Source organism: Asanoa ishikariensis (assembly GCF_900107455.1).
In the GTDB taxonomy this organism is placed as follows: Bacteria; Actinomycetota; Actinomycetes; order Mycobacteriales; family Micromonosporaceae; genus Asanoa; species Asanoa ishikariensis.
The window spans coordinates 737,930-794,857 of the sequence record NZ_FNQB01000001.1; the positions used below are offsets into that span (position 1 = coordinate 737,930).

The 56,928-nt window shown below is 71.1% G+C and carries 52 protein-coding genes, 1 tRNA gene and 1 pseudogene (1 of these 54 running past the window's edge); 38 read left to right on the forward strand and 16 right to left on the reverse strand.

Annotated features, from left to right (window positions below; translation table 11 throughout):
* Positions 1 to 270 precede the first annotated feature (270 nt).
* Positions 271 to 1,077 (reverse strand): HAD family hydrolase, encoded by an 807-nt coding sequence (locus tag BLV39_RS03440; RefSeq protein ID WP_090787046.1) that lies wholly within the window; start codon positions 1,075 to 1,077, stop codon positions 271 to 273.
* Positions 1,078 to 1,623: 546 nt separating this feature from the next.
* On the opposite strand from BLV39_RS03440, the gene ssd reads away from it, so the two are divergent.
* The 7 genes from ssd to BLV39_RS03475 all read left to right on the forward strand — a co-directional run bounded on the left by ssd (position 1,624) and on the right by BLV39_RS03475 (position 6,492).
* Entirely contained in the window at positions 1,624 to 2,658 is a 1,035-nt protein-coding gene (gene ssd, locus BLV39_RS03445; RefSeq protein WP_176984893.1) for a septum site-determining protein Ssd, read from the forward strand.
* Entirely contained in the window at positions 2,655 to 3,875 is a 1,221-nt protein-coding gene (locus BLV39_RS03450) for a TadA family conjugal transfer-associated ATPase (RefSeq protein WP_090787053.1), read from the forward strand. Before ssd ends, BLV39_RS03450 begins: the two co-directional genes overlap by 4 nt.
* A gap of 119 nt (positions 3,876 to 3,994) precedes the next feature.
* On the forward strand, positions 3,995 to 4,600 hold the full coding sequence (locus BLV39_RS03455; protein ID WP_239083689.1) for a hypothetical protein: 606 nt from the start codon (positions 3,995 to 3,997) through the stop codon (positions 4,598 to 4,600).
* On the forward strand, positions 4,597 to 5,268 hold the full coding sequence (locus BLV39_RS03460) for a type II secretion system F family protein (protein WP_090787055.1): 672 nt from the start codon (positions 4,597 to 4,599) through the stop codon (positions 5,266 to 5,268). Before BLV39_RS03455 ends, BLV39_RS03460 begins: the two co-directional genes overlap by 4 nt.
* A 23-nt stretch (positions 5,269 to 5,291) precedes the next feature.
* Positions 5,292 to 5,459, forward strand: a complete 168-nt coding sequence (locus tag BLV39_RS03465; RefSeq protein ID WP_090787058.1) for a DUF4244 domain-containing protein — start codon at positions 5,292 to 5,294, stop codon at positions 5,457 to 5,459.
* A 98-nt stretch (positions 5,460 to 5,557) separates the two neighbouring features.
* Positions 5,558 to 5,929, forward strand: coding sequence for a TadE family type IV pilus minor pilin (locus BLV39_RS03470; protein WP_090787061.1), 372 nt, complete (start codon positions 5,558 to 5,560; stop codon positions 5,927 to 5,929).
* Positions 5,930 to 6,117: 188 nt separating this feature from the next.
* Positions 6,118 to 6,492, forward strand: coding sequence for an Rv3654c family TadE-like protein (locus tag BLV39_RS03475; protein WP_239083690.1), 375 nt, complete (start codon positions 6,118 to 6,120; stop codon positions 6,490 to 6,492).
* A gap of 86 nt (positions 6,493 to 6,578) precedes the next feature.
* On the opposite strand, the gene BLV39_RS03480 is transcribed toward BLV39_RS03475, so the two are convergent.
* Together BLV39_RS03480 and BLV39_RS03485 are read right to left on the reverse strand one after the other, a co-directional pair.
* Positions 6,579 to 7,700 carry an aromatic ring-hydroxylating oxygenase subunit alpha gene (locus BLV39_RS03480; protein ID WP_090787066.1) on the reverse strand — a complete coding sequence of 374 codons (1,122 nt, stop codon included), beginning with the start codon at positions 7,698 to 7,700 and terminating at the stop codon, positions 6,579 to 6,581.
* Positions 7,701 to 8,467: 767 nt separating this feature from the next.
* Positions 8,468 to 10,744 (reverse strand): annotated as a pseudogene (locus BLV39_RS03485) (DEAD/DEAH box helicase); the annotation flags it as partial.
* Between the two features lie 136 nt (positions 10,745 to 10,880).
* Here BLV39_RS03485 and BLV39_RS03490 point away from each other — a divergent pair.
* The 8 genes from BLV39_RS03490 to BLV39_RS03525 all read left to right on the forward strand — a co-directional run bounded on the left by BLV39_RS03490 (position 10,881) and on the right by BLV39_RS03525 (position 19,638).
* Positions 10,881 to 11,228, forward strand: a complete 348-nt coding sequence (locus BLV39_RS03490) for an STAS domain-containing protein (RefSeq protein WP_090787072.1) — start codon at positions 10,881 to 10,883, stop codon at positions 11,226 to 11,228.
* Entirely contained in the window at positions 11,225 to 11,662 is a 438-nt protein-coding gene (locus BLV39_RS03495; RefSeq protein ID WP_090787075.1) for an ATP-binding protein, read from the forward strand. The genes BLV39_RS03490 and BLV39_RS03495 overlap by 4 nt, the downstream gene beginning before the upstream one ends.
* A gap of 200 nt (positions 11,663 to 11,862) precedes the next feature.
* Complete coding sequence (locus BLV39_RS03500; protein WP_090787078.1) at positions 11,863 to 14,235, forward strand: sodium-translocating pyrophosphatase; 2,373 nt, start codon at positions 11,863 to 11,865, stop codon at positions 14,233 to 14,235.
* Between the two features lie 77 nt (positions 14,236 to 14,312).
* The gene (locus tag BLV39_RS03505) at positions 14,313 to 14,834 is read left to right on the forward strand and encodes a hypothetical protein (RefSeq protein WP_090791089.1); all 522 of its coding nucleotides are present in this window, start codon (positions 14,313 to 14,315) and stop codon (positions 14,832 to 14,834) included.
* Entirely contained in the window at positions 14,825 to 15,412 is a 588-nt protein-coding gene (locus tag BLV39_RS03510; RefSeq protein ID WP_090787081.1) for a hypothetical protein, read from the forward strand. The genes BLV39_RS03505 and BLV39_RS03510 overlap by 10 nt, the downstream gene beginning before the upstream one ends.
* A gap of 186 nt (positions 15,413 to 15,598) precedes the next feature.
* A complete protein-coding gene (gene topA, locus BLV39_RS03515) occupies positions 15,599 to 18,445 on the forward strand; it encodes a type I DNA topoisomerase (protein WP_090787083.1) in 2,847 nt (948 codons plus the stop codon).
* A 10-nt stretch (positions 18,446 to 18,455) separates the two neighbouring features.
* On the forward strand, positions 18,456 to 19,256 hold the full coding sequence (locus tag BLV39_RS03520; protein WP_090787086.1) for a GNAT family N-acetyltransferase: 801 nt from the start codon (positions 18,456 to 18,458) through the stop codon (positions 19,254 to 19,256).
* Positions 19,257 to 19,284: 28 nt separating this feature from the next.
* Complete coding sequence (locus tag BLV39_RS03525) at positions 19,285 to 19,638, forward strand: iron chaperone (protein ID WP_090787089.1); 354 nt, start codon at positions 19,285 to 19,287, stop codon at positions 19,636 to 19,638.
* 40 nt (positions 19,639 to 19,678) lie between these two features.
* On the opposite strand, the gene BLV39_RS03530 is transcribed toward BLV39_RS03525, so the two are convergent.
* The 3 genes from BLV39_RS03530 to BLV39_RS03535 form a co-directional block, all read right to left on the reverse strand.
* Entirely contained in the window at positions 19,679 to 22,792 is a 3,114-nt protein-coding gene (locus BLV39_RS03530; RefSeq protein WP_090787092.1) for a M14 family metallopeptidase, read from the reverse strand.
* A 115-nt stretch (positions 22,793 to 22,907) separates the two neighbouring features.
* Complete coding sequence (locus BLV39_RS43955) at positions 22,908 to 23,231, reverse strand: response regulator transcription factor (RefSeq protein WP_239083691.1); 324 nt, start codon at positions 23,229 to 23,231, stop codon at positions 22,908 to 22,910.
* A complete protein-coding gene (locus tag BLV39_RS03535; protein ID WP_239083706.1) occupies positions 23,195 to 23,890 on the reverse strand; it encodes an ATP-binding protein in 696 nt (231 codons plus the stop codon). Before BLV39_RS03535 ends, BLV39_RS43955 begins: the two co-directional genes overlap by 37 nt.
* Before the next feature lie 89 nt (positions 23,891 to 23,979).
* Here BLV39_RS03535 and BLV39_RS03540 point away from each other — a divergent pair, with 89 nt between their 5' ends.
* Entirely contained in the window at positions 23,980 to 24,663 is a 684-nt protein-coding gene (locus BLV39_RS03540; protein ID WP_308442691.1) for a PP2C family protein-serine/threonine phosphatase, read from the forward strand.
* On the opposite strand, the gene BLV39_RS03545 is transcribed toward BLV39_RS03540, so the two are convergent.
* Complete coding sequence (locus tag BLV39_RS03545) at positions 24,660 to 25,982, reverse strand: D-arabinono-1,4-lactone oxidase (protein ID WP_239083692.1); 1,323 nt, start codon at positions 25,980 to 25,982, stop codon at positions 24,660 to 24,662. The genes BLV39_RS03540 and BLV39_RS03545 overlap by 4 nt on opposite strands.
* Before the next feature lie 181 nt (positions 25,983 to 26,163).
* Between BLV39_RS03545 and BLV39_RS03550 the strand changes: the two genes are divergently transcribed.
* On the forward strand, positions 26,164 to 26,793 hold the full coding sequence (locus BLV39_RS03550; RefSeq protein ID WP_090787098.1) for a TetR/AcrR family transcriptional regulator: 630 nt from the start codon (positions 26,164 to 26,166) through the stop codon (positions 26,791 to 26,793).
* A gap of 5 nt (positions 26,794 to 26,798) precedes the next feature.
* Here the strand turns inward: BLV39_RS03550 and BLV39_RS03555 are convergent, their stop codons facing one another.
* Positions 26,799 to 28,004, reverse strand: coding sequence for an amino acid deaminase/aldolase (locus BLV39_RS03555; protein WP_090787101.1), 1,206 nt, complete (start codon positions 28,002 to 28,004; stop codon positions 26,799 to 26,801).
* Between the two features lie 286 nt (positions 28,005 to 28,290).
* On the opposite strand from BLV39_RS03555, the gene tmk reads away from it, so the two are divergent.
* The 5 genes from tmk to BLV39_RS03580 all read left to right on the forward strand — a co-directional run bounded on the left by tmk (position 28,291) and on the right by BLV39_RS03580 (position 33,077).
* On the forward strand, positions 28,291 to 30,504 hold the full coding sequence (tmk, locus tag BLV39_RS03560; protein WP_373315332.1) for a dTMP kinase: 2,214 nt from the start codon (positions 28,291 to 28,293) through the stop codon (positions 30,502 to 30,504).
* Positions 30,497 to 31,681, forward strand: a complete 1,185-nt coding sequence (locus BLV39_RS03565; protein ID WP_090787104.1) for a DNA polymerase III subunit delta' — start codon at positions 30,497 to 30,499, stop codon at positions 31,679 to 31,681. The genes tmk and BLV39_RS03565 overlap by 8 nt, the downstream gene beginning before the upstream one ends.
* 113 nt (positions 31,682 to 31,794) lie before the next feature.
* A complete protein-coding gene (locus tag BLV39_RS03570) occupies positions 31,795 to 32,121 on the forward strand; it encodes a YbaB/EbfC family nucleoid-associated protein (RefSeq protein WP_090787107.1) in 327 nt (108 codons plus the stop codon).
* Entirely contained in the window at positions 32,121 to 32,420 is a 300-nt protein-coding gene (locus BLV39_RS03575; RefSeq protein WP_090787110.1) for a hypothetical protein, read from the forward strand. The genes BLV39_RS03570 and BLV39_RS03575 overlap by 1 nt, the downstream gene beginning before the upstream one ends.
* A gap of 24 nt (positions 32,421 to 32,444) precedes the next feature.
* Positions 32,445 to 33,077, forward strand: a complete 633-nt coding sequence (locus BLV39_RS03580) for a hypothetical protein (protein WP_143049628.1) — start codon at positions 32,445 to 32,447, stop codon at positions 33,075 to 33,077.
* Here BLV39_RS03580 and BLV39_RS03585 read toward each other — a convergent pair.
* The gene (locus tag BLV39_RS03585) at positions 33,058 to 34,284 is read right to left on the reverse strand and encodes an NAD(P)/FAD-dependent oxidoreductase (RefSeq protein WP_090787116.1); all 1,227 of its coding nucleotides are present in this window, start codon (positions 34,282 to 34,284) and stop codon (positions 33,058 to 33,060) included. The two genes, BLV39_RS03580 and BLV39_RS03585, sit on opposite strands and share 20 nt — an antisense overlap.
* Before the next feature lie 37 nt (positions 34,285 to 34,321).
* The gene (gene folE / locus BLV39_RS03590) at positions 34,322 to 34,948 is read right to left on the reverse strand and encodes a GTP cyclohydrolase I FolE (RefSeq protein WP_425304677.1); all 627 of its coding nucleotides are present in this window, start codon (positions 34,946 to 34,948) and stop codon (positions 34,322 to 34,324) included.
* Between the two features lie 101 nt (positions 34,949 to 35,049).
* On the opposite strand from folE, the gene BLV39_RS03595 reads away from it, so the two are divergent.
* Positions 35,050 to 35,835, forward strand: coding sequence for a helix-turn-helix transcriptional regulator (locus BLV39_RS03595; protein WP_204082781.1), 786 nt, complete (start codon positions 35,050 to 35,052; stop codon positions 35,833 to 35,835).
* Here the strand turns inward: BLV39_RS03595 and BLV39_RS03600 are convergent.
* A complete protein-coding gene (locus BLV39_RS03600) occupies positions 35,746 to 36,033 on the reverse strand; it encodes an SCO4225 family membrane protein (protein ID WP_090787119.1) in 288 nt (95 codons plus the stop codon). The two genes, BLV39_RS03595 and BLV39_RS03600, sit on opposite strands and share 90 nt — an antisense overlap.
* A 376-nt stretch (positions 36,034 to 36,409) precedes the next feature.
* Between BLV39_RS03600 and BLV39_RS03605 the strand changes: the two genes are divergently transcribed.
* On the forward strand, positions 36,410 to 37,249 hold the full coding sequence (locus BLV39_RS03605) for a PSP1 domain-containing protein (RefSeq protein WP_090787122.1): 840 nt from the start codon (positions 36,410 to 36,412) through the stop codon (positions 37,247 to 37,249).
* A gap of 226 nt (positions 37,250 to 37,475) precedes the next feature.
* Here BLV39_RS03605 and BLV39_RS03615 read toward each other — a convergent pair whose 3' ends face one another.
* Positions 37,476 to 39,173: a metallophosphoesterase family protein gene (locus BLV39_RS03615; RefSeq protein ID WP_239083709.1), complete on the reverse strand. Its 1,698-nt coding sequence runs from the start codon at positions 39,171 to 39,173 to the stop codon at positions 37,476 to 37,478.
* Positions 39,174 to 39,343: 170 nt separating this feature from the next.
* Here BLV39_RS03615 and BLV39_RS03620 point away from each other — a divergent pair.
* From BLV39_RS03620 to BLV39_RS03645, 6 genes are all read left to right on the forward strand, one after another.
* Positions 39,344 to 39,420: transfer RNA gene (locus BLV39_RS03620), tRNA-Thr, on the forward strand.
* A gap of 40 nt (positions 39,421 to 39,460) precedes the next feature.
* A complete protein-coding gene (locus tag BLV39_RS03625; RefSeq protein WP_090787128.1) occupies positions 39,461 to 39,925 on the forward strand; it encodes an Hsp20/alpha crystallin family protein in 465 nt (154 codons plus the stop codon).
* A gap of 109 nt (positions 39,926 to 40,034) precedes the next feature.
* Entirely contained in the window at positions 40,035 to 41,642 is a 1,608-nt protein-coding gene (locus BLV39_RS03630) for an MDR family MFS transporter (RefSeq protein WP_090787131.1), read from the forward strand.
* A gap of 40 nt (positions 41,643 to 41,682) precedes the next feature.
* Positions 41,683 to 43,302: a fatty acid--CoA ligase gene (locus BLV39_RS03635; RefSeq protein ID WP_090787133.1), complete on the forward strand. Its 1,620-nt coding sequence runs from the start codon at positions 41,683 to 41,685 to the stop codon at positions 43,300 to 43,302.
* Positions 43,303 to 43,343: 41 nt separating this feature from the next.
* Complete coding sequence (locus BLV39_RS03640) at positions 43,344 to 43,634, forward strand: type II toxin-antitoxin system TacA family antitoxin (protein ID WP_090787136.1); 291 nt, start codon at positions 43,344 to 43,346, stop codon at positions 43,632 to 43,634.
* Positions 43,631 to 44,212: an N-acetyltransferase gene (locus BLV39_RS03645; RefSeq protein ID WP_204082782.1), complete on the forward strand. Its 582-nt coding sequence runs from the start codon at positions 43,631 to 43,633 to the stop codon at positions 44,210 to 44,212. The genes BLV39_RS03640 and BLV39_RS03645 overlap by 4 nt, the downstream gene beginning before the upstream one ends.
* On the opposite strand, the gene ku is transcribed toward BLV39_RS03645, so the two are convergent.
* A complete protein-coding gene (gene ku, locus BLV39_RS03650; protein WP_090787139.1) occupies positions 44,209 to 45,177 on the reverse strand; it encodes a non-homologous end joining protein Ku in 969 nt (322 codons plus the stop codon). The genes BLV39_RS03645 and ku overlap by 4 nt on opposite strands.
* A 117-nt stretch (positions 45,178 to 45,294) precedes the next feature.
* On the opposite strand from ku, the gene ligD (BLV39_RS03655) reads away from it, so the two are divergent.
* Positions 45,295 to 46,239, forward strand: a complete 945-nt coding sequence (ligD, locus tag BLV39_RS03655) for a non-homologous end-joining DNA ligase (protein ID WP_090787142.1) — start codon at positions 45,295 to 45,297, stop codon at positions 46,237 to 46,239.
* The gene (ligD, locus tag BLV39_RS03660) at positions 46,232 to 47,176 is read left to right on the forward strand and encodes a non-homologous end-joining DNA ligase (protein ID WP_090787145.1); all 945 of its coding nucleotides are present in this window, start codon (positions 46,232 to 46,234) and stop codon (positions 47,174 to 47,176) included. Before ligD (BLV39_RS03655) ends, ligD (BLV39_RS03660) begins: the two co-directional genes overlap by 8 nt.
* On the opposite strand, the gene BLV39_RS03665 is transcribed toward ligD (BLV39_RS03660), so the two are convergent.
* Positions 47,166 to 48,812, reverse strand: coding sequence for a DNA repair helicase XPB (locus BLV39_RS03665; RefSeq protein ID WP_090787148.1), 1,647 nt, complete (start codon positions 48,810 to 48,812; stop codon positions 47,166 to 47,168). The two genes, ligD (BLV39_RS03660) and BLV39_RS03665, sit on opposite strands and share 11 nt — an antisense overlap.
* 154 nt (positions 48,813 to 48,966) lie before the next feature.
* Here BLV39_RS03665 and BLV39_RS03670 point away from each other — a divergent pair, with 154 nt between their 5' ends.
* From BLV39_RS03670 to BLV39_RS03685, 4 genes are all read left to right on the forward strand, one after another.
* Positions 48,967 to 49,785 (forward strand): L,D-transpeptidase family protein, encoded by an 819-nt coding sequence (locus tag BLV39_RS03670; RefSeq protein ID WP_308442693.1) that lies wholly within the window; start codon positions 48,967 to 48,969, stop codon positions 49,783 to 49,785.
* A gap of 33 nt (positions 49,786 to 49,818) precedes the next feature.
* Complete coding sequence (locus BLV39_RS03675) at positions 49,819 to 50,040, forward strand: hypothetical protein (RefSeq protein WP_090787153.1); 222 nt, start codon at positions 49,819 to 49,821, stop codon at positions 50,038 to 50,040.
* Between the two features lie 70 nt (positions 50,041 to 50,110).
* Entirely contained in the window at positions 50,111 to 50,881 is a 771-nt protein-coding gene (locus BLV39_RS03680; protein ID WP_090787157.1) for an ABC transporter ATP-binding protein, read from the forward strand.
* Positions 50,882 to 50,884: 3 nt separating this feature from the next.
* Entirely contained in the window at positions 50,885 to 52,774 is a 1,890-nt protein-coding gene (locus tag BLV39_RS03685; protein ID WP_090787160.1) for an FtsX-like permease family protein, read from the forward strand.
* Here the strand turns inward: BLV39_RS03685 and BLV39_RS03690 are convergent, their stop codons facing one another.
* Complete coding sequence (locus BLV39_RS03690; protein ID WP_090787162.1) at positions 52,775 to 55,189, reverse strand: helicase-associated domain-containing protein; 2,415 nt, start codon at positions 55,187 to 55,189, stop codon at positions 52,775 to 52,777.
* A gap of 77 nt (positions 55,190 to 55,266) precedes the next feature.
* Here BLV39_RS03690 and BLV39_RS03695 point away from each other — a divergent pair, with 77 nt between their 5' ends.
* Together BLV39_RS03695 and BLV39_RS03700 are read left to right on the forward strand one after the other, a co-directional pair.
* Complete coding sequence (locus BLV39_RS03695; protein ID WP_090791096.1) at positions 55,267 to 55,884, forward strand: HAD family hydrolase; 618 nt, start codon at positions 55,267 to 55,269, stop codon at positions 55,882 to 55,884.
* Positions 55,885 to 55,921: 37 nt separating this feature from the next.
* A complete protein-coding gene (locus BLV39_RS03700) occupies positions 55,922 to 56,308 on the forward strand; it encodes a cold-shock protein (protein ID WP_090787164.1) in 387 nt (128 codons plus the stop codon).
* Here the strand turns inward: BLV39_RS03700 and BLV39_RS03705 are convergent.
* Positions 56,269 to 56,928 carry the 3' portion of a 1,4-dihydroxy-6-naphtoate synthase gene (locus BLV39_RS03705; RefSeq protein ID WP_090787166.1) on the reverse strand. It continues 174 nt past the right edge of the window, so the window shows 660 of its 834 coding nt (coding positions 175-834); its start codon lies beyond the right edge, outside the window; it ends in the stop codon at positions 56,269 to 56,271. The genes BLV39_RS03700 and BLV39_RS03705 overlap by 40 nt on opposite strands.

The following is a 56,928-nucleotide window of genomic DNA, read 5'->3' on the forward strand; positions in this document are numbered from 1 at the left end:
CGGCCGGGTTACCAAGCGTGCACCTTTAGTCGTCGTCGGCGGTCGCTTGCCGCGATCCGCCGGGACGTGCCTGCCGCGGCTGGTCGCGCGTGGGTGCCCGGTGGCCGTGCACGGAGCCCTTCGTGAGTTGGGGTCCGCATCCCCTTTTCTACGCCGATGCCCGCTTGATCGGAACCCTTTGACCGGTGCTTTGACCTGGACGTGTCGCGGGTTGCCGCGGGTTGGTTACGCGGTGCTGGCCCGCGCGGTGGTGGCCTGCGCGGTGGTGGCTTATGCGGTGCTGGGTGCGGTGCGGGTGCGGCGGTGGCGGCCGTACCAGGCGATGCCTATCGCGACACCGACTCCGACGCCGATCGCGGCGGCGGCGACTGGGACGGCCGGGCGCTCGCGCAGCCGGCGGCCGATCGGGATGGGGTGCCGGAACTCGAGCACGGGCCAGTTGTTCTCGGCGGCCAGGCGGCGCAGCGCGCGGGGCGGGTTGACGGCGCTCGGGTGGCCGACGCATTCGAGCAGCGGGATGTCAGAGGTCGAGTCGGAGTAGGCGTAGCAGTCGGCCAGGTCGTAGCCGCGCTCCTTGGCCAGCGCGGTGACCGCGTCGACCTTGGCGGTGCCGGCGGCGTAGAACTCGACCTGGCCGTTGTAGCGACCGTCGGTGACGCCCATCCGGGTCGCGATCACGTCGGTGATGCCGAGCAGGGCGCCGATCGGCTTGACGATCTCCTCGCCGGAGGCGGAGACCAGCACCACGTCGCGGCCGGCCGCCTGGTGCTCGTCGATCAGGGCCGCGGCCTCGGCGTAGATGTATGGGTTGATCAGCTCGTGCAGGGTCTCGGTGACGATCTGACCGACCTGGTCGACCGGCCAGCCCTTGCAGAGGGTAGCCAGGTAGTCACGAATCCGCGCCATCGACTGGTCGTCGGTGCCACCGAGACGGAACATCAGTTGCGCGTACGCCGACTTCACGACGTCACGGCGCGTGATGAGGCCGTCACGGTAGAACGGCCGACCAAAGGCCAAGGCACTCGACTTGGCGATGACGGTCTTGTCCAGATCGAAAAACGCGGCGCTCCGACCCACGATCGAAAGTCTAATGTGCGGCGCGAAACGTGCTGCCCCTACCGGGGTACGACATGTACCGCATAGCCTGGTACAACTTGGTACCGCCCCCAGGACGCGGCGACGGATGTCACGGATCTCCATCGGCGTGTCGTGCGAGTTGGGGCAAACGCCACTCGACGCGCACCGCGCATATCAGGCATGCTAGTTGAGACACGATTTCCAGTCGTGTTTCCGACCCTCGGCGGTTGCACCCCCCGTAACCGCTGAGTGGGTTCGGCTCGACCCCCCCGGAGCCGAACCTCAGGCGACCCCCGTCTCCCCCCGACGGGGGTCGTCGTTTTTCGTCCGTCCTCTGTGTCCCGCACGTCCCCACACGTACCCCCGCGTAGCAGATCGCGGTTCTCCGTGGCGGGTTGTCCACAGGTTCTGGGTTATCCACAGCGGTTGGCATTGGCCTGGATTGGCCACGTCACCGCATCAGAAGGTGGGCGGGTCCTTTCCCGCTCCCACCTTTGTTGGAGGCCCCCGATGCCTGCCCGACCTGGTTTCCGGCTGCCACTGGTCGTGACGGCCGATGCTGATCTGCTCGACGACCTGTTGCGGATCGCGGCCGCCGCCGGCACCGAGGTCGACGTCGCTCCCGACCCGGCCGCGGCCCGGCCGCGCTGGTCCCGGACGCCGCTCGTGCTGGTCGGCGCCGACCAGGCCGAGGCCTGCCTGCGGGCGCGGCTGCCGCGCCGCCAAGGGCTGGTGCTGGTCGGTTCCGAGCCGGCTTGGGATCTCGCCGAGCCACTCGGCGCGGAATACGTGCTGCGGTTGCCAGAAGCCGAGGAGTGGCTGTTGCGCCGGCTCGGCGGGCTTTTCGCGGAAGGCGCCGGCCGGGTCGTCGCTGTGGTCGGTGGGCGTGGCGGGGCCGGGGCGAGTGTGCTGGCCGGGGCGTTGGCGGTGGTCGCGGCGCGGGACGGCCGTCGCACGCTGCTGGTCGACGCGGACCCGCTCGGCGGCGGTCTCGACCTGATCCTCGGCTGGGAGGGTCTCGAGGGGTTGCGCTGGCCCGGCCTGGCCGGCACCGACGGCCAACTTGATCCGCTGGCGTTGGTCCGGTCGTTGCCGCAACGCGGTGACCTGGTGATCGTCTCCTTCGATCGGGGCGAGCCGCTGCCACTGCCCGCCCCCGCGATGACCGCGGTGCTCGACGCCGGCCGCCGCGCGCGCGACGTGGTGGTGGTCGACCTGCCCCGCCGGCTCGACGACGCCGCGGTCGCCGCGTTGCAGGGCGCCGACCACACGTTGCTCGTCGTGCCGGCCGAGCTCCGGGCGACGGCCGCGGCCACCCAGGTCGCCAAGACGGCCGCGCTGCACTGCTCGTCGGTGTCGGTGGTGGTTCGCGGCCCGGCGCCGGGCAACCTGTCGGCCCCCGAGGTGGCCCGGTCGGTGGGCTTCCCGCTGACCGGTTTGTTGCTCCCGCCCGAGCCGGGATTGGCCCGGGGCCTCGAGCACGGCGAAGCGCCGGGGACCGGCAGTCGCGGCCCGCTCGTGGACCTGTGCCGCGTGGTTCTCGCCGACCTCCTTGGCGCGGCTACGGAGGCGGCGGCATGACCGCGACGTTGCCGGCCAACCCGCCGCCGTTCGGTCGGCCCTCCGCCGGCGATCTGGCCGGGCGGGTGCGCAGACGGTTCGCCGCGAGTCGCGACGAGGTCAGCCCGGCCGCGGTCGTCGCGGCGGTGCGGGACACCGGCGGCCCGGTGCTCGGCGACCGCGACGTGTTGCGGCTGGCCGCCCGGGTGCATGACGAGCTGGTCGGTGCGGGGCCGCTGGGTCCGTTGCTGGCTGACCCGTCGGTCACCGACGTGCTGGTCAATGCCACCGAGGTGTGGGCCGACCGGGGCGACGGCCTGCACCGCGAGCGGGTCGTCCTTTCCTCGGCCGAGTGGGTCCGCCGCTTGGCGCAACGGCTCGTCGCCGCGGCCGGCCGGCGGCTCGACGACGGGTCGCCCTACGCCGACGCGATCCTGCCCGACGGCACCCGGTTGCACGCCGTGCTCCCACCGGTGGCCACGGGCGGCCCCTACCTGTCGCTGCGCACCTTCCGGCGTCGGCCCTACCGGCTGGCCGACCTGGTGGCCCGCGACACCGTGCCGGCGCCGGTCGCCGACCTGCTGGCCGCGATCGTGGCGGCCCGGCTGGCGTACCTGGTGATCGGCGGCGCCGGCTCCGGCAAGACCACGCTGCTCAACACGCTGATCGAGCTCGTGCCCCGCGACGAGCGGATCGTGCTGGTCGAAGACGCGGCCGAGCTGCGCCCGGCCCATCCGCACGTGGTCGGGCTGCAATGCAAGGTGTCCAACGTGGAGGGTGCGGGCCAGGTCGAGATGACCGACCTGGTCCGGCAGGCGCTGCGGATGCGACCGGATCGCCTGGTGGTCGGCGAATGCCGGGGTGCCGAGATCGTCGACCTGTTGCGGGCGCTCAACACCGGGCACGAGGGTGGCGCGGGCACGTTGCACGCCAACGCGATCTCCGACGTGCCGGCTCGGTTGGAGGCGCTCGGTCTGCTGGGCGGGCTGCCCAGGGTGGCGTTGCACGCGCAGGCTGCGGCGGCCTTGCAGGTGGTGCTCCAGATGCGGCGGGCCGCCTCGGGCCGGGTCCTGGAGACGGTCGGGCTGGTCGCGACCGAGGGTCCGGACCGGTTCGTGACGGTGCGGCCGGCCTGGGTGCGTTCGACCGGCGTCGGCGTCGCGGCGGGCGAGTTGGGGTCGTTGCTGGCCGCGCGCGGCGTGCGGGTTCCGGATCTGTTGTGGCCGGGTGGGCGGTGAAGGCTGTGTTGGTCCGTCGCTCGCGGGCCCTGCGGCGGCGGCAACGGTTGGTGCTTTCGCCTCCGTCTCCGCTTTCGCCTTTGCCGCCTTTGCCGTCGCCGTCGTCGGCTGCTCGCGCGGTGTCGGTGGCTCGGGTGCTGGCCGGTCCGTTGGCGTTTCCACTGGGTTTCGGTGCGCCCGCGTCTGTGGGTTTCGTCCTCGGCGGTGTGGTGGCCGCAGTTGCCCTGGGCGCCTACGGCACCGTGGCTGTGTTCTTTCTGCGCCGACGTCGGGTCGCCACGGCGTGTCGTGCGGCGAGGTCCGCGTTGCTGGATCGGTTGACCGGTATAGCCGCCGACCTCCGGGCCGGGCTTCCGGCCACCGCCGCTCTGGCCGACGATCCTTCCCGCGATGACGGTCTGATCGCGCTGGCCCGGTCGGCGGTGACGCTCGCGGAACGCACCGGTGCGCCGTTGGCCGATCTGGTCGACCGCATCGAGGCCGACGCCCGTGCCGGCGATCGTGCCCGGGCCGCCGCGGTCGCGCAGGCGGCCGGTGCGGAGGCCACCGCCCTGCTGCTGGCGGCGTTGCCGCTGGGCGGGTTGATGCTGGGCTACGCGATCGGGTCGGACCCGTTGGCGGTGCTGCTGCACACCCCGTTGGGCGCACTGTGTGCATTCGGAGCGGTCGCGTTGCAGATCCTCGGTCTGGCGTGGTCGCAACGTCTGCAACCGAGGCTGTCATGACCCGGCTGCTGGCGCGTCGAACGACCGCACGGCGTCGGCTGGCACGTCTCGGGGCCACGCCTCCGAAACAGCGTCGTCCAGCCCCCGCGAAGATCGGCGCGTTGGCGACTGCGGCCGCCACGGCCGTGATCGTCGACGGATGGTGGGGGCTGGCACTCGCCGCACCGGCTGCGGTCGTCGCACATCGGGTCATCGGGCGGCTGGAACCCGCCGAGGCCAAGCGACGACGACTCCGCGAAGAGGCCGACGCACCCATCTGCGCGGACCTGATCGCCGCCGCACTGCGCGCGGGCGCACCGGTCGACGTCGCGGTGCTCGGGGTGGCAGATGCGCTCGGTGGGCCGCTGCGGGAACGCCTAACCACGGTCGGCCGGTCGCTGCGGTTAGGCGCGGAGCCTCCAGAGGCGTGGAGCCACCTCGTCGGAATGCCAGGCGGCGACCGGATGGCCGCGGCGGCGATCCGCTCGTCGGCAAGCGGTTCGGCCCTGGCCGGCGCGCTGACCCGGCTGGCCGACGACCTCCGCGCCGACCGCGCGGTGGCGATGGAGGCCGCCGCCCGTCGCGCGGGCGTGCTCATCGTGCTGCCACTCGGCTTCTGTTTCCTGCCGGCCTTCATCCTCGCCGGCCTCGTACCGGTGATCGTCGCCATCCTCGGCGACGTCCTCTGACCTACTGAAAGGAGTCTTCTCGCATGCGTACGCTCCTTGCCCGGCTGCGCGCCGACGACGGGATGACCACCGCGGAGTACGCGGTCGGCACCCTGGCGGCCGTCGCGTTCGCCGCCGGGCTGTTGAAGGTCGTCACCTCCGACAAGGTGATCGCGGCCCTCTCCGCGGTCATCAGCCGAGCGCTCGGCTGATGACCATGGCCCGCCTCACGCGATCCACACCGGCGCGCCGACTCCCAAGCGGCGAACCTCCGACGCCGCCGGGAGTCCTCCGGGGCCGACGCGCCGGGTTGCGGCCGCGGTGGACGGGCCGTGGCCGCGACCGCGGTTCGACAACGGCAGAGCTGGCAGCCGCCACACCGGCGTTGGCACTGCTGCTCTTCGTCGGAGTCGCCGCGGTCGCGGCCACCCAAACCAAACTCCAGTGCGCCGACGCGGCCCGCGACGCGGCCCTGGCCGCAGCCCGAGGCCAGGAAGGCGGCCTATCCAGGACCCAAACAGCCCCAGACGGCGCCACCATCACAATCTCGATCAACGGCGACGTCGTCACGGCCACCGTCCGTGCTCCGGCCCGCGTGGTCGGCACCCGCCTACCGCCGATCGAGGTATCAGCCACCGCGGTCGCCGCCCGCGAGCCCGACGACGCGGGAATCCCATGGTGACCGGGTCTGGCAGGAGCCAATCCTGGCCCAGGGCGCGTTGCCGATGGGCGTTCACGCTTTGCGACCGCGGCGGCGCAGGGTCCGCGGTGCGGCGGCGATCGGCCTTCGTGCTTGCTGATCACGACGCGGCGCGGACCGCGAAGCGGCGGGCCTTTGCGCTTCGCGGTCAGCGCTGGGCGGAGTCCGCGGTGCGGCGGCGGTCGGCCTTGGTAGGCGATCGTGGTGCGGCGACCATCTGGGTGCTCGGTGTTGGGCTGGCGTTCGTGTTGCTGGGGCTGGCCTGTGCGGCGGTTGGTGTGGCGGCGGTCGGTCGTCATCAGGCACAGACCGCCGCCGACCTCGGTGCTCTTGCCGGCGCCGCGCGCACGCTGGAAGGTCCGGATGCGGCCTGCGCTCGGGCCGCCGAGATCGTTGCCGCCAACGGTGGGCGGATGAGCGGTTGTGTCGTGCACGGCTTCGACGTTGTCGTGACGGTCGCGGTCGTGGTCCGGCTGCCACCGAGCGGATCGGTGCGGGTCGCGACGGCTCGCGCGCGGGCCGGTCCGGTCGGGTGGTTGCCGTGACGAGGGGGCCCGGGCGCGAACCGCGTGCGCCACCGCGCTGGCAATTGGTTGTGCGTCGAGCTCCCGCGCGTCGGGCGTTGCGCGTTCTAGAGCTCGGCCACCGGATCGCGGTAGGCGCGGGCGATCAATGTGACCCAGTCGTAGACCGCGTTTTCGTTGGGCGCCAACGGCCCAGGCACGAAGTGGGGTGAGGAGACACCACGTTGGACGGACTCACACGCCGCCCAATCCTGGCGGTTGGTGAGGTCCCAGAACTCCACGGCGTAGGCGGGGTCGGTCACCTCGTCCAGGAACAACCACTCGCAGGTGACGTGGGTGCGGTGCGGCGAAAGCGGTTGGAGGAGGTGGGTCATCACGTAGTCCGGATGCAGCGAGATGAGCAGGTTCGGGAAGAGGCCGAGGTACCGGACCAGGCGCCGGTCGACGCCCGGCAGCGTGACGCCGTGTGAGCGGCCGTCGAGCGACATGGTTTCCGCGTGGTCGCGTAGGTCCATCGAGCCGCCGACCCAGGCGGCGCCGGGCTCGCGCCAGTTGCTGCCGGAGTTCGGCGGCGACACCGCGCACAGCTCGGGGTGGATCAGCGGGCAGTGGTAGCACTCGTGGTAGTTCTCCGCGATGACCTTCCAGTTGGCCGCCACCTCGTACTCGTGTCGGGCCTTGCTGACCAACGACTCTGGTCGGTACGGCTCGACGTGCGCGGCGAGCGTGCCGATGTGCGCGTCGAACGGCCGCGCGGTGCCGGTGGCGTTGACGAACAGCCAACCGTGCCAGTCGGCGGTTGGCAGTTCGACCAGGCCGTAGGCCGCGGCGGCGAAGTCCGCACCCATCCGTGGCGCGGTCCGCACGTGGCCGTCGAGGGTGTAGGACCAGCCGTGGTACGGGCAGAGCACCGCCGGTCGGTCAGCGACCTCACCTTCGGCCAGCAACTCGTGCGCACGGTGCCGGCAGACGTTGGCGAAGGCTCGTGGCGTGTCGGCGTCGAAGGTGAGCAGCACGCCGACGTCGCCGACCTTGACCGCGCGCTGGTTGCCGCCGGCGCCGAGCGCCGTCGTGCGACCGAGTGACACCCACGAGCCGGCGAACAGGTGGCGCTGTTCCCAGGCGAACACGTGCTCACCGACGTACGCGGCGGCCGGCAGCATGGTTGATTGCCCGAACGGACGGAGTGCCGGCTCCAGCGCGGAAGCTTCGAGAGGCGCACCCACCATGCCGCCATCATCACCGACCATCGCCCAACGGGAAACCGGGCCGGCTTAAGTGGTCAGGCCGCGGCGTCTTCCGCTGACCGCTGTGCCAGGGCCGGTCGGGTCGGGGCGGCGACCCCGTCCTGCGTCTGCTCGTCGCTGGTCGAGCCGTCCGCTCGGCTCGCGGGTACGGCGGAGTGCGCGCCGCTCGCCCGGCGACGCTTGGCCGCCGGCGGCGCCGCGTGGTGTCCGTCGGCGACAGGCTGCTTCGTCGCAGCCAACTTGGCCCGGGCCTGCGGTACCCGCGCGGCAGCAACCCCGGCCGCCACGTCGGCCTGCGGTTGGCCTCCGGCGGTGGCGTCGGTGGGTGCGAGCTTCGTCCGCCTCCGTGGAACCCGCGCGATCGCAGCCCCGGCCGTCGAGTCGGCCGCCGGCTCGCCTCCGGCCACAGGGTCGGTGGTGCCGCCGACTGCCTTGGCTGTCGCCCGCTTGCGCCTCGGCGCGACCCGCCCACGTGAGACGGCCGGCACAACCACGGCGCCCGCCACATCAGTCGCGCCGTCAGCGTCTGCCGCGGGCCGTACGCCGTCCGACTGGCTGGCGTCGGCCAGCGCGCCCGCAACGTGCACCGCGCTGGCGTCGGTCTCCGCGGCCACGTCGTGCGCAGGAGCTGGGTCCGCGACCGACGAAGTCGAGCCCTCGGACGCCGCACCGACGGAGACTCCGACCGAGGCCGGCGGCGCCACGTCAGTCGGACCAGCTCCTCCGTGCGTCACCGTCGTCGCGGTGGCCAGGTTGGCTAGGACTACGTCGAGGAGCTTGACGGCCTCGGGTTTGGCCAGGGGGTTGTTGCCGTTGCCGCATTTCGGCGACTGAACGCACGACGGGCACCCAGCCTCGCAAGCGCATTCCGCGATCACGTCCCGGGTCGCCTGGAGCCAGGACGACGCGGCGGCGAAGGCTCGTTCGGCGAAGCCGGCGCCGCCCGGGTGGCCGTCGTAGACGAAGACCGTGGGTAGGCCCGTGTCCGGGTGGTTCGCGGTGGAGATGCCACCGATGTCCCAGCGGTCGCACGTGGCGACCAATGGCAACAGACCGATGGCCGCGTGTTCGGCGGCGTGCAACGCCCCAGGTATGTCGGCTTCGGCTACCCCGTGGGAGGCCAGCGAGTCCGGAGACACCGTGAACCAGACGGCGACCGTACGCAGCTCGCGGGGCGGCAGATCCAGCGGCCGGGTGTCGATGACCTCGCCGGAGCCGTGGCGCCGGCGCTGGTACGACACCACCTGGCTGGTCACGTCGACCTCGCCCAGATGCATGGCGACCGGGCCGGCGGTCACCGACGAGCCGACGCCGGCCACGGAAAGCGTGGTCACGTCGCGGGCGTGGGTGGAGTAGTCCGGCTCGTCCGCGTGGACCAGCGCGCAACCGTCTTCGAAATCCAGTGAGTCGACGATGTAGGACGCGCCCTGGTGCACGTACACCGCGCCCTCGTGGAGCATGAAGTGCGACGACGACGCGTCTGTCATGCCGAGCAGGCGGCCGGTTGACGACTCGACGATGCAGATCGGCTGGCCGCCGCTGCCGCGCAGGTCGACGTCGGGGCGTTTGTAGGGGCGCCAGTACCAACCCGACGGGCGGCGGCGTAGCAGGCCGGCGGCGACCAGCTCTTCCAACACCGGCAGGGCGGCGGGGCCGAACAGCGAGAGGTCCGCCTGGGTCAGCGGGCCCTCGGCGGCCGCGCAGCAGAGCTGTGGACCCAGGACGTACGGGTTCGACGGGTCCAGCACCGTCGCCTCGACCGCCTGGCCGAACAGGGCTTCCGGGTGGTGCACGAGGTAGGTGTCCAGCGGGTCGTCGCGGGCTACCAGCACCGCCAGCGCGTCGTCGCCCGCTCGGCCCGCGCGGCCCGCCTGCTGCCACAGCGACGCGCGGGTGCCGGGGTAGCCGCAGATCAGCACCGCGTCGAGGCCGACCAGGTCGACACCCAGCTCCAACGCGTTGGTGGACGCGAGGCCGAGCAGCGAGCCGGACAGCAGACCTTCTTCCAGCGACCGCCGCTCCTCGCGCAGGTAGCCGGCCCGATAGGCGGCGACCCGGCCGGCCAGCTCGGGGGAGACCTCTTCCAGCGAGCGCCGCGCCACCGTCGCCACCGTCTCGGCGCCGCGGCGGGAGCGGACGAAGGCAACAGTGCGCACCCCGGCGGTCACCGCGTCGGTCAACAGCGACGCGGTCTCGCGGACCGCGGACCGCCGGACCGGGGTCGCCGAGGAGGCCGACGTCTCCAGGGGTGGCTCCCACAGCGCGAACGTCACACCACCGCGCGGGGACGCGTCTTCGGTGACGGCCTCGATCCGCAGGCCGGTCAGCCGGGCGGCCGCCGTCTCCGGGTCGCCGGCCGTGGCGGAGGCCAGGACGAAGACGGGGGTACGCCCGTAGCGCGCCGCCGCCCGTCGCAACCGCCGCAGCACGTGCGCGACGTGTGACCCGAACACCCCGCGATAGGTGTGGCACTCGTCGACGACGACGAACGACAGCCGGCGGAGGAAAGTGCCCCAGGCGGCATGCCCCGGCAGGATGCTTCGGTGCAACATATCTGGATTTGTCAGGACGAAACGCGAGTGCTGGCGGATCCACTCTCGTTCCGCTCTGGGCGTGTCGCCGTCGTACGACGCCGGGCGTACACCCTCGACCGAGAGAGCGGCCACGGAGCGTAACTGGTCCGCGGCCAGGGCCTTGGTCGGCGCGAGATAAAGAGCGGTGGCCCGCGGGTCGAGGACCAACCGCGACAGGGCCGGCAACTGGTACGCCAGCGACTTGCCCGACGCCGTGCCGGTCGCGACGACCACGTGCCGTCCCTCGAAAGCCAGCGAAGCCGCGGCGGCCTGGTGCCGCCACGGCGCCGACACTCCGCGCGCCGCGTACGCGGAGACCACCAAAGGAGGGACCCACGACGGCCACGGAACCGGATCGCCGACCCGGGCGGCGACCTCTTCGACGTGGGTGACCGGAGGCCGGCTGAGCAGGCCGGCAAGCAGGGAAGCCGGCGCCCCAGCCGCGGTGGTCATCCCAGCACTCTCGCACTGATGTACTGATCAGTCGACGGCGGGGCAGGTCGTGGCTGCGTACACAGCGTGTCGATGGTTAGATCGGGTTCGACCGAACTGTTCGGTCGAACACAAATTGGACCGCGGGAGGCGTTCGATGGAGCTGTCGCTCTCGACCCGGACCCAGGGCGAGCACACCGTGCTGGAGGTCGGCGGCGAGGTCGATGTCTACACGGCTCCGCGCCTGCGTGAACGGCTGATCGAGTTGATCGACGCCGGCGCCACGCAGATCGTCGTCGACCTCGGCCGGGTCGACTTTCTCGACTCCACCGGGCTCGGTGTGCTGGTCGGCGCGCTCAAGCGGCTGCGCGCCGCGGGCGGCGGCCTCAGCCTCGTGTGCGACAAGGAACCGTTGCTGAAGATCTTCCGGATTACCGCGCTCGACCAGGTCTTCCCCTTGTTCGCGACCGTCGACGCGGCAACCGAGGCCGGTCCGGCCGCGTGATGGCGACTGTTCGTCTTTCTTTTTCTCCGGCTCCGGCGCACGTCCGGACCGCCCGCCTGGTCGGCGTGGCGGTGGCCCGCCGCGCCGGCGTCGCGGAGGAACTGCTCGACGAGGTACGCATCGCGATCGGCGAGGCGTGCACCCGGGCGGTCGCGCTGCACCGGCAGTACGGCCTGGCGAACCTGGTGCAGGTCGAGATGTCCGACGGCGGCAACTACGTCGTGCGCGTCATCGACCGCGCGCCGATCGAGGCGGGCCTCGGCATCGCGGTGCTGCCGCCGGAAGAGTTGGCCAACACGTCGCTGACCGACGAGGCACTCACCGTTGGTGTCGGATTCGCCCTGCTCGCGGGATTGGTCGAAGATCTCCAGGTGCGTCCCGTCGACGAAGGCATCGGCACCGAAGTCCGGATGGTTTGGCCCGTCGCGCGCTAGCAGAGATCACGTTTTGTGCGCGACAACCCCGCGCCGATGTGAATGACGACACTGTGTACGGCTAGAGTACGCGGGTTATCAGCTAGCGCCCTGACCTCGCCATCCGTCCGGTCAGGTGCGTTCTTGCTCTCCACCTGGAGACGTCCCACGCCGGGCTAGTCCTCCGGCGGGACGCGTTGGTCGGTTATTGGAGGACATAGATGTCCGGGTCCGGGACCTTGGCCGCCGAGGGCGGCGGGCTGTCCCTTTCCAGCGCGAACTTCTCGTACGTAATCGTGGCTCTGGCCATCGCCCTTGTGGCGCTTGGCTTCGCGGCCGCCTTGCGGCGCACGGTTCTGGCGACTGGTCAGGGCACTGAAAAAATGCAGGAGATCGCGGGGGCCGTCCAAGAGGGCGCGTCCGCCTACCTGCGCCGCCAGTTCAGGACGCTTGCGATCTTCGTAGTGATCGCGGTGGTTCTGCTCTTTGTCCTGCCGGTGCACGGCGCGACCGACAACGAGACGCTGGTCAAGATCGGCCGGTCGGCGTTCTTCGTCGTCGGTGCCGTGTTCAGCGCGTTCATCGGCGGTGCCGGCATGGCGCTGGCGACCCGCGCCAACCTGCGGGTGGCTGCGGCGGCTCGGGAAGCCACCGGCGGTCGTGAGAAGGCGATGCAGATCGCGTTCCGCACCGGCGGCGTCGTCGGCTTCCTCACCGTCGGCCTCGGCCTGGTCGGTGCGACCCTCGTCGTGCTGCTCTACAAGGGCGACGCGCCCACCGTGCTGGAGGGCTTCGGCTTCGGCGCCGCGCTGCTCGCGATGTTCATGCGGGTCGGCGGCGGCATCTTCACCAAGGCCGCCGACGTCGGCGCCGACCTCGTCGGCAAGGTCGAGCAGGGCATCCCGGAAGACGACCCGCGTAACGCCGCGACCATCGCCGACAACGTCGGTGACAACGTCGGTGACTGCGCCGGCATGGCGGCCGACCTGTTCGAGTCGTACGCCGTGACCCTGGTAGCCGCTCTGATCCTGGGCCGGGCCGCGTTCGGCCAGGACGGCCTGGTCTTCCCGCTGATCGTCTCCGCGATCGGCGTGATCATCGCGATCATCGGTGTCTTCATCACCCGGCTGCGGGCGAGTGACCGCAACGGCCTGCAGGCGATCAACCGCGCGTTCTACATCTCGGCCGCCATCTCCGCGGTCGCGGTCGCGGTGGTCTCCTGGTTCTACCTCAAGCCGTCGTTCGCCGAGTTCGAGGGCGTCGACCCGTCGGTCGCCGAGATCACCCGCGACCCCCGCTGGGTCGCCATCGGCGCGGTCGTCATCGGCATCGTGCTGGCCGCCGCCATCCAGGCGCTGACCGGCTACTTCACCGAGGTCGAGCGGCGTCCGGTGCAGGACATCGGCAAGAGCTCGCAGACCGGTGCGGCCACCGTCGTGCTCGCCGGCATCAGCGTCGGCCTCGAGTCGGCCGTCTACTCGGCGCTGCTGATCGGCGCCGGCGTGTTCGGCGCGTTCCTGCTCGGTGGCGGTTCGCTGACCCTGTCGCTGTTCGCGGTCGCGCTCGCCGGCATCGGCCTGCTGACCACCGTCGGCGTCATCGTCGCGATGGACACGTTCGGCCCGATCTCCGACAACGCGCAGGGCATCGCGGAGATGTCCGGCGACATCGACGAGGCCGGCGCGAAGACGCTGACCGAGCTCGATGCCGTCGGCAACACCACGAAGGCCATCACCAAGGGCATCGCGATCGCTACGGCCGTCCTCGCCGCGACCGCGCTGTTCGGCTCGTACACCAGCTCGCTGGCGTCCTCGCTCGCTGACGCGGGCGTGGCCGACGTCGACAACTACATCCTCAACCTGCTGAACATCAGCAACCCGCGGAACCTGGTCGGCCTGATCGTCGGCGCCGCGGTGGTGTTCCTCTTCTCGGGTCTCGCCATCAACGCGGTGGCCCGGTCGGCCGGTGCGGTCGTGGTCGAGGTGCGCCGCCAGTTCCGGGAGTTCCCGGGCATCATGGACGGCACGCAGCGGCCCGAGTACGGCAAGGTCGTCGACATCTGCACCCGGGACGCGCAGCGCGAGCTGATCACTCCGGGTCTGCTGGCGATCCTGGCGCCGATCGCCGTCGGCTTCGGCCTCGGTGCCGGCGCGCTGGCCTGCTACCTGGCCGGTGCGATCGGTGCGGGCACGCTGATGGCGGTCTTCCTGGCCAACTCCGGTGGCGCCTGGGACAACGCGAAGAAGCTGGTCGAGGACGGTCACTACGGCGGCAAGGGCTCCCAGGCCCACGAAGCCACCATCATCGGTGACACCGTCGGTGACCCGTTCAAGGACACCGCCGGCCCGGCCATCAACCCGCTGCTCAAGGTGATGAACCTGGTCGCCCTGCTGATCGCCCCGGCGGTCATCACGTTCAGCGTCGGCGACGACGCGAACACCGGCCTGCGGATCGGCATCACGGTCATCGCGGTCGCGGTGATCGTCGGCGCGGTGCTGTTCAGCAAGCGCAAGCCGATCGCCATTTCGGAGGCCGATTCGGGAAAAGCGGATGAGGGCACGGACGCTTCCGAAGAGGAGCGCGTGAACGTCTGATCCGGCCGCAACGCAGTAACGGCCCCCGGTCGACGCAGGCGCGTCGGGCGGGGGCCGTTGCTTCTATGCTGCTCGACATGCGTACCCCCCGCGCAGTCCTGTCCGCCGTGTTGGTCGTGCTGGCGCTCGCCGGCTGCGGTGGAGACCGGTCCGCGCCGCGGATCTGGGCGGCGGACGTGTGCGAGGCGCTGAGCCCGTGGCGAGACGAGATCGACAGCCTCTCGTCGGGCACCCAGCAGCAGATGACGGCCAAGACCACTCCGGCGCAGGCGAAAGAAAACCTGGTCCGGTTGCTCGGCGGGGCCGAGCAGGCCAGCGAGACCGCTCGGCAACTGGTCGAGCAGGCGGGAGTGCCCGACGTGGACGAGGGTTCGGCGATCGTCGACGGCTTCGTCGGCTCGCTGGCCGGCGTGCGGGATGCCTACGGCAAGGCCAAGAAGTCGATCGAGGGCCTCGACGCCGACCAGGCGTTCTACGACGGCGTGGGTGCGGCCGTCGAGACCCTCAACAAGGAGTACGACGCCAGCGCGCTGGACACCAGCAAGCTCAACTCGCCGGAGTTGGCACGCGCCTTCGACGAGGTACCGGAGTGTCGCTGACGCCGCGGCAGCTTTCGCTGTTCGGCGTCGAGGCCCGCGAACCGACGCCGGGAGATCTCGCGGGCCTGCTCGCCGGCCCGGGACAGGTGGTGCGGATGGGCGGCACGGCCCGGGTCTCGGTGGTGGTCGACGCCGCCTGGCGGGTGCACGTGCTGGTCGCCGAGCTCACCCGGCGCGGACTGGCACCGACCTGGTCCCCGACCGAGGTCGAGGGTCACCTGGGCGTGCGCACCTCTTACTCCACGGCACTGGCCGGACTCGGGGTCGCGTGGCTGCGTGGCGCGGTCAAGCGCCCTCCGCCGGGTTTCTTCCTGGATGGGCTAAGACTTCGGCTTTGGGTGGCCGCGTCTGGTGCGCCGGATGAATCCGGATTTGCCCTGCGATTGGGTGCCAACGACGAGGGGCAGTGGGACCAGGTCGGCGCCGCGCTGGCCGCCCTGGGTCTGCCCGCGGCGCTGCTCGGCCCGCGTGCCGGTGGGCCCGCCTACCGGGTGACCGGTCGACGCCGACTGGCCCGGTTGGCGGAGCTTGTCGGAGATCGTCCACTACCCGCACCAGGGGAATGCTGGCCTGGGTGAACGTGTTGTTCAGCTGTTCGATCGACACCGGTTCCGGTGCGGTGGCACCCGTCACCCTTCTACCTGGGTGTACGGTGTCGCCGTCCGGCGTCACGCTGCGCCGTTGGCCGGCTCGCCTGGAGTATCGCGACCTCGCTGCCGTGCCGCGCGTTACCTTGGACATCCACGAACATGTGAGGGAGTGCAGTGCCGAGCAACGCCAGGAGCACCCGTCTTGTCATCGTCGAGTCACCGGCGAAGGCAAAGACGATCTCGGGCTATCTCGGCCCGGGCTACGTGGTGGAGGCCAGCCTGGGCCACATCCGTGACCTGCCGCGCAACGCCGCGGACGTCCCCGCCAAATACAAGGACCTACCCTGGGCCCGCCTCGGCGTCGATGTCGACAACGGGTTCGCGGCGCTCTACGTCGTCTCCGCCGACCGCAAGCAGCAGATCACCAAGCTGACCAAGTTGGCCAAGGAGGTCGACGAGGTCTTCCTCGCGACGGATGAGGACCGCGAGGGCGAGGCGATCGCCTGGCACCTGGTCGAGACCCTCAAGCCCAAGGTCCCGGTCAAGCGGATGGTCTTCCACGAGATCACCCGGCAGGCGATCCAGGCCGCCGTGGCCAACCCCCGCGACATCGACCGCGACCTGGTCGACGCGCAGGAGGCCCGGCGGATCCTCGACCGGCTCTACGGCTACGAGGTGTCGCCGGTCCTCTGGAAGAAGGTCATGCCGCGGCTCTCCGCCGGCCGCGTGCAGTCGGTCGCGACCCGCATCGTGGTCGAGCGTGAGCGCCAGCGGATGGCGTTCCGCACCGCGAACTACTGGGACATCCAGGCGACCCTCGCGGTCGACGCGGCCGCCGCCAAAGAGGGCCCGCGCACCTTCACCGCGACCCTGGTCGCGCTCGGCGGTGACCGGATCGCCACCGGCAAGGACTTCGAGCCCACGACGGGTCAGGTGCGGCCGGGCGCCGCGGTGGTCCACCTCGACGCCGATGGCGCCCGAGGGTTGGCCGCCCGGCTCGACGGTCGGCCGTTCAAGGTCACGCGGGTCGAGGAGAAGCCGTACCGGCGTCGGCCGTACGCGCCGTTCATCACCTCGACGCTGCAGCAGGAGGCGGCGCGCAAGATGCGCTTCTCGTCGCAGCAGACGATGCGCACGGCGCAGCGGCTCTACGAAAACGGCTACATCACCTATATGCGTACGGACTCGGTCAACCTGTCGGAGACCGCGATCGCGGCCGCCCGTCGGCAGATCGCCGAGCTCTACGGCCAGGGCAGCGTCCCGCCGGAGCCGCGTCGCTACACCGGCAAGGTGAAGAACGCCCAGGAGGCGCACGAGGCCATCCGTCCGGCGGGCGACCACTTCCGCACGCCCGGCGAGGTCGCCAAGGAGCTCTCCGCCGAGGAGTTCAAGCTCTACGAGCTGATCTGGCGGCGCACGATCGCCTCGCAGATGACCGACGCGGTCGGCATGTCCGTGTCGATCCGGATTCGGGCCGTCTCGTCGACCGGTGAAGAGGCCGACTTCGGCGCGACCGGCAAGACGATCACCGACCCGGGCTTCCTGCGCGCCTACGTCGAGTCCTCCGACGACGAGTCCGCCGAGGCCGAAGACGCCGAGCGCCGGCTGCCCAACCTGGTCAAGGACCAGCCGCTGACCGCCGACCAGCTCGAGGCGCTGGGCCACACCACCCAGCCGCCGTCCCGCTACACCGAGGCGTCGCTGGTCAAGCAGCTCGAAGAGCTGGGCATCGGCCGGCCGTCGACGTACGCGTCGATCATGGCGACCATCCAGGACCGGGGATATGTCGTCAAGCGCGGTCAGGCGCTGATCCCGTCGTTCCTCGCGTTCGCGGTGATCGGCCTGCTGGAGGGGCACTACCCCCGGCTGGTCGACTACAACTTCACCGCCGCGATGGAGAACGAGCTCGACGAGATCGCCGGCGGCGACATGGCCGCGGCCACCTTCCTGACCTCGTTCTACTTCGGCAGCGACGTCTCCGCCGACGGCACGATCGCCGCCTCGGGCGGGCTCAAGCGACTGGTCACCGACAACCTCAGCGAGATCGACGCACGCAGCGTCAACTCGATCCCGCTGTTCCGCGACGACCAGGGGCGCGAGATCGTCGTCCGGGTCGGCCGCTACGGCCCTTACCTGCAGCGCGGCGCCGACCACGCGGCGGCCAACGGCCACAGCGAGAACGGCGACGGCGGTGGCGGCGACCACGAGGACCGGGCGTCGATCCCGGAGGGCATCGCGCCCGACGAGCTCACTCCGGAGAAGGTCGACGAGCTGTTCCTCGGCGGCGGCGGCGAGCGCTCGCTGGGCACCCACCCGGAGACCGGCGAAGACATCGTGCTCAAGTCCGGCCGCTACGGGCCTTACGTGTCGAGCGGTGAGCGCAAGTCGTCGCTGCTCAAGTCGCACACCCCGGACGGGCTCTCGCTGGAGGAGGCGCTGCGGCTGCTCTCCCTGCCCCGGGTCGTGGGCAAGGACGACGACGGCGCCGAGATCCTGGCCGCCAACGGCCGCTACGGGCCGTACGTGAAGAAGGGCGACGAGTTCCGCTCGCTGGAGTCCGAGGAGAAGCTCTTCACGGTCACCCTCGACGAGGCCAAGACGCTGCTCGCGGCGCCGAAGGCCAGGCAGCGCCGGGCGGCCGCTCCGCCGCTGCGGGAGATGGGCCCCGACCCGCTGACCGAGCTGCCGCTGGTGATCAAGGATGGCCGGTTCGGGCCGTACGTGACCGACGGCGAGGTCAACGCGTCGCTGCGCCGCGGCCAGACACCGGAGTCGCTGTCCATCGAGCAGGCGTCCGAGATGCTCGCCGAGAAGCGGTCCAAGGGCCCGGCGCCGCGCAAGAAGGCGGCGAAGAAGGCGGCCACCAAGTCGACCAAGTCGACCACGGCGAAGGCGACCACGGCCAAGAAGACGGCGGCGAAGAAGACCACCGCGAAGAAGGCCACGGCCGCCAAGAAGACGACCGCGGCCAAGAAGGCGGCGCCGAAGAAGGCGAGTGCGGCGAAGAAGACGACCGACTAGCCTTTGTCCGATGTGGTCCACCACGTCGGAAGTCGGTGAGTTCCAGGCCGCGGCCGGCGCCGCTCTGCTCGCTCGACCGGTCGAGAACACGCTGTTGCTGACCATCTCGGCGAAGGTGGCCGACGTCGGCCCGGGAGCCGTCGGCGGCACCCGGCCGGTCTTCGGCTGGCACCCCGACGGCAGTGCGTTCGTCTGGACGCCGCCGCGGCCCGTGCTGCTCGGTGGGCCGGCGACCGTTGCCGCCGCGATCGAGCTGGCCGAGAGCCTCGACGACGTGCCGGGCGTCAACTCCACCGACGCGGTGGCCCGCGCGTTCGCCGACACCTGGTGCCGCCGCACCGGCGCCACCGCCAGCCCCGGCATCCGGTCTCGCCTTTACCGGCTGGGGCAGCTCGTCCCGCCGGTGGTGAAAGGTCAGGCGCGGGTGGCCGGCGCGGCCGATCGTGATCTGCTGGCCGATTGGCTGACCGCGTGCGGCGAGGAACTCCACGAGCCGCTCACGTCGGCCGCTGAGACGGCCGACGCCGGCGTGCGAGACGGCGCCTACGGCCTCTGGGAGGTCGACGGCACCCCCGTTGCGCTGGCCGGGAAGCGGCGGCCCTCAGGTGGCGTCGTGCGGGTCGGTCCGGTCTATACGCCCCGGGCGCATCGTGGCAACGGCTACGGCTCCGCGGTCACGGCCGCTGTGAGCGCGTCGGCACACCCGCACGAGGTGGTGCTCTTCACCGATCTGGCCAACCCGACGAGCAACTCGATCTACACGAAGATCGGCTACCTGCCGGTCGAGGACCGGCAGGTTTTCGTGTTCTGATCGCCGGCGCTGCGGCATCCTGACGGTTATGGCCGCCAAGTTCGCGAGCGTCGACGACTACATCGCCGCACTCCCCGCCGACCAGCAGGAGCTCACCCAACGGGTGCGCACGACGATCCTGGACGCGCTGCCGGACGCGGGCGAGAAGATCTCGTACAACATTCCGGCGGTGACCGTCGACGGCAAGGTGCTGGTCTACTTCGCGGCCTGGAAGAAGTTCGTCTCGCTCTACCCGGCACCCCGCGCCGACGACGACTTCGAGCGGGCCGTGGCGCCGTACCGGGGAGCCAAGGACGCCCTCCAGTTCCGCTGGAGGGAGCCGATCCCGTGGGACCTGGTCACCCGGGTCGTCCGGGTGATGCTCGACCAGCGCGGAGCATGAAGAAGGGCCCCCTCCGAAGAGGGGGCCCTTCCAAATCAACTCAGCCGAGCAGGTGACGCATGGCCCGCTTGACCAGGTCGTTGCGCTCCGTGGGCGCCAGGCCCTCGAAGCCGAACCCGGAGTAGAGGCTGTCCCGGGTCGCGATCACGGCGCCTTCCTCGAACCCGAGCTGGGTCCGGGTCCAGTCGGTGACGTTCGGTCCGGAACCCGGCGGAGGGCCGGGAACCGTGAAGCCGCCGAGGTCGGTCTCGAAACCGGTCGACGCGAGCGGCTGACCATCGCGGGTGACGCGGACGTCGTCGACGAACACGCCCAGACCCTCGGTGCCCCAGTCCGTCATGTAGGTGATGGACAGCTCGACCTGCTTGCCCGCGTACGGGGTCAGGTCGGTCACCCACTCCTTCCAGCCGCCGGACGAGCCGGTGGCCGCGTGCCAACTGCCGGTCGTGCCGCTGGCCAGACACGGCTGGTCGGCGCCCTGGTACGTGACGTAGTGGTTGAGCTGCGGGTGCAGCCGACCCGGCGAGTTGGCGATGCAACTGTCACCCGGGTCGTCGCCGGTCTTGCCGTTGGCGTCGACCAAGGTCGTCCAGTTCTCCGTGCCCACCTCGCGCGCCTCGACGAACAGGAAGTCCCAGTTCGTCTCGATGTCGTACGAGGTCTGGAAGCGCAACTCGCCGCTGGACGCACCGGCCAGGTCGACCGTGCGGCTCAGCCGCTTGAAGGCCTCGTCACCGCGCCCGCTGAAGGCGTAGTAGTCGCCCTCGTACGGGTCGAACGGCGGCGCACCCGGGCGGACCCAACCGACCGGGGCCGAGCTGGGACCGAACCACGGGAAGTCGGCCTCCGGCAGGACGCTCGACGTGGCCAGGAACGACGCGGTGTGGTCCTGGTTCAGCGCCGAGCCCGGTGCGTTGAGGGTGCCGGTGAAGCCGGTGAAGCGCCCCTTGCTGCCGCTGAGCGGCTGCGGGTTGCCTTCGTCGTCGGAACCCGATCCGTCGATGTACGCGTACGCACCCAGGTAATATTGCTGGAAATCGTTGAACAGCGGCAGGCACGGCGGGTCGCTCGGGCTCGCGCACTCGGGCTGGCTCGGGAAGTCCGGCTCGTAGTAGTAGGAGCCGTTGATCCCCTGCGCGTACATCGCGTACTTGCCGGTGATGAAGATCTTGCCGCCCTCGTTGACGTAGTCCCGGACCGCCAACTCGGTGTCCAACGCCGACTTCGCCGCGGTCCCGCCGACCTGACCCTGCGACCGCGGGATGATGTCGTCGCCGGTCTCCCACACGACGGCCTTGTAGTGCGACAGCACGCCCAGCGGGTGGGGTGCCTTGCGGCCGCGCACGTCGAAGTCGTAGACGTCACTGCTGCGGCCGGCCGCGGTCAGCGAGGCCACCATCTCGTCGGCGTACTTGGCCGTGGTGTTGCCGGCCTGCACCGGGCTGAGGCCCGTCACGTCCTCGGCCGCCAGCACCAGCACGTCGCCGCCGATGTCCTGCGACACCGTGTAGGTGAAGTGGTCGCTGGCCACCGTGCCCTTGCCGGACTTGCGGCCGGTGAACCACACCTCGACCGAGTCGCCCTTCTTGGCGCCGCTCACGGTGCCGCGCAGCTCGGCGTAGTAGTCCTTGCCCTCGTGGCCGTAGCGCTCGCCACCGCGCCACTCACGGACGCCCTCGGTGCGCGCCCGACCGCCGTTGATCTTGTAGTTCAGCTTGACGTCCTTGAGCGCCCGGCGGGCGGTCACCGCGACCGGCTGCTTGGTGCCGTAGGAGAGGTCGAACGAGTCGATGACGAAGTCCGCGGTGGTGCGGCCGACGACCGAGATCGGGTCGTCCGGGTCGAGCGCCGAGCGCCCGGTCGCGATCGCGAACGGGATGTTCTTCTCGAACTCGGCCTGGATCAGGCCCTCGTCGTCCGGGAAGATGAAGTCGCTGACGCAGTCTTCGGCGAGCCACTCGTCGTCGGGCACCGAGTTGGACGCCGCCGTGCAGGTGCTCATCTCCGGCGTGAAGCCCAGGCCGCCCCAGCGGGCCGACAGGCCCGAGTCCGCGTCACCGTTGGTGGTGTAGAGCTCGGCCGAGATGTCCGGGTCGTAGCCGGGCACTGCGGGGTGGTCGTCGTCGCCGGCCATCGCGATCGAGATGACGTCGTCCGGCGCCGGGGTGCTGACCTGCCAGCCGACGCCGTAGAGCAGGAGCTGGGCGGCCGAGTGGTAGTTGATGAAGAACTCGGGCCGGATCTTGCTGTAGAGCGAGTGCAGGCCCTTGGTCTCCGGCTCGGAGTCGGGAGCCGGCCCGCGGTAGGTGTCGCTCGTGATCTGCGGCGACGAGCCCTCGTTGTCGTAGCCCCACTTGTAACCGAAGTTGCGGTTCAGGTCGACGCCGTCGACGGAGGTGATCTGGCCGTCACCGTCGTTGTCGCGCAGGTTCTTGCGCCACAGCCGGTTGTCGGGGGTGAAGGTGTGGTCGTAGCCGTCGGGGTTGACGACCGGCACGAACCAAAGCTCGGTCTTGTCGACCAGGTTGGTGATCACCGGGTCTTTGCCGTAGTTGTCGAGCACGTAATGCAGCAGCCGCCGGGTCATCTCGACGGTGATCCACTCGCGGGCGTGCTGAGCGCCGACATAGAGCGTCGCGGGGCGGGAGCCGTCGCGTACGTTCTTGGCGTTCTTCGTCACCCGGACCGCGGTGAGCTGCTTGCCCTGGGTGGAGCGCCCGTAGTTGACCACCTCGGTGAGCTTCGGGTAGCGCGCGGCGGTGGCGACGATCTCGTCACGGATGCCGCCCGGCGCGTTGTACGGCCGGAAGGCCTCCCAGCCGGCGGCCGCCTGCTCGCGCAGCACCTGCGAAGCCGCCTTGCCGCGGATCTTCTTGACCGCCAGTTTCACGCCCTGGTCGGCGAGCCGGTCGGCCTCGCGCTTGCTGAGCACGGTCTCGACCTTGGTGTTGGCGCCATCGGCTCCGACGGTCGCCTCGCCGGCGTCGACGCCCGCTTGACGTAGCTCGTCGAGCTGGGCCGGCGTCACCGTCCCGACATACACCTCGAGGCGGTCAGCCGCGTTGGGCTCCGCCGCCCGAGCCGGCGACACCGCGACAAACGCGGTGACCAGCGTGGCAGCGGTCAACGCCGCCAGCCATCGTCTCGATCTCATCCATCCCCCTCGCTCATGACAAGGGGCTCCTCCCCTTCGAAGAGCACCAATGTGGAGCCTGCCGACTGCGTAGGCGAGGGTCAATGGATCGCGACCCTTGACGAATCCCTACTGTTTACGGCTGGCTACGCGGGGTCAACGAGGGAGTTCGATGGCTGTGGCGGACCGCCCAGAGCGCCGCCTCGGTCCGGGAGGCCGTGCCGGTCTTGCGCAGCAGGTTGGAGACGTGCACGGTGACGGTACGCACGGAGATGCCCAGCGCCCGGGCGATCTGCTTGTTGGCCATCCCGTCGCGCAGGCAGACCAGCACCTCCACCTCGCGGGCGGTGAGATCGGGGGCGCCGGCGGGCTCCCGCAACAGCGCGGTCACTTCGTCGGCCGCCGTGGTGGCGATCAGCTCGGTCAGCCGGTAGGCGTTGCCGGCGGTGCGGTCCCACACCTCCTGCGCCGCCCCGGGGGTGATCTCGCGCCCCGGGTAGACCTGGGCCAGCACCGCGGCGACGTCGGCGGGCCGGAGCGGCCCGAGGTGCTGGCGAACCGCCCGGGTGTCCCGGTGAGCCGGGCCAGCGTCCGGGCGACCAGCGGGTCGGCGCTCGGCCGGCTGGTCACCAGCAGCAGGGCCGGCAGGCCGGGTGCGGCGGCCAGGTCACCGACCAGGTTGAGGCTGGCGGGGTCGAGGGCGTGCAGGTCTTCGACCAGGAGGACGGCCGGGCCGGAGCCGGCCAGCGCGCGCACCACTCGGCTGGCGACCCGGAGCAGGGCACCGGGCGCGAACCGTTCGACCGGGGCGGCGTCGTGCTGGGCGAGCCAGGCCAGCGCGGGCGCCGGCGCGGGCAGGCCACGGGTGTCGCGGCCGCTGAGCACGGCGGCCAGCCAGTCGTAGGGCGCCGGGGAGTGGATCCGGGCCTGACCGTGCAGCACCGTCACCGGAGCCGGGTCGAGAGCCGCCAGCGCGGTCGCGACCAGGGCGCTCTTGCCGGTGCCCGGGTCGCCGGTCAACACCGCGACCTGCGGGCCGGTGGCACCGCCGGCCGTCGCGGCCCAGGCGGCAGCCAGCTCGGCGCGTTCCCGCGTCCGACCGACCAGCGTCACCGGCATCACGCACACACCCTACGAAATACTGCGTAGAGACTGCGATCGACGGGTTTGAGATGCTCGTAACCATGCCCCGCTTGATCTTGCAGGCCGTGACCGTGACTGACGTCGGCCCGGCCCGGCCCAACAACGAGGACGCCGCGTTCGCCGGTCGTCGTCTGGTGGTGATCGCTGACGGCGTCGGCGGCATGCCGGCCGGTGAGATGGCCAGCGAGATCGTCATCTCGACGCTGGGTGGCCTGGAAGACGTCGACAGCATCGACCCGGCCGCGGCGCTGGAGGACGCGGTCGCGCGGGCCAACGCCCAGATCGCCGCCGAGGGGCAGGGCGCCGGCACCACCGTGACCGCCGGCCTGTTGCACGGCGACCAGCTCGGGCTGTTGCACGTCGGTGACTCGCGGGGCTATCTGCTCGCCGCCGGCGCCACCGAGATGGTGCGGCTGACCCGCGACGACACGTTTGTCCAGCTCCTGGTCGACCGGGGCTCGCTGACCGCCGAGGAGGCCCGGGGGCACCCGCGCCGGTCGTTGATCACGCAGGCCGTACAGGGCGAGACCTATCGCCCGGCGACCGCGCTGCTGCCGGTGGAGGCCGGTGACCGGTTGCTGCTGTGCAGCGACGGTCTGTCCGACTACGTGGAGGACGTCGTCATCGGGAGGACCCTGCGGGAGATTCGCGACCTGGACGCGTGCGCCAAGGAGCTCGTCGCGCTCGCGCTGGCGGCGGGCACTTACGACAACGTCACCGTCGTCGTCGCCGACGTCCTCGCTGTCTAACTCCCGAGGACGCGCTCGGTGTACGCGTTGGCGAAGACCCGGTGCGGGTCGAGCCGGTCGCGCAACGCGACGAAGTCGTCGAAGCGGGGGTAGACCGGGCGCAGCGACTCGGCGTCCCGGTAGTGCAGCTTGCCCCAGTGGGGGCGGCCGCCGAGCTCGCGAGCGAGGGCCTCGACGGCCCGGAAGTACGGCTCGTACGGTGCGCCGACGAACTGGTGCACGGCGACGTAGACCGAGTCCCGCCCGTAGCCGTGCGAGAGCGGGATGTCGTCGGCGGCGGTGAACCGCACCTCGACCGGGAACTGCACCTTGAACGGCAGCCGGTCGATGATCCTGGGCAGCTCGCCGAGCATCGTCGGGAACGCGTCGCGGGGCAGGCCGTACTCCATCTCGGTGAACCGGACCCGGCGCGGCGTGCAGAAGACCGTGTCGGACCGTCCGGTGTAGACCCGCTCGGTGAGCGCCCGCGCCGACACCGCGTTGATCGGGGCGACCGTGGCCGGCACCGCGCGGCCCAGGCGGCAGGCGGCCGCGAACACGGTGTTGGCGAGGAAGTCGTCGTCGAGCCAGCCGCGCCAGCCCGGCAACGGGCGGTCGTCGGTGGGCACCCGGTTGTTCGTCTTGACCTGGACCCGGTCGGTGTACGGGAACCAGTAGAGGTCGCAGTGGTCGTTGTCGGCGACCAGCGCCGGCCAGTCGGTCAGCACGTCGGCCACGCGGCCGGGCCGCTCGTGCGCCCGCAAGGTGAACGCCGGGGCGCACTGGAGGGTCACCTCGGTGAGCACGCCGAGCGCGCCGAGGCCGACCCGGGCGGCGCTGAACACCTCGGGGTTGGTCCGCTCGTCGCAGTGCAGCACTTCGCCGGTGCCGGTCACCAGGGTCAGGCCGGCGACGAAGGTGGACAGGCAGCCGTACGCCGCGCCGGTGCCGTGCGTTCCGGTGGAGATGGCGCCCGCGATCGTCTGCGCGTCGATGTCGCCCAGGTTGGGCAGCGCCAGGCCGTGGGTGGTGAGCAACGCGTTCAGCGTCGCCAGCGTCATGCCGGCCGGCACGGTCACCCGTCGGAGCTCCCGGTCGACGTCGACTCGGCCGGGCAGCGCGGACAGGTCGATGCGGACGCCGTCGGTGACGGCGATGTCGGTGAACGAGTGTCCCGATCCGACCGGCTTGACCCGCTCCCCGGCGGCAGCGGCCTCGGTGACGATCGCGGCGAGCTCGTCGAGTCCGGCGGGACGCGAATCGCGCGCCGTCGCCCGCTGGTTGCCCGCCCAGTTGCGCCAATGCGGCACGCTGGTCGCGGCTGCTCGACTCGCGGTCACGGCGCCCTCCATAATATGAATAGCCTTCATATCAGTGTTTGGTTCCGCGCGTAAGAGCGTGGCACGCGTACTCCCTGCAAATACCGCCCTTCTGCTGAATACCTCTCATCCGGGTTGCTCGTTGAGCCGAGTAACGTTCCCCCCGCGCGGCGGGGCCGAAAGAGGAAGGAAGTGGTGAGGCATGACGACATCAGCCGTCACCACGGGCCCCCTGCGCCGGGTGCCGGTGCAGGGCCGCAGCGTGGCCCGCGTTCAGCGGATGCTTGATGCGTGCGCCGAGATCGTCGACGAGGTCGGCTACGAGGGCCTGACGACCACATTGCTCGCCGAGCGCGCCGAAGTGGCGATCGGCTCCGTGTATCAGTTCTTCCCAGACAAGCGGGCCATCGTGCAGGCACTGACGCTGCGCAACATGGAGGCCTATCTGGAGCGGTTGGCCAACCGCTTCGGCGGCGGCACGTTCGCCGACTGGTGGGAAGGCGTCGACGCGGGCATCGACGAGTACATCGAGATGCACCGCACCGTGCCCGGCTTCCGGACCCTGCACTTCGGCGACGTCGTCGACGTGCACCTGCTCGACGAGGAGCGCGACAACAACGCGGTCATCGCCGAGCAGCTCGCCCGACTGCTCGTCGAGCAGTTCCACGTGGCCGACGAGCCACGCCTGCGGTTCGCGCTGGAGATCGCCGTCGAGGCGGCCGACGCGCTGATCAAGCTGGCGTTCCGTCGCCGCACCGACGGCGACGAGCAGGTGCTCGCGGAGGCCAAGGCCTTGATCCGCGAATACCTGCACCGGCACGTCTCGGTGTAGTTCGTTCAGAGGAAGGCGTGGCCCGCACCGCGGTAGGTGCGGGCCGTCGCCGTTACGGCGCCGTCCTCGACCAGGTGCAGCTCGTTGACGTGCTCGCAGAGCTCGCCGGCCTTCGCGTGGCGGAACCAGACCCGGTCGCCGACCCGCAGCTCGTCGGCGGCCGCGCCGCGCAGGGGCGTCTGCACCTCGCCGGCGCCCTCGGTGCCGATCATCTTCAGCCCGGCCGGCAGCCACGGTGTCGGCTGCCGGCTCGGCTCGGTCGGGCCGGACGCGATCCAGCCACCACCCAGCACGGTGACGAGGCCCGGACCGGGCCGGCGGACGACCGACTGGGCGAAGAACGCGGCCGGGGTCGGGCGCCAGGCGGTGTACGCGTCGAACAGGGTCGGTCCATAAAGGCCCGAGCCGGCGGTGATCTCGGTGACCGAGGGGTCGGCGCCCGTGAGGCGCACGCTGCCGGTGCCACCGCCGTTGACGAACTCGAGGTCCGCGACGGCGCGCACGGCGTCGACCGCGGCACCGCGCCGGGCCAGCAACTCCCGGTAGGAGCGGCGCTGGATGGCCCGGATAGCGAGTCCGCGGGCGCGCCGGCCGGGTGGCGCGTCGCCCAGACCGGCGATCTGCGCCTCGTACGACATGATGCCGACCAACCGGAATCCCGGGCGCTTGGCGATCGTCTCGGCGAGCGTGCGGGCCTGGCCCGGCTCGCGCACCGGCGAGCGGAACACGCCGAGGTGCACCCGGCCGCCGGCGAGCCGGTAGGAGGCGTCGAGGTCGATGCACAGCCGGATCTCGGCGTTGTCCGTCGCCGCCGCGATGACGTCGAGCTGTTCGGCACTGTCCACCATCAGAGTGACGCCGGCCCGCAGTCGATCGTCGTGAGCCAGGTCACGCAGGGCGGCCCGGTCCGCGGTCGGATAGGCGACGACGGCGTCGTCCGTAACGCCGGAGCGGACGAGCCAGTTGGCCTCGGCGAGGGTGTACGCCAGCACGCCCTGCCAACCGGGGCGGCGCAGCACCCGGGTGAGCAGATCGGGGCAGCGCACCGACTTGCTGGCGACCCGCAGCGGCTTCCCGCCGGCCCGCTCTACCAGCGCATCCGCGTTGGCGTCGAAGGCGGCGAGGTCGACGACGGCGAACGGCGGATCGAGTTCCGCGGTCGCCTTGTCGAGGTTTTCCCTTTGGGAGGTTTCGGTGGGTTTACCGGGCACATCTGCACCGTAGCGGGTGTCGATGCAATGCGAAACACCCTCGCGTACTAAGGGGCCCTTAAGGGGACATCGGGGCAGCTAGGGTCAGGGGAATGTCGGGGTGGGCGAGGTCGTCCGCGCCGCTAAAGTGTGGTCGGGGCGAGCCCAGCGATGGGCCGGACGCGGAGGTACGGCCATCGAGACGAACGTCAGCGGCGAAGAGCTAGATCCGCCGGCCGGCACCACCCGCTCCGGCGGGGCAACCACCAACCGCTCGCAGCAGGTGGACCTTTCCGGCGTCAGCGCGCTGCGCGCCGTACTGCGGATCCGCCCGTTCCGTCGGCTCTGGTTGGTCCTCGGTGTGGCGTCCCTGGGCGACTGGCTCGGTCTGCTGGCCACGTCGATCTTCGCGTCGGCCCAGGTCAGCGGCGACACCGCGAAGGGCCTGGCGTTCGGTGGCGTGATCGCGGTGCGCCTGCTGCCCGCGCTCGTGCTCGGACCGGTGGCCGGCGTGCTCGCCGACCGGTTCGACCGCCGCTACACGATGGTCATCTGCGACCTGCTGCGGTTCGTGCTGTTCGCGTCGATCCCGGTGGTCGCGCTGCTCGGCTTCTCCGGCGGGATCGTCGTCGGGTGGGCGGCGATCGCCACCTTCATGATCGAGGCCGTCACGCTGATCTGGATCCCGGCCAAGGAGGCCGCGGTTCCCAACCTGATCCCGAAGTCCCGCCTCGAGGTCTCCAACCAGCTCACCCTGATCACCACGTACGGGTTGACGCCGGTGCTCGCCGCCGTCGGCCTGGCGGCCCTGGACGCCAGCGTCCGCGGCATCACCGGCACCGAGCCGGCCGACTGGGCCGAGCCCGCTCAACTCGCGCTCTGGTTCAACGCGTTCTCCCGGCTGGCCACCGCGATCGTGGTGTTCTACGGGATCAAGGAGATCAGCGGCCGCACCGCTCCGGCGGACCGCGAGAACACCAGCATGCTGCGGCAGTTCATCGACGGCTGGAAGTTCATCGGCAACTCGCCGCTGGTCCGCGGGCTCGTGCTGGGCATCTTCGGCGCGTTCGCCGGCGGCGGCGTGGTGATCGGCACCGCCCGGTTCTTCACCCAGTCGCTCAGCGCCGGTGACGCCGCCTTCTACCTGCTCTTCGCGTTCCTGTTCGTCGGGCTCTCGCTGGGCATCGGCCTCGGTCCGGCGATCATCAAGGACCTCTCGCGGCGCCGCTGGTTCGGCATGAGCATCGTGCTGGCAGCCGCGTCCGTGATCGTCCTCGCTGCCTCGATCCACCTCTCGATGGCGATCGTCGGCGCGGTCCTGGTCGGCGCCGGCGCGGGCATGGCCTTCCTGGCCGGCATCACGCTGCTCGGCATCGAGGTCGCCGACGAGGTGCGCGGCCGGGTCTTCGCGGTCGTGCAAACCGGCACGCGGGTCGTCCTGATGATCGCGATCGCGCTGAGCAGCCTGTTGGTCGGCGTCGGCGGCTCGCGCAAGTTGGAGATGGCCTCGCTGGGCGTCTCCATCTCATCGACCCGGCTGCTGCTGCTGATCGCCGGCGTCGCCGGCATCCTGTCCGGGATCAGCGCCTTCAAGCAGATGGACGACAAGCCCGGCGTCGGCGTGCTCGCCGACCTATGGGGCTCGATGCGTGGCCGCCCGCTCTCGCCCGCCGAGCCGTCCGCCTGGCGCGGCGTGTTCGTGGTCTTCGAAGGTGGCGAGGGCAGCGGCAAGTCCACCCAGGTCGCCGCGCTGGCCGAGGCGTTGCGGGCCGAGGGTCGCGACGTCGTGGTCACCCGCGAGCCCGGGGCGACCGAGATCGGGCGCCGGATCCGGGAGATGGTGCTCGAGGGTGACAGCGAGCTGTCGCCAAGGTCAGAGGCGCTGCTGTACGCGGCCGACCGCGCCAACCACGTGGCCACCGTCGTGCGGCCGGCGCTGGCCCGCGGTGCGGTGGTGGTCAGCGACCGCTACGTCGACTCGTCCCTGGCCTACCAGGGCGCCGGTCGTACGCTGCCGGTCGAAGAGGTGTCGTGGCTCTCGTCCTGGGCGACCGGCGGCCTCAAGCCCGACCTGGTGGTCCTGCTCGACATCGAGCCGGCGGTCGGCCTGTCCCGCGCCGCCGCCCGCGGCGCCCACGACCGGCTGGAAACCGAGGCCCTGCCGTTCCACGAGCGGGTCCGCTACGCGTTCCTCGACCTGGCCGCCGGCGACCCGCGCCGCTATCTCGTCCTCGACGCGACCCGGCCGGCGGACGAGATCGCGCTCAGCGTGTTCGAGCGGGTGACGCCGATGCTCGGCGATCCGAACCCCGAGCACCCCGGGCCGGCCAAGGCGCCCGACACTACGACCGAGCCGGAGCTCTCCGAGCAGGAGATAGCCTCGATAGCCGAGGCGGCGAAGCGGGGCGAACCCGCCACGGATAACGACGTTGAGCCCGGCTCGGGTGATGGCAAGCCGTCCGCGCTGAGCGCTCAGCGCTCCGTGCCGCCGACGGATCGGGAGTTGGAACCACGTGGCTGACGTCTTCACCGACCTGGTGGGCCAGGAGGAGGCCGTCGACACCCTGCGCCGTGCGGCGGCGGGTGCGATGGCCATCCTCGACGGCTCGGGCACCGGATCGGCGATGACGCACGCGTGGATCTTCACCGGCCCGCCCGGCTCCGGCCGGTCGGTCGCCGCCCGGGCCCTGGCCGCGGCGCTGCAGTGCGCCACCGGGGTCGGCTGCGGGCAGTGCGGCGGCTGCCACACCACCCTCACCGGCACCAACGCCGACGTCCGGATGGTCACCCCCGACGGGCTGTCCATCGGCGTCAACGAGATGCGCGCGCTGGTGCTCCGGGCGGCCAGCACGCCTTCCGGTGGCCGCTGGCAGGTGGTGGTCATCGAGGACGCCGACCGGCTCACCGAGCAGGCCGGCAACGCGCTGCTCAAGGCGATCGAGGAGCCGCCGCCGCGTACGGTCTTCCTGCTCTGCACGCCCTCGACGCATCCCGACGACATCTCCGTGACGATCCGGTCCCGCTGCCGGGTGATCACCCTGCGCCAGCCCCCGGCCCTGGCGGTCGCCTCGGTGCTGACCTCCCGGGACGGCGTGGAGCCCGACACCGCCGCCTGGGCCGCCGCGGCCGCGCAGGGCCACGTCGGCCGCGCCCGCCGGCTGGCCCGCGACGCCGACGCCCGCCGCCGTCGCGAGGCGGTGCTGGCCGTGCCGCGTCGGCTGACCGGCGTCGGTGCGTGCTTCGACGCCGCGTCGGCGCTGATCGAGGCGGCCGAGGCCGAGGCGGAATCTGCGGTGTCCGACATGGACAGCAATGAGCGCTCCGCGCTGGAGACCGCGCTCGGGGCCGGCGGCACCGGACGCGGCGCGTCCGGCGCGATCCGGGGCTCCGCCGGCCAGCTCAAGGAACTGGAGAAGCGGCAGAAGTCGCGGGCCACCCGGGCGCAGCGCGACGCGCTCGACCGCGCGCTGGTCGACCTGGCCGGCTTCTACCGCGACGTGCTGGTCCGCACCCTCGCGGCGCCGGTCGCTCCGGTGCACACCGACGCGACACCACTGGCCGAGGCTGCGGCGCGCAAGTGGTCGCCCGACGACGCGCTGCGCCGCCTGGAGGCGGTCCTCGAATGCCGCACGGCGATCGAGGCCAACGTCAAACCCCGCATCGCCGTCGAGGCGATGATGCTCTCCCTCTGGCGCTAGGTCTTTACCGATAGTTATCCACAGGCGGCTTTCGCTGCTGGTGTGACAGCGGTACGGTTCGATGCCTGGACGACGTGTGGTGGTGGTCGCGACACCGTCGGTGAGGGAGCCGAATGCCGCGAGAGATCGACGAAGCCTGGGTCGAAGAGGCGATCACGCGCTACCGCCGCATCGAGTCCCTGCGTGCCGAGTTCGACCGGGCGGTGCGGGCGACCGAAGTGACGGTCCGCTCGCCCGACGGCCTGGTCGAGGTGGTGGTGACCGCGGCGGGGGAGGTGACGTCGGTGCGCGTGGTGGGCAGCCTCCAGGGTCGGGGCAACCGCGACATCTCGGTGTCCCTGACCAGCACGATCGCGGCGGCGGCCGACGCGGCCCGCTGGGCCCGCGACAAACTACGCGCCGAGACCTTCGGCGATTACCCGGCGATGGGGGAGCTGTGATGTCACCACTGCGCCCCACCGCCGCGCACCTCGACGACCTGGCCGTCCACCTTGGCGGGTGGTCCTCGGCCGATCCCGGCCCACGCGTCTTCGGCGCCGATCTGCCGGGCCGGCTGGGTGAGCTCGGTCGCGAGCTGCACGGGCGCTGGTCGGGCGAGCTGTCCGCGCGCACCGACACGGCAACCACGCTCGCCGGCCGCTTGACCGAAACAGCGGCCACGTTGCGCACCGCAGGCAGCGGCTACGCGGGCGCCGAGGACGACGCCACCCGCCGCGCAACCCAGGCAGGCGAGCCATGAGCGGCGCGGTCAGGCGGATGAGTCGTGGCTGACGCGCTTGACCATCTGGCTCGGCCCGCTGGGCATTTGCTGGCGCGGGTCGATGATCTGTTGAGCCGGTTCGGCGCGGCCGATGACGACCCGGTCTGGCCGTTGTTGCGCCGGGTTCGGGCGTTGCCGGGCGAGGCCGTGGCCGCGCTGGCGTCGACGCTGCGGGCCGAGCCGATCGCTGCGGCCGGTGTGGCGGTGCGGGCTCGAACGACGACCTACGACGAGGCCCGGGTGGCGGTGACCGCGCCGGTGGTCTGGGAGGGCCCGGCGGGAGACGCGTTCAGCGCGCACGCCGCACGGCTGGCCGCCGAGCTGACCACCGCCACCGACGCGCTGGCCGCGACCGCCCGGCTGGCCGACGAGGTGGCCGACTGGGCGACCCGCACCCGGGCGAGGCTGGCGGCGGTCCTGGCCGAGGTGCTCACCTCGGGTGAGGCGGTCGCGGTCGTGCTCGGCACGAATGATGCCGCCCGCGCGGCGGTCACGATCGCCACGCGGGTGCTGACCGCGCTTGACGCGGCCAGCACCGACGCCGAGACGATCCCGCGCCCGGCCCACGGCCGCCGACCGGCAGCCGGGGCGTCGCCGCCGGCAAGCTACGAACGAATCACCCGGCTGAGCTGCTGAGCGGAGCCTGCGGGTCGGCGAGGCGGCCCGGGTCGACGATCTCGCGGGAGCGGATCAGCTCCTGGATCGGCTTGGTGACGTCCCAGACGTTGACGTTCATGCCGGCCAGGACGCGGCCACCGGCGAGCCAGAAGGCGACGAACTCGCCCGAGGCCGGGTCGCCGCGGAAGACGACCTGGTCATAGCCGTCCGGCTCGACGTAGCCCGTGTACTCCATGCCGAGGTCGTACTGGTCGGTGTAGAAGTACGGCAACCGGTCGTAGGACACGTCCTCGCCGAGCATGACCCGGGCGGCGGCCTGCGGTTGGTTGAGGGCGTTGGCCCAGTGCTCGACGCGGATGTGCCGACCGAGGAACGGGTGGTAGGCGTTGGCGACGTCGCCCGCGGCGTACACGTCCATGGCGGAGGTGCGCAGGTGCTCGTCGGTGACGATCCCGTTGTCGACGGCCAGGCCGGCCGCGGTGGCCAGGTCGGTGTTGGGGGTGATGCCGACACCGACGACCACCGCATCGGCGGGGATCCGGGTGCCGTCGGCGAGCAGCACGCCGTCGACCGTGCCTGCGCTGCCGGTGAGCTCGGCGATCCGTGCGCTCGGCCGGAGGTCGACGCCGTGCTCGCGGTGCAGGTCGGCGAAGACCTGGGCCACCTCGCGGCCGAGGACCCGCAGCAGTGGCAGTTCGGCGGCCTCCAGCACGGTGACGTGCGCTCCGGCCGACACAGCGGCGGCGGCCGTCTCCAGCCCGATCCAGCCGGCTCCGATCACCACGACCCGGCCGCCGGGCTGGAACGCGTCCTTGAGCCGGTCGCTTTCGTGGGCCTGCCGCAGGTAGTGCACGCCGGCCAGGTCAGCGCCCGGCACCGCGAGCCTGCGCGGCGCGGAGCCGGTGGTCAGCAGCAGCTTCGCGTAGCCGAGCCGGCCACCGTCGGCCGTGGTCACCTCGTGTGCGGCGGGGTCGACGGCGGTCACCCTGGTGCCCAGGCGCAGGTCGACGTCGTGCTCGGCGTACCACTGTGGTGTGTGGACGTAGATCTTCTCTCGCTCGTCCTTGCCCAGCAGGTAGCCCTTGGACAGTGGTGGACGTTCGTAGGGCCGCTCACGCTCGTCGCCGATCAGCACGACCGGCCCGGTGAAGCCCTGTTCGCGCAGGGTCTGCGCGGCCTTCGCCCCGCCCAGACCGGCCCCGACGATCACATATGCGTTGGTCATGGCTTTCCTTCCGGCGCGGTGTACGCGGTTCTCGAAGTCAGCGGATGACGCCGGTGAGGGCGAGGAACTCGCTGCGCGAGCGCGCGTCTTCGCGGAGCAGCCCGAGCAGGGTGGAGGTGATGGTCGACGAGCCGTCGGCGCGTACGCCGCGCAGGGTCATGCAGGTGTGCTCGGCTTCGATGACCACGCCGACGCCCTTCGGGTCGAGCTGGGTCTGGAGCCAGTCGGCGATCTGCTTGGTCAGGCGTTCCTGCACCTGTGGGCGGCAGGCGAAGTGCTCGACCACGCGGGCCAGTTTGGACAGTCCGAGAATCCGTTGCCCCGGCAGGTAGCCGACGTGCGCGGTGCCGACGAACGGCAGTAGGTGGTGCTCGCAGACCGACCGCACGGGGATCGCGCGGGCCAGGACGAGCTCGTCGTAACCCTCGTCGTTGGGGAACGTGGTTAGGTCGAAAGGCCGAGGGCTGAACAGCTCGGCGTAGGCGTGGGCCATCCGCCGGGGCGTGCGCCGCATGCTCTCGGTGTCGGTGCGCACCCCGAGGGCGCGCAGGAAATGGCCGGCGGCCTCTTCCGCTGCGTCGAGGTCGATGCCGTCGGACTCGTGCACTACGCGCAGTGGGGCAGGTGTCCGTCCGGTCCGGTGGGCGACGCGCTCGATCGACACGGCTTTCCTCCTCTGTGTTTCACCAACAAGTATTGGCGTAATTCACGAAGCAGGTCAAGCAGAGGAGTTCTGCTAATCGACTTTTGCGTTATGGTGGAGTGGTGACGCCCATCGAGGACCTCGCGGTGCTCGCCGACGAGCAGCGCCGGAGGATGTTCGGCTTCATCCGCCGCGTCCGCCGGCCCGTCACGCGCGAGGAGGCGGCCGCCGACGCCGGCATCTCGACCAAGCTGGCGGCCTTCCACCTCGACAAGCTCGTCGCGGCCGGCCTGCTGCGGGCGAGCCACGAGAGTCCGGGCGGCCTTCGTAGGGTCGGCCGCAAACCGAAGGTCTACGAGCTCACCGAGGTCGACATCCGGGTCAGCATCCCCGAGCGCCGGCCCGACCTGATCGCCGAGATCCTGCTCGACGCCTTGCTCACGCAGCAACCCGGCGAGCAGTCCCGGGCCGCGGCGCTGCGCACGGCCCGCGAGCGTGGCGAGTCGCTCGGCGCCGCCGAACGCGCCCGCCTCCGTCCCGGCCGGCTCGGCCCCGAACGTTCGCTGACGCTCAGCGAGGCGATGCTGGAGCGCACAGGCTTCGAGCCGGACCGCACCGCGCCGACCGGTATGCGGCTGCTCAACTGTCCGTTCCATCAGCTCGTCGAGCGCTCGGCCGAGTTGGTGTGCGGTCTCAACCACGCGTACCTGTGCGGCTTCCTCGCCGGCCTGGAGACCAGCGGTGTCGAGGCGGTTCTGGCGCCCGGGCCGGGGCGGTGCTGCGTCGAGCTACGCGAACCGGACCAGGGAGACACCCCCCTACCGACGGTTGCGGGCCAGGTGCGCGAGGGCGCCGATGAGGGTGGCGTTGAGCAGGGCGCCGACGGCGACCCCGATGAGCGGGATTGAGGCCAGCAGCGAGATGGGCGCCGTCAGGATCAGCATGTAGATCGCGGCGAACGAGGCGTCCGGGCGGGTCACCGACTGGTCGACCAGGAAGAACACCACCGCGGCGGCGACCAGCAGCAGGTAGATCCGGCTTGGCCAGTTGTCGATCGGGAAGCGGAGCCAGGACCGGGCGTGTGAGCGTGCGGGAGCGTCGGTCATCGATGCATTGTGCCGGGTGCGAGCAACGCTCGGGAATGGCGACGGCGTCGCGCTCGGGAACATCCGCTCCGGCTGCGACGCCGTGGCCACTTTCCTGCACCCCCCGCAGGCTTGGGTGCTTTCACTCAACGCCAACCTGGCCAGGCTTGTCCCGTGGTCGGTGGCGGTTTCAACCGTCCGGTGACCGACATCGATACGAATCGGGGGCCGGCACGACCCGAGTGTGCCGACCCCCGAAGCCTGATCGCACACCGGCCAACGACGGCCCGTGGGCGGGGTTGCGGCGGCGCGGGATGTCCCATTCGTACGGACAATGCAATTCGTCCAAAAGTCGCATGGTCGTGTACGCCACACTGGCCGACGTAAGGTGACGCGTATGGGCATGTTGTGCGCGGTCAGTTTCAACCGTTACGGCCGCCTCTACTACCTTGATCCCGTCGACCTGACCCCCGTGGTCGGCGACCGGGTGCTCGTCCCGACCGAGGACGGCCCCGAGGTGGCGGAGTGTGTCTGGGCCGCGCAATGGGTTGACGACGACACGTCGGGCTTCCCGAAACTGGCCGGCATGGCCACCGACGGGGACCTCGCCCGCGACGAGACCCAACGCAAGCGCAAGGCCGAGGCGAAGGCGGCGGCCAAGAAGCTGATTCGCGAACACAGCCTGCCGATGAAGGTCGTCGCCGTCGACCACGTGCTCGACGCGTCCGGCGCGAGCGCCCGCACGACGATCTACTTCACCGCGCCGCACCGGGTCGACTTCCGCTCGCTGGTCCGCGACCTGGGCGCCACCCTGCACTGCCGGGTGGAGCTTCGCCAGCTATCGGCCCGCGACTCGGCGCGGGTGCAGGGCGGCATCGGCTCCTGCGGCCGCGACCTGTGCTGCGCCACGTTCCTTAACGACTTCGAGCCGGTCACCATCCGGATGGCCAAGGACCAGGACCTGCCCCTGAACCCCTTGCGCATATCGGGCGCGTGCGGACGTCTCATGTGTTGCCTGAAATATGAGCACCCGCTCTACCAGAGCTTCCAGGCCAGCGCACCCGCCGTCGGCTCGCGCGTGACCACGCCGGAGGGCGACGGGCGAGTGGTGGCGCACAGCGTGCCGCGCGACTCGGTCGTGGTCCGTCTCGACGCGGACGGCTCGCGCTGCTCATGCAGCCGGGCCAGCGTCTGCGGCCCGCGCAAGGCGCACGACGACCAGTACGCCCCGAGTTAGCCGCCCGCCGGTCTGCCGTCCGGCGGTTGCGGCGCCTGCCGCGCCTACGGCGGTTGCGGCGCCTGCCGCGCCTACGGCGGTTGCGGCGCCCACGGCGGCCGCGGCGCCTACGGCCATTGCCGCAGTTGCGGCGCTCACCGCGGCTGCCGCAGGCTCCGCACCCCGAAAGCGTTAGTAAGGGTCCCTTGCGCTGCGGAAAGCGTTAACAAGGGGCCCTTCCTTACTCCTATCGCAGGACGAAGGGCTTGTCGGCCGCGCGGTAGACGAGTGACTGGGCCGGTTCCAGCCATGGGCGCTCGTCGGGTGCTGTCGGGTTCGGGCGCCACTCGCGGCAGATTCGGTCGACCGCGACCGGGTAGACCGTCAGCGCGCCGTCGGCCGCGATGTGCAGCCGTAGGAAGCTCTTTACGTCGTCGATGCCCTGGCCGGCGTACAACTCGTTGATGTTGACCCCGAAGCGGCCCGCGATCAGCAGGTATAGCGCGACCAACTGGGATCCCACCAACCCGGCCAGTGGTCCGTAGACCGCGAGAGCGATCAGCAGCGAGAACGGCCACGGCCAGTCCGGGAACGGGGTCATCAGCCAGAGCCAGGTGCCCAGGGCGGCCAGGGCGATCTGGGCCAGGCCGTGGCCGCCGCCCAGGAACCAGTGCCGCAACGAGCGCTTGCCCACGGCGGTCGGCGGCTTGGCGAAGAACGCGGCGCCGAGCAGCGTGACGACCAGCATGGTGACCAGCGGGATGCTGAACAGCCGCAGGCCGGTCTCGTTGCGCTGCTGCGTCGCGATGCCCGCCATCGACAGCATCAGCAGCGTCTGCAGGCCGCCGATCAGCGTCGCGAACCCGGCGTTGCGGGTCGGCAGCCGGCCGAACACGCCCCAGCCGAGGCGACGTGAGGTCGGCTTGTCGGGATAGGCGGCGGTCAGGTGGTACGGCCGCGACTGGCTGGACCGGCGCGACAGCGTGTCCGGCGGCGGCACGGTGATCTCGTCGGGCAACTCGTGGGTCGGGTAGAGGTAGGCGCCACCGCCGCCGCACGTGACCAGCTCGCGGTCGACGCCGCTGTAGCGGGCGTAGTGGTGCAGGTCGCCGGAGAGCATCAGCCGCACCCGGGCGCCGGTCGGCGCGATGATCGTGCGGATGAAGTAGTCGACCGCGTCGTACCCCTCGGAGTTCTTCTCTAGCGCCGCCTTGACCCACGACGGCTCCGGCACCGCCAGGATGATCTTGTCGTCCGGGCCGAACTCGCGGGCCGCCGCCTCGAAGTAGTTGAGCTGCGGGTCGTCGACGTACGCGCCGAACTGCTCGTCGAGCGCCAACAACCACCAGTCGGCCGGCAGCTTCACCGCGAAGTACGAGCGGGACTGCTTGGTGCGCCACCCGCCGAGTGAGGCGTCCCGCTGCCGGGCGAACAGCCGCAGGAACGCGGTCAGCCCGTCGTACCAGTCGTGGTTGCCGGGCACCGCGTAGAGCGTCGGCTGCGGCGCCGCGGAGGGCGGGCACGGCATGGCCGCCGTGTACGGGCCCTTGCAGCGGTCTTCGTAGTCCGGCGCGCTCGCCGTCGGGTAGACCTGGTCGCCGCCCATCACCAGCACCTGGCCGCGGGGCAGGGTCTGGCCGTCGAGCTCGAGCTCGGGCTGGGCCAGCAGGTAGGCGACCGAGTAGGTGGAGTTGAACCCGTCGCCCAGGTCGGCGACGTAGTCGAGCCACAGCTCGCCGTCGGTGCCGGGCTCCTGGATGACGTCGCCGGGCAGCGAGTTCTGCAGCTCGCGCTTGTCGAGGTAGGCGCCGAACAGGATGGCCAGCAGGGCGCGTATGCCGGTGCTGAGCAACAGCAGCGGCCCGAGCCAAGGCACCGGCGGGCGCGGATTGAAGCCGAGCTCGATCGGATCCATGCTGCGCGGGCGGGGGCGCCGGGTGGCCATGGCCTCGGCCTGCGGTATGCGCTCGACGGGGGGCGACACGGTGGCATCATCCGTCACGTGCGGGAGCCTAGCGGCGACTTGACCGGTACGGACAGCCGTCGATCGGGAGTCTGACCGGTGGCGTGACGCCTGGGACGGTGCCGTATGCTTGGCGGGCCGCATGACGGCACGCCGCCTTAGCTCAGTTGGCCAGAGCGACGCACTCGTAATGCGTAGGTCGACGGTTCGATTCCGTCAGGCGGCTCCACTCCAGGTTTCGCCCTTCGGGCCACGGGTAGCGGCACCGTATGAACAGTCCCGAACGGCGTTGGGATCCCTTCGCAGAGCTTCAGTCGTTGCGGGCTGAGCTAGGTCGGCTCGTGGGCTCCGGCTTCGGCCGCGGCGCGCTGAACGACATCGACCTCATGCAGTCCGACGACGCGTTCACCGTCACGGCCCGGTTGCCGGGTGTCGCGCCGGAAGAGGTCGCGCTCGACGTCGACGTGCGGGAGATCGTCGTGCGGGCACGGACCGCGCCGGTGGAGCGGGCGACGCGGGCCTTCGAGTACCGCGTGGCTTTGCCGGCCGATGTCGACCCCGATCGGGTGGACGCGACGATGGACCACGGTCTGTTGACCGTCACCCTGCCCCGGGTGGTCCGGGCCGGTCGCCGCACCATCACCCTCGGCGCCGGTGGCTCCCTCGCGGGCCGGCCGCCGTCGCCCGACGACCCGGACGCCGCGCGGGAGATGCACAGCCCGGGCCCCACGTAAGCCGGCAACCCTCCCACCAGCCCCTTGGCCAACGCCGGTCAGGGGGCTGAGCAGTGGTGCGCTACACATTTGATGGCAGATGCAGGTAACTCCGGAACAGAATTGCGCAATGAGCACCGAAGCCCCCGCCCGCCCCCAGCTGAGCCACAAGCAAATCCTCCTTCTCATGTCGGGCCTGATGCTCGGCATGCTGCTGGCGGCACTCGACCAGACGATCGTGGGCACCGCGCTCCCGACGATCGTCGGCGAGCTCGGTGGCATCAACCACTACTCGTGGGTGGTCACCGCATACCTCTTGGCGTCCACGGCGTCGACACCGCTGTACGGCAAGATCTCCGACCTGATCGGCCGCCGACCGGTCTTCCTGTTCTCGATCGGCACGTTCCTGGTCGGTTCGCTGCTCGCCGGCCTGTCGCAGAACATGACCGAGCTGATCGTCACCCGCGGCATCCAGGGCATCGGTGCCGGCGGCCTGATGACGCTCGCGTTCACGATCATCGGCGACGTCGTCTCACCCCGCGAGCGCGGCCGCTACCAGGGCCTCTTCGGTGCGACGTTCGGCCTCGCGTCGGTCGCCGGCCCGCTGGTCGGTGGCTACTTCGCGGAGACCAACTGGCGCTGGATCTTCTACATCAACGTCCCGCTGGCGATCGTCGCGATCGTCGTCGCGTACAAGGTGATGCGGTTGATCCCGTTCCGCAAGCGGGAGCACAAGATCGACTGGCTGGGCGCGGGCCTGCTCGTGGTCGGCGTGAGCGCCCTGCTGCTCGCACTGAGCTGGGGCGGCTCCGAGTACGCCTGGGGCTCGGGCACGATCCTCGGCCTGTTCGTGCTCGGTGCGGTGTTCGCGGTGCTGTTCCTGGTGCAGGAGAGCCGGGCGGCCGAGCCGATCCTGCCGCTGCACCTGTTCCGTCGGCCGACCTTCGCGCTGGCCAACGGCGCCGGCTTCATCCTCGGCCTGGTGATGTTCGGGTCGATCATCTTCATCCCGCTGTACCTGCAGATCGTCAAGGGCGCGTCGCCGACCAAGAGCGGCCTGCTGATGCTGCCGATGATGGCCGGCATCATCGTGACCTCGGTGCTGGCCGGCCGCGCGATGAGCCGGATCGGCCGCTACAAGTGGTTCCCGGTGGCTGGTTCGGTGCTGCTCGGCATCGGCATCCTGCTGTTCACCCAGCTCCAGGTCGACTCGTCGCTCGGCATCGCGTTCTGCTTCATGGTCGTGATCGGTGTCGGTCTCGGCCTGTCGATGCAGTCGCTGGTGATGGCCGTGCAGAACTCGGTCGAAATGCGTGACCTTGGCGCGGGTACGAGTGCCGCGACGTTCTTCCGTTCGCTCGGCGGCTCGTTCGGCGTGGCGATCCTGGGCTCGATCCTGAGCAGCCGGCTCGCCACCGAGACGGCCGCACGGGTGCCGGGCGCCATCGGCCAGCTCACCCCCGAGCAGGCGGCGGGCGTCCAGTCGACGCTCGGCACCGGCAGCATCTCCATCAACGAGCCGTCGAAGATCCTGGCGCTGCCGGACGTCGTACGCAACGCGATCCAGGTGTCGTTCGTCGACTCGCTGCACACGGTGTTCCTGGTCGCCGGCCTGACCGCGATCATCGCGGTGGTGGTCACGCTGCTGGTGCCGGACAAGGAGCTGCGCGGCGGCCCGGCCGCCGACCGGCCGCCGACGCCGGCCGAGATGGAAGCGCGCGCGGAAACCCTGATCTGACCGTATGGCCCACTGTGAGCTGCGCCACTAGGTTGTTGGTATGCGCAGCACGATGATGGACGCCCCCCTCCTCGTCTCCCGGATCCTCGAGCACGGCGCGACCGTGCACGGCGCCTCCGAGGTGGTGACCTGGACGGGTGCCGAGCCGAGGCGGATGAGCTACGCCGAGGTCGGCGCGGCGGCGGCCCAACTGGCCCATGCCCTCCGCGACGACCTCGGCGTGACCGGCGACCAGCGGGTCGCGACGTTCCAGTTCAACAACAACGAGCATCTCGTCGCTTACTTCGCGGTGCCGAGCATGGGTGCGGTGCTGCACACCCTCAACATCCGGCTGTTCCCCGACCAGGTGTCCTACATCGCCAACCACGCCGAGGACAGCGTGGTCATCGTCGACTCGGCGCTGATCCCGTTGCTGGCCAAGGTGCTGCCGCAGATGTCAACGGTCGAGCACGTGGTGGTGGTCGGTGGCGGCGACCCGGCACCGCTGGCCGGCAGCGTCACCATCCACCACTGGGACGACCTGCTGGCCGGCAAGCCGACGACGTACGACTGGCCCGAGCTCGACGAGCGCGACGCGGCCGCCCTCTGTTACACGTCCGGGACGACCGGCAACCCCAAGGGTGTCGCATACTCGCACCGCTCCATCTGGCTGCACTCGATGGAGGTGTGCATGCCGGAGGCGTTCGGCCTCGCCTCCACCGACCGCGAGCTGGCCATCGTGCCCATGTTCCACGCGATGTCGTGGGGCATCCCGTTCGCCGCGTTCATGTCCGGCGCGTCGCTGATCATGCCGGATCGCTTCCTGCAGGGCGCGCCGATCGCCGAGATGATCGCGGCGCTCCAGCCGACCAAGGCCGGCGCGGTGCCGACCATCTGGAACGACGTGCTCGGCCACCTGGCCACAGGTTCGTCGTTGCGCGAGGCCATCGTCGGCGGCTCGGCCTGCCCGCCCGCGCTGATGGACGCGTACGCCGAGCGCTTCGGCATCCAGATCGTGCACGCGTGGGGCATGACCGAGATGTCGCCGCTCGGCTCGGTGTCCCGCCCACCGGCGGGCGCGACGGGCGACGCGTTGCTGGCCTACCGCGACAGCCAGGGCCGCTTCCCAGCCGGTGTGCAGGCGAGGATCATCGGTCCGCTGGGCGAGCAGGTCCCGGCCGACGGCGAGTCGGTCGGCGAGCTGGAGGTCCGCGGCCCCTGGGTCACGGCGCACTACCTGGGCGAGGAAGAGCCGGACCCGGAGAAGTTCCGCGACGGCTGGCTCCGCACGGGCGACGTCGGCACGTTGTCCGCGGACGGCTACCTGATCCTGACGGACCGAGCCAAAGACGTGATCAAGTCGGGCGGCGAGTGGATCTCGTCGGTCGAGCTGGAGAACGTGCTGATGGCCCACCCGGCCGTGCTCGAGGCCTGCGTGGTCGGTGTGCCCGACGAGCGCTGGGACGAGCGCCCGCTGGCCACGGTGGTGATCCGCGAGGGCAGCACGGCGACCCCGGATGAACTGCGCGCCTTCCTGGCGGAGCGGATGCCGAAGTGGCAGCTCCCGGAGCGGTGGAGCTTCATCCAGGAGGTCCCGAAGACCTCGGTGGGCAAGTTCGACAAGAAACGAGTCCGCTCCGACTACGCCGGCGGCGCCCTGGAGGTCCACACCCTCGACTGAACTCGATTGTGGCTGGCGTACGTTGTGCGTACGCTTTGGTCATGAGCGGGAAGGCTGAGCGACTGCACCTACGTCTCGACCCGGAGCAGAAGGCGCTTCTCGAGGCCGCGAGTGAGGCGACCGGCTCGACGCTCTCGACGTTCGTGCTGTCCGCTGCCACCGAGGCGGCGGCCGGCGTGCTCGCCGACCGGCGGGTCTTCGTGCTCGACGACGACGCCTGGCGCGCCTTCGACGAGGCGCTGGAGCGTCCGGCTGGCACTGTCTCCGGCTTGCGCGAGCTGCTCACGGCGCCCACGGTGCTCGATCCCGACGAGTCGGAGGGCGAGGGGTGAGTTTCCGTTTCTCGGCGGTCGAGCCGCTCGCCCCGATGCACAACGTGGTCGGGTTCGACTGCGGCTCCGCCGCGCAGTCGGAGTGGCTGACCGAGCACGCGCTCCAGGCGCACCGTGCCGGTCTGTCCCGGGTCTATGTGGTGCGCGGCATCGAAGACGGGCTCGATCGGGTGGTCGGCTATTACGCGTTGGCTGCCGGCAGCGTCGCCCCGGCATCCGCGACTCGGCGCATGATGCACGGCGCCGGTCGCTACCATCAGCCAATCGTTCTGCTGACCCGACTCGGGGTCGACAGAGCGGTGCAGGGGGTGGGTCTTGGCCGAGCCCTTGTTGTCGACGCGCTGCGCCGGATCGCGGGCGCGGCCGAGGTGATCGGCGTGCGCGCGGCACTGATCCACTGTGAGTCAACGTCGGCGCGCGACTTCTACCTGCGGCTGGCCGCCTTCGAGCCCAGTCCCACTGATCCGATGCACTTGCTGCTGCTCATCAAGGACCTCCGCCGAGCACTCAACCCGAATGCCGAGCTGCTGGCGGTGGCCTCCGACGCGGGCCGCGATGATCGGCAAGACACCGCCTAGGCGGACTTGCGGGTGGTCTTCTTCGCTGCTGCCTTTTTCGCCGCCGGCTCGTCCTTCTTGGCCGCTGTCTTCTTCGCGGGTGCTGCCTTCTTGGCCGCCGGCGCGGACTTCTTCGCCGCCTTCTTAGCGGCGGTGATCGGGGTGGCCGGGCGGGCTTCGCCGTCGTCGGTCTCGGCCGGGGCCTCGCCGCGGGCCGCGCGAGCCCGCTCGACCGACGCCTTCAGCGCCGCCATCAGGTCGACCGCCGCCGACGGGGCCTCTTCCTGCTCCTCGGGCTGGACGATCTCGCGGCCCTCGACCTTGGCGTCGATGACCTCCTGGAGCGCGGCCCGGTAGTCGTCGGTGAACGCGTCCGGTACGAAGTCGCCGGCCATCGAGTCGACCAGTGAGCTCGCCATCGCCAGCTCGGGCGGGCGGACCGAGATGTCCTCGTCGAGGAAGCCGAAGTCGGCCTTGCGGATCTCGTCGGGCCACAACATGGTGTTGAGCACCAGCACGCCCTCGCGGACTCGCAGCGTGGCCAATTGCTCGCGCTGGCGGAGGGCGACCTTGACGATCGCGACCCGCTCCGAGTCGGCCAGGGCGTCGCGGAGCAGCACATAGGGCTTGGTCGCCGTGCCCTCGGGCTCCATGAAGTAGGCCTTGTTGTAGAGGATCGGGTCGACCTGGTCGGCCGGCACGAACTCCAGCACGTCGATGGACCGCGAGGTCGAGAGCGGCAGGTCGGCGAAGTCCTCGTCGCTCAGGACGACCATCTCGCCGCCGCCGATGTCGTAGCCCTTGGCGATGTCGTCGTAGGTGACCTCTTCGCCGCAGACCGAGCAGGTGCGCTTGTAGCGGATCCGGCCGCCGTCTTCCCGGTGCACCTGGTGGAACCGGATGTCCTTTTCTTCGGTCGCCGAATAGAGCCGAACCGCGATCGACACCAAGCCGAACGAAACGGCGCCCTTCCAGATCGCCCGCATGTCGCTCCCATCGTGCTCGCCGGAAACCCCCGCCGCCGGATAGCAGCCCAGTCACCGACCATGCTCGCACCGTTGCGGTCCTTATGACCAGCATCGGCGGCGCCTAAGGTGGGTGGCGTGCCGAGCGCACCGATCAAACCGATGCTGGCCACCACGGGTGACCTGCCGTCCGGCGGCGGGTGGATTTACGAGTTCAAATGGGACGGCGTGCGCGCCATTGCCGATATCTCGCAGGGGCGACGCCGGATCTGGGCGCGTTCCGGTGCGGAGATCACGGCCGCTTATCCAGAGTTGGAAGGGCTCGCCAACGCGACCGATGACGCGTTGTTCGACGGCGAAGTCGTTGTCTTCGACGCGCAGGGTGTGCCGTCGTTCACTCAACTGGCCGAGCGCATGCACGTCCGCGACAAGATCCGCGCGGCCCGGCTCGCGGCCAGTCTTCCGGTCACCTACATGATCTTCGACTTGCTGCGGCTGGACGGGGAAGACCTGACCCACCGACCCTGGGCCGAGCGGCGGGCCGCGCTCGACGGGCTGGGCCTGGGAGCACCCCGTTGGGCGGTGCCGCCCACCTTCACCGACGGCGAGGCGACCCTGGCCGCCGCGGAGGAATACCAGCTCGAGGGCGTGGTCGCCAAGCGGGACGGGTCGATCTACCGCGCGGGCGCCCGTACCCCCGACTGGGTCAAGGTCAAGTTGGAGAGCACCGCCGAGTTCGTGATCGGCGGTTGGCGGCCCGGCGTTCGCAAGATCGGCGGGCTGCTGGTCGGCGCGCCCACCGACCACGGTTTGGCCTTCCGCGGCCGGGTGGGCGGCGGGATCAGCTCGGCGGCCGAGCGGGCGCTGCTCAAGGTCCTCGAACCGCTGGTCACCAAGACCAGCCCGTTCGTCACCGGGGACCAGTCCGTGCCCCGGGAGGATGCCCGCGGCGCTATCTGGGTAAAGCCTGACATCGTGCTAGAAGTGCGATATGGCCAGCGGACCCCCGACGGACGCCTCCGGTTTCCGCGGTACCTCCGCCTGCGCCCCGACCTGACGGCGGAGGACGTGACCGATGGCTAAGCAGCCGGCCCGGATCCGGGTCGATGTCGAAGGGCAGGAGGTGGAGCTGTCCAACCTGGACAAGGTGCTCTACCCCGCGGCCGGGTTCACCAAGGGCGAGGTCATCCACTACTACACCCAGGTCGGCCCGATCCTGCTGCCGCACCTGCGCGACCGGGCGCTGACCCGGATCCGTTACCCGAACGGCGTCGACGGCCCGTCGTTCTTCGAGAAGAACGCACCCGGCGGCACGCCGAAATGGGTGCGCCTCAAAGAGCTCCCGACGCCGGGTTCGAGCCAGGGCCGGGAGACCATCGACTTCGTGGTCTGCGATGACCTGCCCACCCTGGTGTGGGTGGCCAACATGGCCGGCCTCGAGCTGCACACTCCGCAGTGGCGCATCGGCCGGACCAAGGAGCCCAAGCCCGACCTGCTGGTCGTCGACCTCGACCCGGGCGCCCCGGCCGCACTCGCCGAGTGCGCGGCGGTCGCGGTGCTGTTGCGGGAACGGCTGGCGCAGGACGGCATCGACAGCTACCCGAAGACCTCCGGCAAGAAGGGCATGCAGCTCTGCTGCCCGATCGCCGGAACACAGAACGCCGAGATCGTCACCGGGTACGCGAAGGTGGTGGCCGAGGAACTGGAGAAGGCCCACCCACGCCAGATCGTCTCGAAGATGGCGAAGAACCTGCGGCCGGGCAAGGTGTTCATCGACTGGAGCCAGAACAACGCGGCCAAGACCACGGTCGCGGCGTACTCGTTGCGGGCCCAGCCGACGCCAACCGTCTCGACCCCGCTGACCTGGGACGAGGTCGAGGACGGCGCGGTGCGCCAGTTCACCGCCATGGAGGTGCTCGAACGCGTCGACGAGCTAGGCGACCTGATGGCACCACTGCTGGAGAAGGGCCCGAAGGTGCCCGACAGCCCCCCGGCCGTCGGGCCCCGCGTCAGTCGCTAGCGAGCACGTCGTCGGCGTCGACGATGGTGTACGCGTAGCCCTGCTCGGCCAGGAACCGCTGGCGGTGCGCGGCGTACTCGGTGTCGATCGTGTCCCGGGACACCACCGTGTAGAAGTGGGCCTGCCGGCCGTCGGACTTCGGCCGCAGCACCCGGCCCAGCCGCTGGGCCTCCTCCTGGCGCGAGCCGAACGTGCCGGACACCTGGATCGCCACCGCCGCCTCGGGCAGGTCGATCGAGAAGTTGCCGACCTTGGAGATCACCAGCGTCGGGATCTCGCCCGAGCGGAACGCGTCGAACAGCCGCTCGCGTTCCTTGTTGGTGGTGGCGCCCTGCACGATCGGCGCGTCGAGATAGTCGCCGATCTGGTGGAGCTGCTCGATGTACGCCCCGATCACCAGGATCTGGTCGTTCTTGTGCTTGTCGACCAGGGCGCGGACCACCGGCAGCTTGGTGCGCGCCGTCGCCGCCGCGCGGTAGCGCTCGTCGGTCTCCGCCGTCGCGTACGACATGCGCTCCTCGTCGGTGAGGGTGACCCGCACCTCGGTGCACTCGGCCGGCGCGATCCAGCCCTGCGACTCGATGTCCTTCCACGGCGCGTCGTAGCGCTTCGGGCCGATCAGCGAGAACACGTCGCCCTCGCGGCCGTCTTCGCGGACCAGCGTCGCGGTCAGGCCGAGCCGGCGGCGCGCCTGGAGGTCGGCGGTGAACCGGAAGATCGGCGCGGGCAGCAGGTGCACCTCGTCGTAGATGACCAGGCCCCAGTCGCGCGCACCGAACAGGTCGAGGTGGGCGAACGCCCCGTTGCGCCGGGTGGTCAGCACCTGGTACGTGGCGATGGTGACCGGGCGGATCTCCTTGCGCTCGCCCGAGTACTCGCCGATCTCCTCCTCGGTCAGCGACGTGCGGGCGATCAGCTCGCGCTTCCACTGCCGCCCGGCGACCGTGTTGGTGACCAGGATCAGCGTGGTCGCCTTGGCCTCGGCCATCGCCGCCGCGCCGACCAGCGTCTTGCCGGCGCCGCAGGGGAGCACCACCACGCCGGAGCCGCCGGCCCAGAACGACTGGACCGCTTCCTGCTGATATGACCGAAGCTGCCAACCGTCCTGGGCAAGGTCGATCTCGTGCGCCTCGCCGTCGACGTAGCCCGCCAGGTCTTCGGCCGGCCAACCCAGCTTGAGCAGCGCCTGCTTGAGCCGGCCGCGCTCGGAGGGGTGCACGATGATCGTGTCGTCGTCGACCTTGTTGCCGAACATCCCGGCCAGCTTCTTGCTCTTGGTCACCTCGACCAGCACGACCCGGTCGGTGGCCTGCAACACCAGGCCGTGCGTCGGGTGGTTGACGAGCTGCAGCCGGCCGTAGCGGTCCATCGTCTCGGCGACGTCGACCAGCAGGGAGTGCGGCACGGGGTAGCGCGAGAACTTGATCAGCGAGTCGACCACACCCTCGGCGTCGTGGCCGGCGGCGCGGGCGTTCCACAGGCCGAGCGGGGTCAGCCGGTAGGTGTGCACGTGTTCCGGTGAGCGTTCGAGCTCGGCGAACGGCGCGATGGCCATCCGGCAGGCGACCGCATCGGGATGGTCGACCTCGAGCAACAGGGTCTTGTCGGACTGGACGATCAACGGGCCGTCGTTCACGCGGGCACTCCCCGAAAAGGGTCTGGAAGGCGACCCTCCAGTGTTGCACGAAAGAAAACGCCGGGTGGTCCGCAACCTGTGGAGGTTCCGGGACGTCTATGAAGCGACGACAGTCCTGGGGAGGGCCTCGATGCACGGTGTGCGCGGAACGACCATGCGTCTCGTTGCCGTTGCTGTCGTCACGGTGGTCGGTGCCGGCGCGTGCACGTTCGCGCCGTCGCAGTCGTCGGCGTCGGGCGCAGGTCCGGTGCCGGTGAGTGCGACGGTCGGAACGGGGGCGAGCGGCCCGCCGGAACCGACTGCCAATCCTTCCACGGTTGCCCCAAAGCCCGACAAAACCCCACAAAAGCCGAAGGTCAAGCCGAAGCCAAAACCAGCCGGCTGCCCGACGGGTGAGCGCCAACGCGACGTCGAGGCCGCGTTGTCCGACCTCGGTTCGTTCGGCACGATCACCATCGACGGCAAGCAGTCGGCGCAGGACTGCCAGGCCATCAAGCGCTTCCAACGGCGGTTCGGGATCTCGCCGGCCGAGGGCCGGGCTGGGCCGACCACGGCCTCCGTGGCCAAGCGGCTCGCCAACACCGACCCGCGCAAGTGCGAGGCCGGCAAGGGGCTGACCTTCTGCGTCGACCTGACCAACCAGACGGTGCTGGCCATCCGCGGTGGCAAGGTCATCCTGGGGCCGACGGTCACCCGCACCGGCATGTCCGGGGGCTTCCAGACGCCGGCCGGCAACTACAAGGTCAACTTCCGCAACGTCAAGGAATGGTCCGACCCGTACGAGGTGTGGCTGCCCTACTGGCAGCACTTCGTCGACGGGATGGGCTTCCACGAGACGACCACCTACATCCACAACGGCGCGATCGGCTCACACGGCTGCGTCAACCTGCTGCCCGCCGACGCGCGCAAGCTGTGGAGCCTGGGCAAGGTCGGCACACCGGTCCACGTGTACGGGCGGCGCCCCGGCACCTAGACCGCGTTAGCCGATCGATGCGACTCTTGGTTCATGGCCGTCGATGAACGGGACGGGGCGGTGGTCGCGCCGGTGTCCTGGCTGACCGTCGCCTCGTACACGCTGATGGGTGTTGGCCTGATCGCCTGGTTCCTTTATGGCTGGTTGGTGCAGCGGCAGGGCCTGGTCAACTCGATCGGCGAGACCGCGGGCACCGGCTTCGCCGTCCTGCTGATCATCTCGATCATCGGAAGCGTCCGCCGCGCCCGCGGTTAGGGCAGCCCTACCGACAAGAGGCCCGTGGGCGTGACTGCTTCGGCGCCGCCCAGCCGGTGCAATTGGCAGCGTGGACACGCAGACGAGACACCTACCGGCGGAGCCGCCGGCCGCGACCGCACCGGCGGTCGAACTCCAGGCAGTCACCCGGGTGTACGGCTCGCGCACCGCCGAGGTCCGGGCGCTGGACAATGTGGACATCGGCTTTCCCGCCGGATCCTGGACGGCCGTGATGGGTCCGTCGGGATCCGGCAAGTCGACGTTGCTGCACTGCGCCGCCGGCCTCGAACGGGTCAGCGACGGCCGGGTCCGGATCGCCGGCCAGGACATCACCGACGCCTCGGACCACGAGTTGACCCGGCTGCGCCGTACCGTCGTGGGCTTCGTCTTCCAGAGTTTCAATCTCATCGGGTCGCTGTCCGCCGAGCAGAACGTGGCGATGCCGCTGCGGCTGGCCGGCCGCCGGCCGCAACGCCGGGAAGTCCGCGATGTGCTCGCCTCGGTGGGTCTGGCGGACCGGGCGCGGCACCGCCCGGCCGAGCTCTCCGGTGGCCAGCAGCAGCGGGTCGCGATCGCCCGGGCGATGGTGACCCGGCCGGCGGTGCTCTTCGCCGACGAGCCGACCGGGGCGCTGGACACCCGCACGGCCCGCACGGTGCTGAGCATGCTGCGCGCGATGGTCGACAACAGTGGGCAGACGATCGTCATGGTCACCCACGACCCGGCCGCCGCGGCCAGCGCCGACCGGGTGGTCTTCCTCGGCGACGGGCGGGTGGTCGACGCGCTGGAGCGGCCGACCACCCGCGAGGTCGCCGACCGACTCGCGCGCTGGGAGGAGTAGGCCATGCTGCGGATGTCGTGGAGCACGTTCCGGGACCGCTGGCCGGTCTTCCTCGGCGCGATCATCAGCGTCTGCCTGGGCGTCGCGCTCGTGCAGTCGTCGTTGCTGACTCTGGTCTCCGCGGCCACGGCGAAGGTGCCGCCGGGGCTGTCCGCGGTGGAGGAGCGGGCGATCCGGGACGGTTACGTCGGGGCGATCTCGCTGCTCGGCATGACGCTGGGCCTGGCCTTCTTCGTCGCCATCTTCGTGGTGAGCTCGACCTTCGCCTTCACCGTCGCGCAGCGGCGCCGCGACCTGGCCCTGTTGCGGCTGACCGGCGCCGGCCGGCGGCAGGTCCGCACGCTGTTGGTAGGCGAGGCCCTGCTGCTGGGCGTCATCGGCTCGGCGCTGGGCATGCTGGTCGGTCTGCCGTTGATGCGGCTGCAGACAACGATGCTGACCACGTTCGAGTTCGCGCCACCGGGATTCACCGCGCAGTGGCGTGACTGGATCATCGCGGTCTCCGCCGGCACCGGTGTCGGCGTCGCGGTGCTCGGCGTGCTCGCCGCGTCGCGCCGGGCCGCCCGGGTCCAGCCGCTCGAGGCACTGCGCGACCTCGGCGGCGCCGCACGCGTGATGACCGCCTCCCGCTGGGTGTTCGGCGTGCTCTTTCTCGCCGGCAGCGTCGCGCTGCTGATCCTGGTGTCGGCGGTGGGCGGCGAGGCCGCGCTGCCTTTGTCGATCAACGCGACGTTCACCCTGGTCACGGCGTTCGCATTGCTCGCACCGTTGGTCGTGCCGCTGGTGGCCGCGCCGTTCGGGCTGGTCTTCCGCGGCAAGCTCGGGCTGCTGGCCCAGGCCAACCTGCGCACCGGTGTGCGGCGCAGCGCGTCGACCGCGGCTCCGATCATGGTGCTGGTCGCGTTCGTCGTCGGCATGGCCGGCACGACCGGGACGTTGACCGAGGCGTCGCGACAGGAGATCACCCGAGAGTTGCGCGGCGACCTGGTGCTCAACACGGACCGGCCGGTCGGCGATCAGGTAGCGGCGGCACCGGGCGTGACCGGGGTTTCCGAACAGGCGCCGGTCAGCTTCGACATCGGCACCGACGAGGGCGAGGACGGGGTGGAGTGGGAGTCCGCCGACGGCCTCGCGATCTTCCCTGCGGCGTACGAGGAGACCCACCGAGCGGCGGTGACGTCCGGCAACCTCGCCGACCTGCGCGGCGCGTCGGTCGCGGTGACGCCCAGCGTCGGGGGCTGGAAGGTCGGCGACACGATGCCGGTGCACCTCACGGGCGGTCCGGACCAGTTGCGCGTCGTCGCGCTGCTCCCGGAGACGCTGTCCGGCCCGGCGGTGCTGCTCTCGCCGGACCTCATGCCGGACGGCCCACGGCAGTACGTCGTGCGGGCCACGGATCCCGCCGCGGCGGCCACCGGGCTGGCCACGTTGGGGCAGGTCATGACCGCCGGGGCGTGGGTCGACGAATACAACGACCAGCAGCAACGGACCAACACCAACGTGATGGTCGCGCTCATGGGAATGGCGATGGTCTACACGCTCATCGCGATGGTCAACGCCGTCGTGATCGCCGCGTCGGACCGGCGGGCCGAGTTCGCCGCGGCCCGGGTCACCGGCTTGACCAGAAGTCAGGTGGTCGGCACCGCGCTCGCGGAGTCGGTGGCCGTCGTGGCGATCGGTGTGCTGCTCGGAGTGCTCGCGGCCACCGGCACCATCGTCGGCATGGCCTCGGCGGTCCGCGACATGATCGGGATCAACGTGACCAGCCTGCCGTGGTCGATGTTCGGCGCCGTGGTCGCCATCGCCCTCGCGGTGGTTGCCGTGTCCAGCGTCCTGTCCACCCTCTCGGCCACCCGCACACCACCGATCCGGCTGGTCGCGGCCCGGGAGTAATCAGTCGAGGACGGCGGCGCTCACGCGGTGGAGGGCGAAGGTGTGCAGCATCTCGGTGCGTTCGTCCTCCGCCCGCAGGTAGCCCGCGCCGATCGAGACCGGGCGGACCAGCCGGGAGGTGGTCGAGCCGTGCGCGTCGACGTAGCCGACCCAGACCAGCGCCTTGTCGCGGATCGCCTGTTGGAGCACGGCCAGCGCCTGGCTGTGGGTCTGCACCGCGACCGGCCCGGAGCCGTTGCCGGGCCGCACCGCGGCCGGTGCGCGCCGGGCCGTCCGGGAGGCCACGTCGCCGCGCCGGATCTGCTCCACGATGCCGAGCAGGCGCGGTTGGGTGAGTTGGACGCCGGCGATCGCGTCGACCGAGGCGGACGCGCCCAACCGGGCCAGCCCGCTGCCGCGGGCCGGTGCGCGACGCACCCGGACGCGGCCGCGGACGGTCGCACCGTTCGCGTCCTCCGGCACGGGTGCGTAGCCCGCCTCGCGTAGGTCCTGCAGGAGCCGTGCGCTCGGCATCGGCGTGACCAGCACGGTCGGGGCCAGCTTGCGCAGCGCCAGCCCAGACAGGCGGCGGTCGGCGAGCACCTCCGCGACCAGCGACTCGTCGTCGCTGCGCAGGTAGGAGCCGGCGCCGCCGACCCGCAGGCCACCGTGCCGGCGGGCCACGTCGTCGATCAGGTACGTGAGCGCCTGCGGCACCGGGGTGCGCGACCGGCGGCGGAACAGCGCGTGCAGGTCGTCAGCGGCGTAGCCGGTGTCGAGCGCGTGCCGCACGGCTTCCGGGGTGACCCGGTAGACGCTGGCGCCGCCGGCCGACTCCGGCTCCGCGACCACGTCGAGCTCCGCGGCCAGGTCCGGGACGGGCGGCCCGGGCACGACGACGCTCAGGTCGGCCTGGAGCAGGAAGTGGTCGACCGGGGCGGGCAACAGGGCGTCGAGGACCTTGACCGTGCTCGGCGGGTCGTCCGGCGAGAGGGCACCTTCCGCGCGCATGCCCAACGGGTCGGCGGCGACGCGTTCGTCGTGCCCGAGCTCGGCGGCGTCGTCGGCCAGCAGGGCCCGGCCGTGCGCGGTCAGCGCGCCGAGGCCGGTGACGCCGAACAATGCGGCCTCGGTGAGCACCTCGCGGTAGGCGTTCTCCCGTCCCCGGGTGCGCCGCGGCGCCTCCCAGTCGAGCAGGCCGAGCAGTTCGTCGGCGGCCGGCGCGGTGCCGGGCGGCTGGGCGACGAGGATGCCGAGCACCGCCCGCCGGGTGGCCGGGGCGCCGGAGCGCTCGACCTCGAGCGCCAGCACGGTGATCGGACGGTCCCGTTCGTCGCGCTGCCCGATCAGGCCGGGCTGGCGGGTCATGGTCAGCCAGGCGCCCGCGAGGTCGGTCCAGCGACGAGCGATCGACGAGGCGCGCCAGACGTCGAAGCGGGCGGTCGGCAGCACCTGGGCGTCTGGAATGGGCCGACCGACCGGTGCCGCGTGCGCGTCGGCCTCGCCGGCCAGCCCGGCTGCGTACGCGGCCTCCAGCAGGGTCGCCGCGGTGGCGTCGTCGAGCCCGGCGGACCGGGCCAGCCGGCGCAGCTCGCGCACGCCGATGCCACCGGAGCGCAGCACCGCGGCCGGCTCCGCCTCCAGCGCGACCAGCAGCGCTTCGGTGTGACGCACCGTGTCCATCGCCTGGCCCGCGCCCGCGGAGTCGGCGGCCTTCGGCTCCCGAGCGGGAGCGTTGATCTTCGGCGGGGTTGGATGCAGCGGGCCCAGCGGGCCGGTTTCCCGGCGCAGCAGCAGGCCGATCTCGCGGGGCAGCTCGAAGCCGCCACTGGGCACCGGCACCAGCAGGGCATTGTCGACCAGCCAGCGCACCGGGGACCCGGCGTCGCCGCCTCCGGCCAGCGTGCCGACCGGCGGGCCGGCGGCGAGCCGGTCGAGCACCGCGCGGGCCGGCTGCGGCGCGGCGAGCACCGTGCGGCGCAGCCGGGCCGGGTCGGCGACCAGCTCCGCGGCGCTCGCGTCGAGCAGGCCGGCGGGCCGGCCAAGACCGGCCGGGTACGGGGAGGACACCTCGTCGACGCCGACAGTGATGGACAGCGCGTTCTCCGGGCCGTAGAGCACGAACCGGGCACGCAGGCGGTCGATGGCGGCGCGGGCGGTGTCCCGGTCGACCCCGGTGGCCAGCGTGAAGATCGTTTCTAGGCTGGTCGTCTCGTCCGGGCCGCCCCGGCTCAACCGGGCCGCGTCGAGGATCTCCAGGGTGAACCGGTCGAAGCCGTCGAGGACCCGGGCGATCGACGCGCGGGTCTGGGCACGCAGCGCCAAGGCGGACAGGTCGGACGGCACGGGGACGACCAGATCCGGACGCATGCGCAGCAAAGCCGCGAGCGCCTCGTCTGGGAGTGACCGAAGTTGGTCGACGAGCATGGTAGTCATCGCCTTACCACGCTATCCGGCCGACGGCTCCGGTGCGGGCGGGGTCGCCCAGCCGATGTGCGACCATCGCTCAGGTGATCACGGAACTGGCAGTCGGGTTCGACTTCGACATGACCCTGGCCGACACCCGGGCCGGCATCGCAGCGGCCTTCCGCGAGCTGACCGCCGTCACCGGCACCTATGTGGACGAACAGCTCGCCATTTCCCGGCTGGGCCCGCCGCTGCGCACCGAACTGGCCAACTGGTTCCCGCCGGAGGAGCTCGAAGAAGCCGTCACGACCTACCGCGCGTTGTACGAGCACCACGCGATCGAGCCGACCGTCCTGTTGCCGGGCGCCCGGGCGGCCGTCGACGCCGTGCACGACCTCGGCGGCCGTGTGGTGGTTGTCACGTCGAAGCTGGGCCGGCTGGCCGAGATCCACCTCCGACACCTGGGCCTGCCCGTGGACGCGGTGGCCGGCGACCTGTTCGCGGAGGGCAAGGCGACCGCGCTGACCACGTACGGCTGTGGCATCTATGTCGGTGACCACGTGGCCGACATGGTGGCCGCGCGGACGGCCAAGGTGCCCGGCGTCGCCGTGACGACCGGCCCCTGTTCCGCCGATGAGCTCAGCGCGGCCGGCGCACGGCTGGTTCTGGCCGATCTCCGGGAATTCTCGGCGGCGCTTCCGGGCTTGGTCCAGCTAGCCTTGTGACGTCAGCAATTCCGGCGCGAGGTTCAGTGAGGGTGCAGTGCCGACCGGGCGAGTGAAGTGGTTCGACGCGACCAAGGGATACGGGTTCGTCACCAGTGACGAGGGTGGCGACGTGTTCCTACCCAAGGGCGCCTTGCCTGCCGGCGTAACCGAGCTGAAAGGTGGCCAGCGGATCGAGTTCGGCGTGGTCGACAGCCGCAAGGGCGCGCAGGCGCTCGGCGTCAAGCTGCTCGACGCGCCGCCGTCGATGGCGGAGCTGCGCCGCCGACCCGCGGACGAGCTCCAGAGCATGGTCGAAGACATGATCAAGGTGCTCGAGGCGCGGGTCCAGCCGGACCTGCGGCGGGGCCGGTTCCCCGACAAGAAGACCGCAGCCCAGGTGGCTCAGCTACTCCACGCGGTGGCGCGCGAGCTCGAGATCTGAGGCACCAACCCGGCGTCGGTCGCACGGCCGAGCAGGGCCTCGATCGCCTTTCGGCCTTCGGCGCCCAGGTCCTCGGTGAACTCGTTGACGTACAGCCCGATGTGCTGGTCGACGACCGCCTGCTCCATCTCCTGGGCGTGCGCGAGCACGTAGTCGCGGCTGGCCGCCGGGTTGGCCCAGGCCTGGCGGACCGAGTCACGGATCCATTCCGTGGCCGCCGCCGGGTCCACCGTGCCCCGCTTGGCCAGGATCGCGCCGAGCGGGATCGGCAGGCCGGTGTCGCCCTCCCACCACTCGCCGAGGTCGACCAGCGCGGTCAGGCCGTGCCTCGGGTAGGTGAACCGGGCTTCGTGGATCACCAGGCCGGCGTCGTACCGGCCGGCCGCGACCGCGGGCATGATCTCGTGGAACGGCACCACGTCGATCGCCGCCGGCTGCTGCCCCTGCGCCCACAGCCGGAACAGCAGGTACGCCGTGGTGCGGTCACCCGGCACCGCGACCCGGGCGCCGTCGAGGTGCTGCGGGCCGTCCTGTCTGGTCAGCACCAGCGGGCCGCAGCCCCGGCCGAGCGCGCCGCCGCACGGCAGCAGCTCGTAGTCGTCCAACAACCAGGGCAGCGC

Coding starts and splice junctions, on each gene's coding strand:
- BLV39_RS03450 (WP_090787053.1), top strand. CDS start 2,655: ATGACCGCGACGTTGCCGGCCAACCCGCCGCCGTTCGGTCGGCCCTCC.
- BLV39_RS03460 (WP_090787055.1), top strand. CDS start 4,597: ATGACCCGGCTGCTGGCGCGTCGAACGACCGCACGGCGTCGGCTGGCA.
- BLV39_RS03465 (WP_090787058.1), top strand. CDS start 5,292: ATGCGTACGCTCCTTGCCCGGCTGCGCGCCGACGACGGGATGACCACC.
- BLV39_RS03480 (WP_090787066.1), bottom strand. CDS start 7,700: ATGGTGGGTGCGCCTCTCGAAGCTTCCGCGCTGGAGCCGGCACTCCGT.
- BLV39_RS03490 (WP_090787072.1), top strand. CDS start 10,881: ATGGAGCTGTCGCTCTCGACCCGGACCCAGGGCGAGCACACCGTGCTG.
- BLV39_RS03500 (WP_090787078.1), top strand. CDS start 11,863: ATGTCCGGGTCCGGGACCTTGGCCGCCGAGGGCGGCGGGCTGTCCCTT.
- BLV39_RS03505 (WP_090791089.1), top strand. CDS start 14,313: ATGCGTACCCCCCGCGCAGTCCTGTCCGCCGTGTTGGTCGTGCTGGCG.
- BLV39_RS03520 (WP_090787086.1), top strand. CDS start 18,456: ATGTGGTCCACCACGTCGGAAGTCGGTGAGTTCCAGGCCGCGGCCGGC.
- BLV39_RS03525 (WP_090787089.1), top strand. CDS start 19,285: ATGGCCGCCAAGTTCGCGAGCGTCGACGACTACATCGCCGCACTCCCC.
- BLV39_RS03530 (WP_090787092.1), bottom strand. CDS start 22,792: ATGAGATCGAGACGATGGCTGGCGGCGTTGACCGCTGCCACGCTGGTC.
- BLV39_RS03535 (WP_239083706.1), bottom strand. CDS start 23,890: ATGCCGGTGACGCTGGTCGGTCGGACGCGGGAACGCGCCGAGCTGGCT.
- BLV39_RS03550 (WP_090787098.1), top strand. CDS start 26,164: ATGACGACATCAGCCGTCACCACGGGCCCCCTGCGCCGGGTGCCGGTG.
- BLV39_RS03570 (WP_090787107.1), top strand. CDS start 31,795: ATGCCGCGAGAGATCGACGAAGCCTGGGTCGAAGAGGCGATCACGCGC.
- BLV39_RS03575 (WP_090787110.1), top strand. CDS start 32,121: ATGTCACCACTGCGCCCCACCGCCGCGCACCTCGACGACCTGGCCGTC.
- BLV39_RS03585 (WP_090787116.1), bottom strand. CDS start 34,284: ATGACCAACGCATATGTGATCGTCGGGGCCGGTCTGGGCGGGGCGAAG.
- BLV39_RS03600 (WP_090787119.1), bottom strand. CDS start 36,033: ATGACCGACGCTCCCGCACGCTCACACGCCCGGTCCTGGCTCCGCTTC.
- BLV39_RS03605 (WP_090787122.1), top strand. CDS start 36,410: ATGGGCATGTTGTGCGCGGTCAGTTTCAACCGTTACGGCCGCCTCTAC.
- BLV39_RS03615 (WP_239083709.1), bottom strand. CDS start 39,173: ATGGCCACCCGGCGCCCCCGCCCGCGCAGCATGGATCCGATCGAGCTC.
- BLV39_RS03625 (WP_090787128.1), top strand. CDS start 39,461: ATGAACAGTCCCGAACGGCGTTGGGATCCCTTCGCAGAGCTTCAGTCG.
- BLV39_RS03630 (WP_090787131.1), top strand. CDS start 40,035: ATGAGCACCGAAGCCCCCGCCCGCCCCCAGCTGAGCCACAAGCAAATC.
- BLV39_RS03635 (WP_090787133.1), top strand. CDS start 41,683: ATGCGCAGCACGATGATGGACGCCCCCCTCCTCGTCTCCCGGATCCTC.
- BLV39_RS03640 (WP_090787136.1), top strand. CDS start 43,344: ATGAGCGGGAAGGCTGAGCGACTGCACCTACGTCTCGACCCGGAGCAG.
- ku (WP_090787139.1), bottom strand. CDS start 45,177: ATGCGGGCGATCTGGAAGGGCGCCGTTTCGTTCGGCTTGGTGTCGATC.
- ligD (WP_090787145.1), top strand. CDS start 46,232: ATGGCTAAGCAGCCGGCCCGGATCCGGGTCGATGTCGAAGGGCAGGAG.
- BLV39_RS03670 (WP_308442693.1), top strand. CDS start 48,967: ATGCGTCTCGTTGCCGTTGCTGTCGTCACGGTGGTCGGTGCCGGCGCG.
- BLV39_RS03675 (WP_090787153.1), top strand. CDS start 49,819: ATGGCCGTCGATGAACGGGACGGGGCGGTGGTCGCGCCGGTGTCCTGG.
- BLV39_RS03685 (WP_090787160.1), top strand. CDS start 50,885: ATGCTGCGGATGTCGTGGAGCACGTTCCGGGACCGCTGGCCGGTCTTC.
- BLV39_RS03690 (WP_090787162.1), bottom strand. CDS start 55,189: ATGACTACCATGCTCGTCGACCAACTTCGGTCACTCCCAGACGAGGCG.